Source organism: Anaerococcus sp. C0059F3 (assembly GCF_056590475.1).
In genome coordinates, this window is the sequence record NZ_JBWPWE010000007.1 from 57,672 (window position 1) to 115,342 (window position 57,671).

At 34.8% G+C, this 57,671-nt stretch carries 57 protein-coding genes and 1 pseudogene (1 of these 58 only partly in view); 51 read left to right on the top strand and 7 right to left on the bottom strand.

Annotated features, from left to right (window positions below; translation table 11 throughout):
- A protein-coding gene (locus tag AC1EJ5_RS05865; protein WP_479815143.1) for a PolC-type DNA polymerase III crosses the window boundary here: on the top strand, positions 1-3,639 show its 3' portion. Its footprint begins 804 nt before the window's first position; the window shows 3,639 of its 4,443 coding nt (coding positions 805-4,443); the start codon falls outside the window, past its left edge; it ends in the stop codon at positions 3,637-3,639.
- A 47-nt stretch (positions 3,640-3,686) separates the two neighbouring features.
- On the opposite strand, the gene AC1EJ5_RS05870 is transcribed toward AC1EJ5_RS05865, so the two are convergent.
- From AC1EJ5_RS05870 to AC1EJ5_RS05895, 6 genes are all read right to left on the bottom strand, one after another.
- Complete coding sequence (locus AC1EJ5_RS05870) at positions 3,687-5,924, bottom strand: ABC transporter permease (protein ID WP_479815145.1); 2,238 nt, start codon at positions 5,922-5,924, stop codon at positions 3,687-3,689.
- Entirely contained in the window at positions 5,924-6,619 is a 696-nt protein-coding gene (locus tag AC1EJ5_RS05875; protein ID WP_308748786.1) for an ABC transporter ATP-binding protein, read from the bottom strand. Before AC1EJ5_RS05875 ends, AC1EJ5_RS05870 begins: the two co-directional genes overlap by 1 nt.
- A gap of 176 nt (positions 6,620-6,795) precedes the next feature.
- Positions 6,796-8,487 carry a vWA domain-containing protein gene (locus tag AC1EJ5_RS05880; protein ID WP_479815147.1) on the bottom strand — a complete coding sequence of 564 codons (1,692 nt, stop codon included), beginning with the start codon at positions 8,485-8,487 and terminating at the stop codon, positions 6,796-6,798.
- Positions 8,480-9,364 carry a MoxR family ATPase gene (locus tag AC1EJ5_RS05885; protein WP_308748788.1) on the bottom strand — a complete coding sequence of 295 codons (885 nt, stop codon included), beginning with the start codon at positions 9,362-9,364 and terminating at the stop codon, positions 8,480-8,482. The genes AC1EJ5_RS05880 and AC1EJ5_RS05885 overlap by 8 nt, the downstream gene beginning before the upstream one ends.
- A gap of 1 nt (position 9,365) precedes the next feature.
- On the bottom strand, positions 9,366-9,680 hold the full coding sequence (locus AC1EJ5_RS05890; RefSeq protein WP_308748789.1) for a hypothetical protein: 315 nt from the start codon (positions 9,678-9,680) through the stop codon (positions 9,366-9,368).
- Between the two features lie 60 nt (positions 9,681-9,740).
- Positions 9,741-11,195, bottom strand: coding sequence for a carbon starvation CstA family protein (locus AC1EJ5_RS05895; RefSeq protein WP_308748790.1), 1,455 nt, complete (start codon positions 11,193-11,195; stop codon positions 9,741-9,743).
- 268 nt (positions 11,196-11,463) lie between these two features.
- Between AC1EJ5_RS05895 and AC1EJ5_RS05900 the strand changes: the two genes are divergently transcribed.
- From AC1EJ5_RS05900 to recA, 15 genes are all read left to right on the top strand, one after another.
- Positions 11,464-11,907, top strand: coding sequence for a ribosome maturation factor RimP (locus AC1EJ5_RS05900; protein WP_223417605.1), 444 nt, complete (start codon positions 11,464-11,466; stop codon positions 11,905-11,907).
- 11 nt (positions 11,908-11,918) lie between these two features.
- The gene (nusA, locus tag AC1EJ5_RS05905; protein WP_223417604.1) at positions 11,919-13,130 is read left to right on the top strand and encodes a transcription termination factor NusA; all 1,212 of its coding nucleotides are present in this window, start codon (positions 11,919-11,921) and stop codon (positions 13,128-13,130) included.
- Between the two features lie 27 nt (positions 13,131-13,157).
- Positions 13,158-13,424, top strand: coding sequence for an RNase P modulator RnpM (gene rnpM / locus AC1EJ5_RS05910; RefSeq protein ID WP_223417603.1), 267 nt, complete (start codon positions 13,158-13,160; stop codon positions 13,422-13,424).
- 9 nt (positions 13,425-13,433) lie between these two features.
- Positions 13,434-15,575, top strand: coding sequence for a translation initiation factor IF-2 (gene infB / locus AC1EJ5_RS05915; RefSeq protein ID WP_311480802.1), 2,142 nt, complete (start codon positions 13,434-13,436; stop codon positions 15,573-15,575).
- A complete protein-coding gene (gene rbfA / locus AC1EJ5_RS05920) occupies positions 15,575-15,958 on the top strand; it encodes a 30S ribosome-binding factor RbfA (RefSeq protein WP_311480801.1) in 384 nt (127 codons plus the stop codon). The genes infB and rbfA overlap by 1 nt, the downstream gene beginning before the upstream one ends.
- Positions 15,939-16,910 carry a DHH family phosphoesterase gene (locus tag AC1EJ5_RS05925; protein ID WP_311487077.1) on the top strand — a complete coding sequence of 324 codons (972 nt, stop codon included), beginning with the start codon at positions 15,939-15,941 and terminating at the stop codon, positions 16,908-16,910. Before rbfA ends, AC1EJ5_RS05925 begins: the two co-directional genes overlap by 20 nt.
- Positions 16,903-17,799, top strand: a complete 897-nt coding sequence (truB, locus tag AC1EJ5_RS05930; protein WP_479815151.1) for a tRNA pseudouridine(55) synthase TruB — start codon at positions 16,903-16,905, stop codon at positions 17,797-17,799. Before AC1EJ5_RS05925 ends, truB begins: the two co-directional genes overlap by 8 nt.
- Positions 17,774-18,718 carry a bifunctional riboflavin kinase/FAD synthetase gene (locus tag AC1EJ5_RS05935; RefSeq protein WP_311487079.1) on the top strand — a complete coding sequence of 315 codons (945 nt, stop codon included), beginning with the start codon at positions 17,774-17,776 and terminating at the stop codon, positions 18,716-18,718. The genes truB and AC1EJ5_RS05935 overlap by 26 nt, the downstream gene beginning before the upstream one ends.
- 106 nt (positions 18,719-18,824) lie before the next feature.
- On the top strand, positions 18,825-19,091 hold the full coding sequence (gene rpsO / locus AC1EJ5_RS05940) for a 30S ribosomal protein S15 (protein WP_308748808.1): 267 nt from the start codon (positions 18,825-18,827) through the stop codon (positions 19,089-19,091).
- A gap of 47 nt (positions 19,092-19,138) precedes the next feature.
- Complete coding sequence (locus AC1EJ5_RS05945) at positions 19,139-21,292, top strand: polyribonucleotide nucleotidyltransferase (RefSeq protein ID WP_311480797.1); 2,154 nt, start codon at positions 19,139-19,141, stop codon at positions 21,290-21,292.
- A 439-nt stretch (positions 21,293-21,731) separates the two neighbouring features.
- The gene (locus AC1EJ5_RS05950) at positions 21,732-23,099 is read left to right on the top strand and encodes a YjiH family protein (RefSeq protein ID WP_311480796.1); all 1,368 of its coding nucleotides are present in this window, start codon (positions 21,732-21,734) and stop codon (positions 23,097-23,099) included.
- Between the two features lie 131 nt (positions 23,100-23,230).
- Entirely contained in the window at positions 23,231-25,525 is a 2,295-nt protein-coding gene (locus tag AC1EJ5_RS05955) for a DNA translocase FtsK (protein ID WP_479815154.1), read from the top strand.
- A 9-nt stretch (positions 25,526-25,534) separates the two neighbouring features.
- Positions 25,535-26,065: a CDP-diacylglycerol--glycerol-3-phosphate 3-phosphatidyltransferase gene (gene pgsA, locus AC1EJ5_RS05960; RefSeq protein ID WP_311480794.1), complete on the top strand. Its 531-nt coding sequence runs from the start codon at positions 25,535-25,537 to the stop codon at positions 26,063-26,065.
- Positions 26,066-26,081: 16 nt separating this feature from the next.
- The gene (locus AC1EJ5_RS05965) at positions 26,082-26,495 is read left to right on the top strand and encodes a hypothetical protein (RefSeq protein ID WP_311480793.1); all 414 of its coding nucleotides are present in this window, start codon (positions 26,082-26,084) and stop codon (positions 26,493-26,495) included.
- Positions 26,496-26,553: 58 nt separating this feature from the next.
- Positions 26,554-27,609: a recombinase RecA gene (gene recA, locus AC1EJ5_RS05970; RefSeq protein ID WP_479815156.1), complete on the top strand. Its 1,056-nt coding sequence runs from the start codon at positions 26,554-26,556 to the stop codon at positions 27,607-27,609.
- Between the two features lie 48 nt (positions 27,610-27,657).
- On the opposite strand, the gene AC1EJ5_RS05975 is transcribed toward recA, so the two are convergent.
- Positions 27,658-28,692, bottom strand: a complete 1,035-nt coding sequence (locus tag AC1EJ5_RS05975) for a DNA polymerase IV (RefSeq protein WP_479815158.1) — start codon at positions 28,690-28,692, stop codon at positions 27,658-27,660.
- A gap of 70 nt (positions 28,693-28,762) precedes the next feature.
- Between AC1EJ5_RS05975 and AC1EJ5_RS05980 the strand changes: the two genes are divergently transcribed.
- From AC1EJ5_RS05980 to AC1EJ5_RS06150, 35 genes and pseudogenes are all read left to right on the top strand, one after another.
- Positions 28,763-29,008, top strand: a complete 246-nt coding sequence (locus tag AC1EJ5_RS05980) for an RNA-binding S4 domain-containing protein (RefSeq protein WP_223417583.1) — start codon at positions 28,763-28,765, stop codon at positions 29,006-29,008.
- The gene (locus tag AC1EJ5_RS05985; protein WP_479815160.1) at positions 29,001-29,531 is read left to right on the top strand and encodes an FtsB family cell division protein; all 531 of its coding nucleotides are present in this window, start codon (positions 29,001-29,003) and stop codon (positions 29,529-29,531) included. Before AC1EJ5_RS05980 ends, AC1EJ5_RS05985 begins: the two co-directional genes overlap by 8 nt.
- A complete protein-coding gene (gene tilS, locus AC1EJ5_RS05990; protein ID WP_479815162.1) occupies positions 29,515-30,879 on the top strand; it encodes a tRNA lysidine(34) synthetase TilS in 1,365 nt (454 codons plus the stop codon). The genes AC1EJ5_RS05985 and tilS overlap by 17 nt, the downstream gene beginning before the upstream one ends.
- Positions 30,869-31,438, top strand: coding sequence for a hypoxanthine phosphoribosyltransferase (gene hpt / locus AC1EJ5_RS05995; protein ID WP_223417580.1), 570 nt, complete (start codon positions 30,869-30,871; stop codon positions 31,436-31,438). The genes tilS and hpt overlap by 11 nt, the downstream gene beginning before the upstream one ends.
- A 44-nt stretch (positions 31,439-31,482) precedes the next feature.
- Positions 31,483-31,974: a DUF5673 domain-containing protein gene (locus tag AC1EJ5_RS06000; RefSeq protein WP_479815164.1), complete on the top strand. Its 492-nt coding sequence runs from the start codon at positions 31,483-31,485 to the stop codon at positions 31,972-31,974.
- Positions 31,975-32,036: 62 nt separating this feature from the next.
- Entirely contained in the window at positions 32,037-32,828 is a 792-nt protein-coding gene (locus AC1EJ5_RS06005) for a type III pantothenate kinase (protein ID WP_223417577.1), read from the top strand.
- Positions 32,806-33,780: a tRNA dihydrouridine synthase DusB gene (gene dusB / locus AC1EJ5_RS06010; protein ID WP_479815166.1), complete on the top strand. Its 975-nt coding sequence runs from the start codon at positions 32,806-32,808 to the stop codon at positions 33,778-33,780. Before AC1EJ5_RS06005 ends, dusB begins: the two co-directional genes overlap by 23 nt.
- Positions 33,773-34,246 (top strand): transcription elongation factor GreA, encoded by a 474-nt coding sequence (gene greA / locus AC1EJ5_RS06015; protein WP_479815168.1) that lies wholly within the window; start codon positions 33,773-33,775, stop codon positions 34,244-34,246. Before dusB ends, greA begins: the two co-directional genes overlap by 8 nt.
- A 9-nt stretch (positions 34,247-34,255) precedes the next feature.
- Positions 34,256-36,169, top strand: a complete 1,914-nt coding sequence (gene lysS, locus AC1EJ5_RS06020) for a lysine--tRNA ligase (RefSeq protein ID WP_479815170.1) — start codon at positions 34,256-34,258, stop codon at positions 36,167-36,169.
- Positions 36,170-36,232: 63 nt separating this feature from the next.
- Positions 36,233-36,514, top strand: coding sequence for a CD1845 family protein (locus tag AC1EJ5_RS06025; protein ID WP_001267200.1), 282 nt, complete (start codon positions 36,233-36,235; stop codon positions 36,512-36,514).
- An 82-nt stretch (positions 36,515-36,596) separates the two neighbouring features.
- Positions 36,597-37,370, top strand: coding sequence for a replication initiator protein A (locus AC1EJ5_RS06030; RefSeq protein WP_479815172.1), 774 nt, complete (start codon positions 36,597-36,599; stop codon positions 37,368-37,370).
- Positions 37,367-38,194, top strand: coding sequence for an ATP-binding protein (locus AC1EJ5_RS06035; protein WP_479815174.1), 828 nt, complete (start codon positions 37,367-37,369; stop codon positions 38,192-38,194). Before AC1EJ5_RS06030 ends, AC1EJ5_RS06035 begins: the two co-directional genes overlap by 4 nt.
- Positions 38,187-38,672 carry a PcfB family protein gene (locus AC1EJ5_RS06040; RefSeq protein ID WP_000606600.1) on the top strand — a complete coding sequence of 162 codons (486 nt, stop codon included), beginning with the start codon at positions 38,187-38,189 and terminating at the stop codon, positions 38,670-38,672. Before AC1EJ5_RS06035 ends, AC1EJ5_RS06040 begins: the two co-directional genes overlap by 8 nt.
- A complete protein-coding gene (locus tag AC1EJ5_RS06045; protein WP_479815177.1) occupies positions 38,669-39,403 on the top strand; it encodes a phage antirepressor KilAC domain-containing protein in 735 nt (244 codons plus the stop codon). Before AC1EJ5_RS06040 ends, AC1EJ5_RS06045 begins: the two co-directional genes overlap by 4 nt.
- Entirely contained in the window at positions 39,396-40,448 is a 1,053-nt protein-coding gene (locus AC1EJ5_RS06050; RefSeq protein ID WP_479815179.1) for a type IV secretory system conjugative DNA transfer family protein, read from the top strand. Before AC1EJ5_RS06045 ends, AC1EJ5_RS06050 begins: the two co-directional genes overlap by 8 nt.
- Positions 40,449-40,486: 38 nt before the next feature.
- Complete coding sequence (locus tag AC1EJ5_RS06055; RefSeq protein ID WP_007516503.1) at positions 40,487-42,325, top strand: recombinase family protein; 1,839 nt, start codon at positions 40,487-40,489, stop codon at positions 42,323-42,325.
- Between the two features lie 75 nt (positions 42,326-42,400).
- Positions 42,401-42,973 (top strand): TetR/AcrR family transcriptional regulator, encoded by a 573-nt coding sequence (locus AC1EJ5_RS06060; RefSeq protein WP_000079884.1) that lies wholly within the window; start codon positions 42,401-42,403, stop codon positions 42,971-42,973.
- A 50-nt stretch (positions 42,974-43,023) separates the two neighbouring features.
- Entirely contained in the window at positions 43,024-43,542 is a 519-nt protein-coding gene (locus AC1EJ5_RS06065; protein WP_000708365.1) for a ClbS/DfsB family four-helix bundle protein, read from the top strand.
- A gap of 140 nt (positions 43,543-43,682) precedes the next feature.
- A complete protein-coding gene (locus AC1EJ5_RS06070) occupies positions 43,683-45,422 on the top strand; it encodes an ABC transporter ATP-binding protein (RefSeq protein ID WP_001114256.1) in 1,740 nt (579 codons plus the stop codon).
- Positions 45,415-47,124, top strand: coding sequence for an ABC transporter ATP-binding protein (locus AC1EJ5_RS06075; protein ID WP_000488162.1), 1,710 nt, complete (start codon positions 45,415-45,417; stop codon positions 47,122-47,124). The genes AC1EJ5_RS06070 and AC1EJ5_RS06075 overlap by 8 nt, the downstream gene beginning before the upstream one ends.
- 2 nt (positions 47,125-47,126) lie before the next feature.
- Entirely contained in the window at positions 47,127-48,644 is a 1,518-nt protein-coding gene (locus tag AC1EJ5_RS06080; RefSeq protein WP_000601967.1) for an ABC transporter ATP-binding protein, read from the top strand.
- Positions 48,634-49,338, top strand: a complete 705-nt coding sequence (locus tag AC1EJ5_RS06085; RefSeq protein WP_000567178.1) for an energy-coupling factor transporter transmembrane component T — start codon at positions 48,634-48,636, stop codon at positions 49,336-49,338. Before AC1EJ5_RS06080 ends, AC1EJ5_RS06085 begins: the two co-directional genes overlap by 11 nt.
- Positions 49,339-49,348: 10 nt before the next feature.
- Positions 49,349-49,933: an MptD family putative ECF transporter S component gene (locus AC1EJ5_RS06090; protein ID WP_000791750.1), complete on the top strand. Its 585-nt coding sequence runs from the start codon at positions 49,349-49,351 to the stop codon at positions 49,931-49,933.
- A gap of 265 nt (positions 49,934-50,198) precedes the next feature.
- Positions 50,199-50,615 (top strand): sigma-70 RNA polymerase sigma factor region 4 domain-containing protein, encoded by a 417-nt coding sequence (locus AC1EJ5_RS06095; RefSeq protein ID WP_001074478.1) that lies wholly within the window; start codon positions 50,199-50,201, stop codon positions 50,613-50,615.
- Between the two features lie 84 nt (positions 50,616-50,699).
- Complete coding sequence (locus AC1EJ5_RS06100) at positions 50,700-51,029, top strand: DUF3847 domain-containing protein (protein ID WP_000712033.1); 330 nt, start codon at positions 50,700-50,702, stop codon at positions 51,027-51,029.
- Between the two features lie 244 nt (positions 51,030-51,273).
- The gene (gene mobQ / locus AC1EJ5_RS06105; RefSeq protein WP_479815184.1) at positions 51,274-52,926 is read left to right on the top strand and encodes a MobQ family relaxase; all 1,653 of its coding nucleotides are present in this window, start codon (positions 51,274-51,276) and stop codon (positions 52,924-52,926) included.
- 2 nt (positions 52,927-52,928) lie between these two features.
- Positions 52,929-53,681 (top strand): phage replisome organizer N-terminal domain-containing protein, encoded by a 753-nt coding sequence (locus tag AC1EJ5_RS06110; RefSeq protein WP_264347161.1) that lies wholly within the window; start codon positions 52,929-52,931, stop codon positions 53,679-53,681.
- A 173-nt stretch (positions 53,682-53,854) separates the two neighbouring features.
- Complete coding sequence (locus tag AC1EJ5_RS06115) at positions 53,855-54,178, top strand: hypothetical protein (RefSeq protein ID WP_004830093.1); 324 nt, start codon at positions 53,855-53,857, stop codon at positions 54,176-54,178.
- A 21-nt stretch (positions 54,179-54,199) separates the two neighbouring features.
- Entirely contained in the window at positions 54,200-55,207 is a 1,008-nt protein-coding gene (locus tag AC1EJ5_RS06120; RefSeq protein ID WP_000797009.1) for an ORF6N domain-containing protein, read from the top strand.
- Between the two features lie 109 nt (positions 55,208-55,316).
- Positions 55,317-55,502, top strand: coding sequence for a transposon-encoded TnpW family protein (locus tag AC1EJ5_RS06125; RefSeq protein WP_001005000.1), 186 nt, complete (start codon positions 55,317-55,319; stop codon positions 55,500-55,502).
- Between the two features lie 11 nt (positions 55,503-55,513).
- Positions 55,514-56,329: pseudogene (locus AC1EJ5_RS06130) on the top strand (VirD4-like conjugal transfer protein, CD1115 family); the annotation flags it as partial.
- Between the two features lie 18 nt (positions 56,330-56,347).
- Entirely contained in the window at positions 56,348-56,623 is a 276-nt protein-coding gene (locus AC1EJ5_RS06135; RefSeq protein WP_479815187.1) for a hypothetical protein, read from the top strand.
- A 190-nt stretch (positions 56,624-56,813) separates the two neighbouring features.
- Positions 56,814-57,125, top strand: coding sequence for a single-stranded DNA-binding protein (locus tag AC1EJ5_RS06140; protein WP_195236527.1), 312 nt, complete (start codon positions 56,814-56,816; stop codon positions 57,123-57,125).
- Between the two features lies 1 nt (position 57,126).
- The gene (locus AC1EJ5_RS06145; protein WP_004825242.1) at positions 57,127-57,285 is read left to right on the top strand and encodes a Maff2 family mobile element protein; all 159 of its coding nucleotides are present in this window, start codon (positions 57,127-57,129) and stop codon (positions 57,283-57,285) included.
- Positions 57,286-57,402: 117 nt separating this feature from the next.
- Positions 57,403-57,621: a helix-turn-helix domain-containing protein gene (locus AC1EJ5_RS06150; RefSeq protein ID WP_004830100.1), complete on the top strand. Its 219-nt coding sequence runs from the start codon at positions 57,403-57,405 to the stop codon at positions 57,619-57,621.
- Positions 57,622-57,671 lie beyond the last annotated feature (50 nt).

The window sequence follows — 57,671 nt, forward strand, 5'->3', positions numbered from 1 at the left end:
GAAGATATTTACGATAAAAAGGGCATGACAAATTCTCTAATTGGGACTATTTATGGCCTAAGCTGCCTTGAAACAAAATCTGGTTATTTTATTTATACTTTTGATTTGGAAGATAAGACTGATGCAATTTCCTGCAAACTTTTTGCCAATAAGAAAAATAATTTTAAACTTGAAGATCTTAAGGATGGTATGGATGTCCAAGTTGAGGGAGTTTTAAACTTTGATGACTATGCTAAGGAAGATGTCTTTACAGTTAATTCTATAACAAATGCCTTGATTTCAAAGAAAGTAGACTTGGCGGCAGATAAGAGGTTTGAGCTAGAACTTCACTCTAAATACACCAACCTAGATGGTTTTGTGGACGATGGAGTTTTGCTAAAAGTCCTTAAGGAATGGGGCTGGGATACAATTGGTATCACCGATACAGAAAACCTACAAGTTTTGCCTTACGTTTATGATTCCTACAAGAAAAACGGAATTAGAGTCCTAAACGGTGTGGAGCTCCTCCTTGTGGAAGATGATTTGAGGATATTGACTAATCTGTCTGACAAAGATTTACCAAATTTTAAAAATCTTGAAGATGGGTCTTTTGTGGTCTTCGATATAGAAACTACAGGGCTTTTAAAATACAGGGATGCCATCACAGAAATTGGTGCTGTTAGGGTGGAAAATGGAGAAATAACTGAAACTTATAACCAATTAATAAACCCGGAAAGAATTTTGCCTGAAAAAATCGTTGAGATAACAGGAATCACAGACGCCATGCTTGCTGATAAGCCAAAAATCGACGAGGTTTTGCCAGGATTTCTAGATTTTTGTGGCGATAGTCTTTTAGTTGGCCAAAATACTGACTTCGACGTTGGTTTTATCAGAGAAAATGCTAAGAGATTGGGTTTGAAATTTGATCCAATTTATCTAGATACCCTTCCAATGGCTCGTGCACTTTTTGACGATATGGGAAAATTTTCCCTAGATAAAATCGCAAGAAAGCTTGATATACCAGCCTTTAACCACCACAGGGCATCCGATGACGCAAGGGCTACTGCCCAAATTTTTATCAAGATGTATAAGATGATTATGGAAGAAGAAGGCCTTGATATTTCAAAAATTAATAGTCTTAAGACAGTTTATCCAAAGGCTAAACACCAGACTTTTTCAGCCCTAGCTTTCGCCAAGGATAAGACAGGACTTAAAAATCTTTACAAGCTAGTTTCAGAATCTAGGATGAATCACATAGCAAATGGCGAAGCAAGAACGCCTCTATCAGTCCTTGAAAAATATAGAGAAGGCCTTGTTCTCGGAGCTGGTGGTGCGGAAGGAATGCTCTTTGAATATCTCCTAAATGAAAGAAATGACAGGGATATAAAAAGAGTTCTCGATACCTTTGACTTTTATCAAGTAGAGCCAGTTTCTATGTTTTTAGACAAGGTTGAGTCCGGAAAAATCGACTCCCTTGCCCAAGTAAAGGGGATAAATCAAAAGATAATTGATTTTGGGGAAGCTAATAATAAATTAGTTGCAGCGACAGGTGGTGTTAGATACCTTGAACCTGGCGATTACAAGCTTAGAAACGTTCTTAAAAAAGGTTCTTTCTTTTTCTACAAGGAAAATAGACCGCTTTACTATTTGAGGACCACAGATGAGATGCTAAAAGATTTTGCTTATCTTGGCGATTCAAAGGCCTACGAGCTTGTAATTAGAAATCCAAAGAAAATTGTGGCGACTCTTGAAGATATAAGGCCTATTCCTCATGGGACCTTCCCACCAAAAATCGAAGGCTCAGAGGAAATGCTCAGGGAAACTTGTTTCAAAAAGGCCCACGAAATTTACGGTGATCCTCTTCCAAAAATTGTTCAAGACAGGCTTGATAGGGAGCTTCATTCTATTATTTCAAATGGCTATGCAGTTTTATATATCATTGCCCAAAAACTTGTAAAAAAATCTAACGAAGATGGTTATTTAGTAGGTTCTAGGGGTTCTGTAGGTTCTTCCTTTGCGGCAACCATGGCTGATATTACAGAAGTAAACCCACTTTCACCTCACTATGTTTGCCCATCTTGTAAACATTCGGAATTTTTTGAAGAGGATTTGTTAGGTTCAGGTATAGATTATCCAGACAAAGATTGTCCAGAATGCGGGACACCAATGCATAAGGATGGTCATAATATTCCATTTGAAGTATTTTTGGGATTTGAAGGTGACAAGGAACCTGATATAGATTTAAACTTTGCTGGTGAATACCAACCTACTATTCATAAATACACCGAGGAACTCTTCGGAGAAGGCAAGGTATTTAGGGCAGGAACCATTGGTACAATCAAGGATAACACAGCCTTTGGTTATATCAAAAAATATATGGAAGAAAACAACCTAGACCTCACAAACGCTCAAATTAGAAAGCTACAAAGAGGTCTTAGTGAAGTAAAAAGGTCAACAGGCCAGCACCCAGGCGGACTTATAGTTGTGCCTAACGATATAGAGGTTTTTGATATTTGCCCAATCCAATATCCGGCAGATGACCCAGCAAGTGGCAATAGGACCACCCATTTCCCATACAGGGTTATGGAAGAAACCCTACTTAAGCTTGACCTTTTGGGCCACGATGTGCCTTCTGTAATCAGAAATCTCCAAGACTTGACAGGGACAGATCCTCTAAAGATAAAGATGGATGACCAGGATGTAATGAAGATTTTCTCATCTACAGAACCGCTAAAAATCAAGCACGATTTTTCAAATAATGATATAGGTACCCTCGGCATCCCAGAATTTGGAACAAACTTCGTCCGTGGTATGCTTAAGGATACCTATCCTAAGAAATTTTCCGAAATGGCTAGGATTTCTGGACTTTCTCACGGAACCAACGTTTGGCTAAACAACGCTCAGGATATAATTAAGTCAAATACAGCTGGCTTTAATGAGATTATTTCAACTAGGGATGATATTATGAACGCCCTTATCCAGGAAGGCCTTGATAAGAAAAAGTCCTTTATGATCATGGAAAAAGTTCGTAAGGGCAAGGGCTTAAGCGAAGAAGAGATTGAATACATGAGGGAAAATGGGGTTAAGGATTGGTATATAGATTCTTGCCTTAAGATTGCTTATCTTTTCCCAAAGGCCCACGCTGTTGCCTATTGTTTGATGTCCTACAGGATTGCCTACTACAAGGTTTACTATCCTGAAGCCTTCTACGCCTCATATTTCTCAAGTAAACTTGGGGACTTCACATATTCTACAATTCTATCTGGTCTTGAATCTGTCCAGATGGCCTTAAACGCCTACAAGGAAATGTTTAACATAAGCAAGAGAGATCAGGATTTGAGAACTGTCTTTGAAGTTGCAGAAGAGATGCACGCCAGAGAAATAAAAATCAGGAAGGCTGATATATACGAATCTGATGCGACCAAGTTTTTGATCAAGGATGGGGAAATTCTCCCACCTCTCGCTGCAGTTGATGATGTCAGCGAAGCTATGGCAAAAGATATTGTTGAGGAAAGAGCCAAGGGAGATTTCATCTCGATTGAAGACCTCACATCAAGGACTTCGGTCAATAAAAACGCCTTAAAGAGCCTAAAAGATTTGGGAATCATAGAAGGAATCCAAGAAGAAAATCAAATGAGCCTATTTGATGGCTTGTTCTAAGAAAAAAACTGTTGGAGAGAAGTTTTTGCTTCTTCCAACAGCTTTTTTTATCCATTTATAATTTTTAATTCCTTGACCATATCTATTTTTGAAATTTTTCTCTTTTCCAATATTTGGACTATGATAAAAATCCCTAAACTTAAGCCAATGGCCCCAAGAAAACTTGTAAGTGGAATACTAATTTCTACATAGGCATCTAATTTTGTGATGGCAAATCTTGTCATTAACTTAATTAGAAAGTCCAAGGCAGGAATCATTATGATTTCAAAGGCTAATAGGATTAGCAAGATAGGACTAGTATAAATCGCTGTACTTTCCCCATCCCTTATTCCAAATACTTTTAGGTAGGAAATATTTGTCTTTGACTTATCTATGATTAGGCTGGTTACCAAATAGGAAATGATGAGGTAAAAGGCGAGGGTTACTAGCAATAGACTATCGAAGACCCCACCAAAGGAATCTAGGAAATGAGCCATAAACTTATTCATCTCTTCCTTGTCAATTTCGTTTACTAGGAGATTTTTGTCAATATCTTCTTTGTGGTTAGATCCGTAGGCATTGAAATATTCCTTATCTTGATCCAGAATTTTATTTATATTTTCCCTTTTGCCGAGGATTTGAAACTGGTTGTTATTTTTATCTATTGATTTTATCTTTAGCTTAACCTCGCTATAATTGAAATTTTCTAGGGCATTAATCTCATCGCCTGCTTTTAATTTATAAACCTTGGCAAGACCATTTGAAACTATAACATCATTATTATACAAATCTTCAATGTTTAAATCCTTATATTTTGAATCGGCATCTACTCCTAGGCACTGGATTTTTTTGTTATTGAAATCTACTAAGTCAAAATTCATCATAGTAATTTTATCAGCCTTGATTTTAGGGTCTGGAGATTTTACTATATAGGTGTGGTCATATTTCATCGAATCTTTAACTTTTTGTGCATAGTCTGTAAAAATTGGCTTTACTCCTAGGGAATAAATCAAAAGAATATTGGCAAGACCTATTCCAAAAATTAAGCTGATTATATTTGCCCTGTTGGCAAAGATAACCCTAAGTCTGAATTTATTTAAAAATTTAAAATTAGATAAGTTTATCCTCTTCCTTGATTTTGGAGTTTTTAAGGTATTTCTTAAAAAATCAATGGTTTTGTAATTAAGAGCCTTATTTATAACAAGGAAGTTTATTATTAAATATATCACAAGAGGTATTAGGCTTGTGAGGATGAAGGACCTTAGATTAAAGGAAACTACGAATTTTGGTAGGTCGTAGGACTTGTAGTAAAGACTTGTGTAGGTCTTGTAGGCATAGGTGTAGGAAATAATATTGCCGATAAGACAGGCAAGCAAAGTGATAAAGATAGGCATGACCATATAGGATTTTCTTAGTTCACTTTTTTTGTAACCTGAAGCGAGAAGGGTGCCGATAATTGGTGCTTCTTCTTCAATCAGGCTTTTGACTTGGATGGCACTGATAAAGGCGATAGCAAGGACTAAGACTACCATAAGGGCTGTCATCATTGGCACGTCACCACCCATATCTTCTATAAAATACCTCATGCATTGGTTGTCATACTTTAAGATTGAATCAGTGACCATATTTTTCTGGTTTGTGATTTTTAATAAGTCCTTTTGCTTTTCTCTTGCCTTAGACTTTGACAAATCTTCCTTATCTTTATAGGAATATTGGTAGGTGATTTGGTCTGAAATATCTTTTAACTTACCTTTTGCCACAAGTCCCACCCCAAAAAATCCTGGATCCATGACAAGGTCACTATTGTTTTTTAGGAGGGTAGAGTAGTCTGGAAGGGCGATGAGACCTACAATCTTATAATCTTTTCCTTCTAGGCTAAGCAAATCTCCAGTTTTTAGGCTATTGGCCCTAGCGTAGTTTGCAGAAAGAGCGATTTCGCCCTTGGTCTTAGCAAGTCTTCCTTCTAGGATTGATGGAAGATTGATTTCGTCCCTATTTTCAAATACTCTTAGGGTTTTATTGTCGCCAGCCTTTGCTTTTACATAAAAATTCTCGTACAGGCTTATCTTCTTATCTTCTAAGTCTTTCTTTACATTCTCATCTAATTTATCTAGGCAGGTAAAATTTCCATCTTCAACCTTGCCCTGGTCAATTAGGTCGTAGTAGAGTTTTTTTGTAGAATCTTGGGCTATAAAAAATGATGAAGAAAAAATAATTATGAAACAAAGAGCGAGGAAAATCGGCAAGACCCTGGAAGGATGAAAGTAAACTTGCCTGTAAGCTCTCTTATAAATTGGGTTTTTCATTACCAAGTTACTTCCTTTGCTAAAATTTTTCTTTCGTTTTTTATGTATGATTTTACCTTGCCATCGTGTAGGTTTAGGATATAGTCACACATCTTGCTTATTTGTATGTTGTGGCTGGCTATAAGGATTGTTGAACCATAGTCCTGGTTCATTTTTTCAAGCAAGTCAAGGACTTCCTTGGCACTTTCGTAATCAAGAGCACCTGTTGGTTCGTCACAAATAAGGATTTCTGGTCTTTTTATAAGGGCCCTAGCGATTGAGGTTCTCTGAGCCTGACCGCCAGATATTTCATTAGGAAATTTATTAACCTGGTCTTTTATTCCCAAATCTTCCACAAGTTTATTTATATCTAGGGGATTTTTTGCCAGAAACTTTCCGACTTCTATATTTTCAAAAACATTAAGGTCACTAATTAGATTATAAAACTGAAATACAAAACCCAATTTTTCTCGCCTATAGTTTTCCAAGGCTTTTTTGCCCATCTTAGCAAGGTCTTCTCCTAAAACATGGACCTCGCCAGAATCGATAGATTCAATGCCTCCGATAATATTAAGTAGGGTGGACTTGCCAGATCCAGAAGGTCCTAAAATGCAGATGATTTTGCCTTTTTCTATGTCAAGGTCAATATTTTTCAAGACTTCAATCTTTGCTTGGCCTTGACCGTAACTTTTATATAAGTTTTCAATTTTGATCATAAAAGCTCCTTTGAAATTGATAATCTATATCATTATTATATCACGATTGAAAATTGCCGACAATAGTTATGGACAGGTTTTGAAGGAAAAATAAAATTTAAAAAGCTAGAAAATCATTAGACCAAGCAAAAATAAAATTATTCTTTATAAAATGCTTGATTTTTTACTTTTCTAGCTTATCTTTCTATGGACGATATTTGTTTTTTGATAAATTTCCCGCAGGCATTAGCTATAGCGCTTGCCTTGTCGATTTTTATGAAGTTTGATCTGTAGATTTCTTTGGCATTTTCAACATGGTCGCCACTTATGATAGCAGCAATTTTCAGGCCTTTTTTCCTGAGGATATTGAGGTTTTTCTTGGCGTCTTCAAGACCAACTTGATCTTGGTAAGGCCTATTAAGTTTAAAACCGTCAGTAATTAGGGGCTTTAGGTCTTGGGGGTTGGCATCTGTGAGAATTATGGATAGGGTGTCTTTGATATTTTTATCCAAAATCGCCCTATAGGCACTAAATACAAGCCCGTCCCTGTTCCAGCCCATAGCCTTAAAGCGAAAAATTTTCTTGATTTCGGCCTTTTCCTCGTAGTCTTTGAGGATGGTTAGGATTGTAAAATCTCCTACTGTCTGAAAGGAAATCACCCTAACTAATATAGAGTTGTTTTCAAGAGATTTGGCTAGGATATAGGCTTCGATAGCGACTTCTGATTCCTTATCAAGGAGGGAAGCTGATCCGTCAACTAAAAGGTCTACCTTCATTGATGGGTCGGTCACCAAGTTTTTCTTCTTGAAAATCCTTGCTCTGTCGGTAATTTCGGCCTTGTAGGCAAGGTGGGAGACGAGTTTTCCTCTTTGAGAAATGTCTTCATCAAAAGATGATGTGAGATTCAATTTAAGTTTTATTTCCTTTGATAAGACCGATATGGCTCTTGTGTAGGCGGATTTATTTTCCTTAAATTTTAAGAGATGCCTTTGGATAGCCTTTTTATTAAGGTCTTGGTTAAGGTCCCTATCATTTTCTGAAATCCCCCTAGTATAAAAAAGTCTGGATTTTTTGTGGCCACCAGTGCACAAGTCTCTTTCAATTCCAAGCCTAATTTTTTCATCAAAAAGGCCTTTGCCAAAGGTTTTTTCTATGTAAGCTAGGCTTTCTCTTCTTTTTTTTATTTTAAAATCCAGGATAAAAGACCCAAGTCCTCTTGATTTTTGAGCTTTTCCAGCAAAGCTTGCCGGCATATTTGACCTTTCAAGGCTAACCATGCCTGCACTTTCAAAGAGAGAAAGATTTAAGGATGGTAAATTTTTCAAGATATTATTTTCTCTATATCCTAGGTAGAATTTAAAGAGATCTATGACTCTTTTTTCTAAATTATTCTTGTCAGTATCGTCTGGAAGTTTTAGATTATTATATAGTTTCAAATCTCTTTCGGGAATTTTCCCTTGCTTTTCTCCTAGGATTTCCTTCATTCTAATTAACTCTAGCCTGTAAATTTGATTTTGCCTAAGGGCAAGGTTACGTCTTTGGAGATCGTACTTGTCGTCTAGGAACTTTTGGGCATAGGTCCTTCTTAAAGACTCTAAAACTGGTCTTTGCTCGATTTCTTTATTGTAGGCAAAGTCTTCTAGGATATAGATTAAGGCGAGGTCGTACCTATCACGTCTTGGGTTATAGGCCCAGGCATCAAAAAGATTTTGAATTTCTTCTTGACCCAGATATTTTATAGATAGGCCAATTATCAAATTGAGGTAAAAATCGGGATTGCCGTCAATATTTTCTCCTATGATAAAATTTTCAAAGTCGTAATTAGATGCCCCTGCCCATTGGAGGTTATATATTCTATTTTCATTAATTTGGTCTTGATCCCTAGTCATTTGTCATGTCTTTTTGGTAAATATTTTCTGGAAAACGTGCCTTTAGTAAGTCTTCAACGAGGTCGGCCTCATAGTCATCGAAAATCTTATTTACAAGACAAAGTCTCATTGCTTCCTTAAATTCTAGGCCTTCCTTGATTAGGTCGAGTCCGTCAAAAATCCCCCTTAAATCTGGGGCAGAGTCGGAAATCTCGTGAGCTGATGCCTTGTCTTTTAGGTCGTGAAAAAAGTTTTCAAGGTCGTTTATATAAGCTTCCTTAAGGTCTGGGTGGTGGGTCTTTATAAGGTATTTTAAATCATTATCTAAAATCCTAGGCATTTTGATAATGGCAAACCTAGATAAAAGGGCTTCGTTTAGGTCACGAGTGCCCTCGTAGCCGTAGTTCATAGTCCCTATAAAACGGGTGGCAGGGTGGACGTTAATTAGTTTGTAGCCAGGCACGTCAATCCTTCTCCTGTAGTCAAGGACAGAGTGGAGGACGGCCATGGCTTCGTTTTTTGCCATATTTATTTCATCAAGAACAGCAAAACCACCGTAGCGACTGGCAAGAGAAATTGGTCCTTCCCTAAAGGTAACAGATCCTGATTTTAGGGTGTCATCGCCAATTAGGCTTGAGGCATCAACGCTTACGTGGAAGGATATATTCCACATAGGGCGGGCAAAAAGATAGGCCAAATTTTCTGCAAGGACGTTTTTACCTGTGGACTTATCTCCAACCAAAAGGATATTTTTGCCGGCAAGGATGGCTGCAATTGCCTCTTCTAAGATAGTATTGCCCATGTATAAAAATTTGGGATTGGGAATCCTGTCTTCTAGGTCCTTGTCGAGTGGATATTTATTTTTAAATTCTTCGATTTTTTTATGAAAGTTTCTCATTTTATCGCTCGATTGTGTTTATTTCATTTACTATATATAGTTTTTTAAAAGAACCAATGCCAAAGGCAGAAATTTCTATTTCTGTATGGTCTTTTACAAAGGAAAAGAAATTAGGATTGACGTAGATATCAATATCTGAATCTGAAAATTTCCTGTAGGCTTCCTTATTTCCAAGAAGTTTTGTAGAAACATCAAAATCCACAGTCCCTATTGTGCAGCAGGTTTCCTTGCTATCAAGGTCTGGATTTATAAAGATTTCCCTAATATTTTTCTTTATGATATAGTCTTTTGCTTTTTTACTTAATATAAATTTCATAGGTCCTCCTAGGATTATTATATTAAAAAAGAGTGGCCTAAGCCACCCTTTTTAAAAATCTTAGTCTAGAATTATAGATTCAATTCTTGCCTTGTTTTTCTTACCTAGTTGTAATACACAAACTATATATAAAACTGTGATTACTGCTGCAACTGGATAGGCAATTGTATATGGTTGTCTAAGTCCAATTGGGTCTGCATTTATAATAAATGAGAATACTACGAAGCAGTAGAATGCGCCTGGTATTAAGGTAATTAGGTAGTTTTTGTTGTTGTAAATTAGGTAAACTGTTGCAACTGCAAGGGCGAAGATTGCTACGAATTGGTTTGTAAATCCGAAGTATCTCCAAAGAATGCTAAATCCACCAGGATTTGTTTTTGCAAAGTATAGGATACCTGCTGCAGGAATGAATAATACTGCTGCAAGGATTGCTCTCTTGCTAGCGTTTCTTTGGTCGATGTTCATTTCTTCAGCAATGATTAGTCTTAGAGATCTGAATGCTGTATCACCTGATGTGATAGGAAGGGCGATTACACCGATGATGGCAAGTAGACCACCAACATTACCCATGAAGTATTTAGAAATATTACCAACCATGATTGTACCAGGAGTATCAAGAGCACTTTCTCCAGAAGAGAATAGGACCATAGCACCTGCTGCCCAAATCATAGCGATAAAACCTTCAGCGATCATTGTTGAGTAGAAAGTCATCCTTGCTTCTTTTTCAGATTTAACAGTTCTTGAAACAAGTGTTACTTGTGAACCGTGGAAACCTGATAGGATACCACAGGCAACTGTGATAAAGAATACTGGGATAAATTTTTGTCCACCTGGGTGTTCTGCTAGAAGACCTTGGCCTTCAAAAGCAAGGTGTCCACTGCCTTTTGTGCAGATACCGATTAAAACACCTATAGCTGAAATAATTAAGAATGCTCCAAAGATAGGGTAGATTCTACCGATTACCTTATCAATAGGCATTACAGTAGAAAGTATGTAGTAAGCAAAAATTACAGCATAGATAATCCAAATAACTGCACCTTCTGGGTCTTTTCCTAAAACGAATTTAGCGATTAAATCTCCAGGGGTATAAACGAATACAACACCTGTTAGAAGAAGTAATATTGCGATAACAACGTTATAAAATACTCTAACGCCGCCACCAAGATACTTACCAACAAGTTTTGGTACTTGGCTACCACCGTTTCTCATAGAGATAAATCCTGTCATAAAGTCGTGAACTGCACCTGCGATCACGCAACCAATTGGAATGGCGATAAATGCGATAGGGCCAAATAGGATACCTTGGATAGGTCCTAGGATTGGTCCTGTACCTGCTATGTTAAGTAGGTTTATAAGCCAGTTTTTGGTCTTGCTCATGACAACGAAGTCGACACCGTCGGCTTTTTTGACTGCTGGAGTTTCTCTATCGTCTGGTTCTAGTTGACTTTCAACATATTTAGAATAGAAAAATCCTCCGCCTAACAAAATTATAAGTCCAATAATAAATAGTGTCATTTTATCCTCCTTTATTTATTATCTTATCTCTATTATAAAATAATTCTAAAAATAAGGCAAGGATTATTTGTAAATTGTATGTAAATTTCAATACTGCAATCATTTTCATATATATTAGTTATAATTAAAATATAATACAAAAAATAGGAGAAGAATTAAAAACTATAAATTTTTAAAAAGATTGATATTTAATGATAAGAAAGTATAATGGAGTCAGTAAGAGTGGGGCGCAAATTCCACTTTTTTTTAATGTTAGGGGAGAATTGAGATGGATTTAATAGAAAAATTAAAAGATGCCTTAGAAGGCGAGATAGAAAATCTAGGCTACGAGCTTGTTGACCTTGAATTTATAGGCGGCAAAGACGGCCACAGATTGGTTTTCTATATTTATAATGAACAAGGTATTACAATTGATGACTGTGAGAGGGTTAGCGGATTTCTTGATACAAGGCTAGATGAATTAGACCTTATCAATACATCCTACTACCTAGAAGTATCCTCTCAAGACCTATCAAGACCACTTAAGACTGATAAGGACCTGCTTAGAAATAAAAACGAGCTTCTTAAGATTAAGCTTAAAAACGGAGACCTTATCCTAGCTAAGTTGAAAGATATCAAAGAAAATTCCATAATTTTTGCTAAAGAAGATGGCGAAGATATTGAAATAGAAAAATCAGATATCAAGGAAATAAAAATAGAGATAGTGTTCTAAAAGGAGATATTATGAACAAAGACTTTATGTTGGCCCTTGATGAGCTATGCAAGGATAAGAATGTAGAAAAAGACGTAATCCTTGACGCTCTAGAAAAGGCCCTTGTAAAAAGTTACCAAAAAAATTATGACAACCAAGAAAATGTTGATGTAGTAATCGACCATGAAACAGGAGAAATTGGGGTTTTTGCCCTCAAGGATGTTGTAGAACAAGTTGAAGATCCAATTAATCAAATTAGTCTAAAAGATGCTAAGGATGTTGACTCATCTCTAGCTGTTGGCGATACTGCAAGGATTAAACTTGTACCAAAAAACTTCGGCAGGGTGGCAGCTCAAACTGCTAGAAATATCGTAATCCAAAAGATAAGAGATGCTCAAAGAGAATCTTTATTTGGAGATTATCTAGACAGGGAAAATGAACTTATAACTGGTTCTATCCAAAGAGTTGATAAATACAATGTTTATGTAAACCTAGATAAGATTGAGGGCATTGTTCCTCTTAAGGAACAAGTTCCAACAGAATCCTATGTTCCAAATGAAAGAATGAAATTTTTAATCAAGGAAGTAAGAAATTCTGGCAAGGACCCACAAATTGTCCTATCAAGGTCTTCAGAAAATCTTGTAACCAGGCTTTTTGAACTAGAAGTGCCAGAAATAACTGATGGAGTTATAGAAATTTATTCTATTGCCAGAGAAGCAGGATCAAGGACAAAAATGGCTGTATTCTCTAATGATGACACCATAGATGCTGTTGGAGCTTGTATTGGATATAAGGGAGCTAGAGTTAATTCTATAGTTGACTCATTACAAGGTGAAAAGATTGATATAATCAATTATTCTAAAGATATAGAAGCTTTTATATCAAATGCCCTATCTCCTGCAGATATAATTGAAGTTTATGTCAATGAAAGAAACAAGCAATCACTTGTAGTTGTAGAAGATGACCAATTATCACTTGCCATTGGTAAGGAAGGTCAAAACGCAAGGCTTGCAGCAAGACTAACAGGCTGGAAAATCGACATCAAATCAAAATTAGAATTTGATAACCTAAGCCAGGAAGATATAGACGAAATTCTTTCAATAAACGAAGAAGAACTTCCAGTTGAAGAAGTAAGTGAAATTGAAGAAAATTCTGTAATAGAAGATGCAGATGAAGATAAAGATCAAGTAAGTGAAGAAATTTCTGAAAATGACGAAGAAGTTTCAGAAGAAGTTGATAAGTAGGAGCAAGCTTTCAGCAAGGAATAAAAAATGAAGAAAACTCGCAAAATACCACAAAGAAAATGTATTGTGTGTGGTTCGTTAAAAGATAAGGGAGACCTTTTGAGAATTGTCAAAAACAAAGAAGAGGGAATCCTAATAGATGAAAGTGGAAAGTTAAACGGAAGAGGCGCCTATGTATGCAAGGATGAATCTTGTATCAAGGGCCTTAAGAAATCAAATAAGCTAAACCAAGCCTTTAAAATGAAGATAGATGACGAAATTTATGAGGAGTTAGAAGCTTATGAAGTAAAATGAGGTGATTAGATGGCTGATAAAATAAGAGTATACGAATTAGCAAAAGAAAATGGCTTAGAATCTAAGGAAATGATCAAAATTCTTAATGACGAATTTAACCTAGGTATTAAGTCTCATATGTCTATGATAAGCGGTGAAAATCGCAAATTAATCAACGAATTCTTAAGCGAATTAAATGATGATTCTAGCAAAGAAGTTAGCGAAGAAGAAATAGTAGAAAAGCCTAAAGCAAAAGCAAAACAAGAGAAAAAAAGAGAGAAGAAAGTTGATTTAAAAACTTTTGACGACGAAGAAGAAGAAAAACCAGTTAAGAAGAATAGAAAAAAGAAGAATAAGAAGAGAAAATCAAAGAAGAGCAATAGGCAAGAGAAAAATATGAAAGCTAATAAAGAATCAAGAATAGAAATACCAGAAACTGTAAGTGTTAAGGCATTTGCAGACAAACTTGGAGAAAGCCCAAATTCAGTAATAGGAAAACTAATAGGTCTTGGCACAATGGCAGGACTCAATGACCAAATAGATTTTGATACAGCAAATCTAGTAGCAATGGACTTTGGAAAGGAAATCTTCCCAGAAGAAGCTTATGATGCCCTTGAAGAGCAATCATATGACCTAGACTACGAAGATAAGGAAGAAAACTTAATTGAAAGACCTCCTGTTGTATCAGTAATGGGTCACGTTGACCATGGTAAGACAAGTATACTAGATGCTATAAGAAATACTTCTGTAACACGTGGAGAAGCTGGCGGTATTACCCAACATATCGGTGCTTACACTGTAAATGTCAATGGAAAGACCATATCTTTCCTAGATACACCAGGCCACGAAGCCTTCACAGAAATGAGAATGAGGGGAGCTCAATCAACTGATATTGCAATCCTTGTTGTAGCTGCAGATGACGGTGTTATGCCACAAACAGTTGAGGCAATTAACCACGCTAAGGCAGCAGGCATTCCAATAATTGTAGCGATAAACAAGATGGATAAGGAAACAGCCGATCAAAATAGAGTAATGCAAGGCCTTATGGAATATGGTCTTGTTCCAGAAGAGTGGGGCGGAGATACCATAATGGTACCAGTGTCAGCACACACAGGAAATGGCATCCAAGACCTACTTGAAATGGTACTTTTGGTTGCAGAAGTTAGGGAACTTAAGGCAAATCCAAATAGAGATGCGGTTGGTCTAATAATTGAAGCCCAACTTGATAAGTCAAGAGGTCCGGTTGCGACTGTTCTTGTACAAAAAGGTACCCTACGCCAAGGCGATTATGTAGTTACAGGTTCTGCTTCAGGTAGGATTAGGGCTATGTTTGACTCAAAGGGTAAGCCAATCAAAAAGGCAGGTCCTTCTATCCCAGCTCAAATCCTAGGTCTATCAGACGTTGCAGAAGCTGGAGATAAGATTTATGCTGTTAAGGATGAAAAAGTTGCTCGTGAATATGCAGACAGGGCAGCAGAATTCAAACGTGAAGAAAGATTAATTGCTAAGGCTAATACAAATCTTGAAGATATGTATTCAGACATCCAAGAAGGTGAATTAAAAGAACTTAACATCATTGTTAAGACTGACGTTAAGGGAACTGTTGATGCTGTAAGCACTTCACTTACAAAATTATCTAACGAAGAAGTTAAGGTATCAGTAATTGCTGGTGCTGTTGGTGGTATCACAGAATCAGACGTTCTTTTAGCCCAAGCATCAAACGCCATTATAATCGGCTTTAATGTAAGACCTACCCAAGGAGCTATGGAAAGAGCCAAGGATAATAATATAGAAATCAGGACCTACAGCGTAATCTACGAGGCAATCGAAGATGTATCAAAGGCTATAGTAGGTATGCTTGATCCAGAATTTAAGGAAAATGTCCTAGGTAGGGCAGAAGTTAGAGATACCTTCAAGATTCCAGGTGCAGGCACAATCGCAGGTGTTATGGTAACAACAGGTCTTGTAACAAGAAAAGCAAAAATCAGACTTCTTAGAGATAACGTAGTTATTTTTGACGGTGAAATTTCATCAATGAAGAGATTTAAGGATGACGCTTCAAAATTACAAGCAGGTTTCGAGGGCGGAATCGGACTTGAAAGATACAACGACATTAAGGTAGGCGACGTAATGGAGGCCTACGAAATGGTTGAAACAGAAAGAAGTTTATAATGAATAAAAAAAGAACAGCTAGGATTTCATCCGAGGTCAAAAGGGAAATTTCCAAGATAATTATGGATGACCTAAATGACCCAAGATTATCCACAGAAGCCATGGTATCAGTTACAGATGTAGAAGTTACCAACGACTTATCCTATGCTGACGTTTATATTTCAGTCCTTGGAGATAATAATACTAAGGATGAAGTAATGGAAGCTTTAAACCAAGCTAAGGGTTATATAAAAATCCTAATTGGTGAGAGGATGAGATTAAGGTCCATGCCAGAATTTCGTTTCAAATTCGACAATTCTATAGAACATGGGGCTTATATGGATAAATTAATAGCAGAAACAATCGCAAAGGATAAAAAAGCAAATGAAGCTAGAGAAGATTAGTAAAGAGCATTTAGATAAGTTTTTAGCAATGGTTGATGAGGCAGAAACCATCGCCATAGCCAGCCACGTAAATCCAGATGGGGACAATATTGGTTCATCCCTTGGATTAAGAAGGTCATTAGAAAAATATGGCAAAAAAGTTGAAGTAATCGCCATTGACACAATTGATGATTATTTACAATTTTTGCCAGAACTTGACCACTACAAGGAAGCAAGCCTTGAAAAGTACGATTTGTTTATAATCGTAGATTGTTCAGAATTTGATAGGATAGGCAAGGCAACAGAAATTGCGAGAAGGTCTGATAAAACTATAGTTATCGACCACCATGTTGGGGGTAAGATTAACTGCGACTTGAACATGATTTATGAAACATCTCCTGCAACCTGTGAACTTGTTTATGAAATAATTGATAGGCTCAACCTACCAATGGATAAGACAATCGGCACCCTTTTATTTACAGGCCTATGCACAGACACAGGTAGGTTTATGTATTCAAATGTGTCAGAATACACATTTAGAGCTGCTGGAAAACTTATTTCAAGCGGCATAGATTATGAAGATATTTACAAAAACCTCTACCAATCTCAACCAGTAGCTGTAATGAAGTTTCACAACGAAATCATATCTAAGGCTGAATTTTTTGACAAAAAGGCCTTTGCAGTTGCAAGTAAAGATCAAGTAGCAAAATACGGCGTACAAATGGGAGACGCTGAGTCTATTGTAAATAAACTTAGGGATCTTAGGGAAGTAAACGTGTCTATGATTGTAAAAGAATATGACGACGGAGAATACAAGGTTTCTATGAGAAGTAAAACAGCAGATGTATCTGCAGTAGCTAGAGCAAATGGCGGTGGTGGCCACATCAAGGCGAGCGGTTATTCAATCTTTGATGACAGCCTAGAGGCTGCATGCGAGAAGGCCCTTGCTGTTCTAAAGGAAATAGATGCTTAAGGGAATCCTTAACGTAAATAAAGAAAAAGGCATATCTTCAGCCAGGGTAGTCAGCCTTGTAAGGCGTGCTCTTAATATGAAAAAAGTCGGTCACACTGGGACTCTTGACCTTGAAGCAAGTGGAGTTTTGCCAATTGTTATTGGCAAGGCCACCAGGGTTTCCGACTACATGATGACCAAGGATAAGGTCTATGAAACAGAATTAATCCTTGGGGCAAAGACAGATACTCTTGACGCTGCGGGAGAGATTATCGAAAAATCTGACAAAGAAGTCACTAGGGAAGAATTTCTACAAGCCATGAAGACTTTCAAGGGAGAGATATACCAAATCCCTCCCATGTATTCTGCCCTCAAAGTTAATGGCAAAAAACTCTATGATCTGGCCCGTGAAGGCATTGAAATCGAGAGAAAAAAGCGAAAGGTCAATATCTATGACATTGAACTTTTAGACTTTGCCTTTCCAAAAGCCACAATTAGGGTCACTTGCTCTAAGGGAACTTATATCAGAACCTTAGTTGACGATTTAGGTGAAAAACTCGGCAGTCTTGCTTATGTAAACGAGCTAGCAAGAGTGAGGGTTGGGGATTTTGATATAAAAGACGCTATAAAAAGCGAAGACCTTTTAGAAATTCCAAAGGAAGAATTAATTAAAAAACTCTACCCAATTGACACTGCCCTTAAGGATTTTGACAAGATTATCCTTGATAGAAAATATTTGGATAATTTAGTAAATGGCCAGATAGTAGAAGTAGATAAAACTTATGGTAAAATTATAAGAGTTTATGCCGGAGATGATTTTATCGGACTAGGAAATAATTTTAGTCAAGATGGCAAAAATTTCTTAAAAATGGAGAAAGTGTTTTATGAAAGATCAGATAAGAATATATGATTTGAATAGCGACCTACCAGATTTGGAAAAAAAGGTAGTGACTTTGGGATATTTTGACGGAGTCCACCTAGGTCACCAAAAGTTAATGAAAAGAAATGTTGACTTATCTAAAAAATACGGACTCACTCCATCAATCCTACTTTTTAAGGAAAATACTTCTACAACTGTAAAGGATGAAAAACGCTACTTATCAAGCCTTGAGGATAAGGTTGAAATCCTATCCCAGCTTGGAATTAAAACTTTTTGTCTGGTTAATTTTGACGAAAACTTTATGAAGCTATCCCCAAAGGACTTTATAAAGACAATAATTGCTGAAAAATTAAATGCAAAGATAATTATAGTTGGAGACGACTATCGATTTGGCTACAAGGCAAGCGGAAATGTGGATACACTTAGAGAATATGAAGATATTTTTGCCTACAAAACTGATGTCGTTGATTTTGAAATGGAAGATGATCATGAAAAAATTTCCTCAGGCCATATAAGGGATATGGTAAGAGACGGAGAAATTGCTAGGGCTAATAAATACCTTGGCAGGCCTTATAAAATGCGTGGCAAGGTTATTCATGGGAAACAAAGGGGAAGACTACTTAATTTTCCTACAGCCAACCTTGAGCCAAGCTTTCCTTATGTCATGCCTAGAGATGGGGTTTATTTGACTATCACAAATATAAGGGGCGAAAATTATTACGGCCTTACAAATATTGGTTCTAACCCAACTTTCGAAGAAGGCGACGATAAGAAAATCGAGACCTTTATCTTTGATTTCAACCAGTCAATTTATGGTGAAAATATAAGTGTAGAATACATTGAGTTTTTAAGACCAGACTATAAATTCAATTCGGCAGAAGAATTAATTGCCCAGATGGATAAGGATAAGGAAAATGGTCTTAAATATATTGAAAATAACCTTAAATGATTTGGCAAAACAATATTTGGGGTGTATAATAAATGAGGTAGCTTTGCTAGGTATATGAAACCTCGACTAATACATGGCAAAAGCTGAATAAATTATTACGGAGGAAATTATGAACAAAGTAGAAAAACAAGAAATAATCAAAGAATACCAATTAGATGAGAAAGATTCTGGTTCACCAGAAGTACAAATCGCTATCCTTTCAAAGAGAATAGCTGACTTAACTGAACACTTAAAATCAAATACAAAAGACCACTCTTCTAGACGTGGATTATACAAGATGATCAGACGTAGAAGAGGTATGCTTAACTATCTAAGAGATAATGATATTGATAGATATAGATCAATTATCGAAAGACTTGGACTAAGAGGTTAATTTTTTGGCGGGGATTTTCCCGCCTTATTTTATATATAGGAGAGATAATGATCAAAAATTACAAATACACTTCAAAAAACGGATATGACTTTGAGGTAACTATCGGCAAGTATGCTGAGCAAGCCAACGGTGCCTGCTTTATTCAAAGTGGGGACACAAGCCTATTAGTAACTGCAGTTGCTAGTGAAAAGCCAAGAGAGGGAATAGATTTCTTCCCACTTATTTGCGATTTCCAAGAAAAACTTTATGCAGTTGGTAAGATTCCAGGAGGTTTCCTAAGGAGAGAAGGCAAGGCAAGCGACGAAGCAACCCTTATTTCTAGACAAATGGATAGACCTCTTAGACCACTTTTCCCAGAAAATTATTACAATGACGTGCAAGTTATAGCAACAGTCCTATCAATGGATCACGACCACCTTCCAGACCCACTAACAACTATAGGTGCATCAATAGCCCTAGGTATTTCTGACATCCCATTCAATGGTCCTGTTGGAGCTTGTATGGTAGGTAAGGTTGACGGCAAACTTGTTATAAATCCAAACGAAGAAGACAGGAAAAAATCAGACCTTCACCTTACTGTAGCAGGTAAGAAGGGCGCTATTAACATGGTAGAAGCTGGAGCAAATGAGCTTGATGAAAGCGAAATGCTTGAAGCAATGCTACTTGCCCTTGATGAAATAGGTGATATTTCTGACTTTATCCAAACAATTATAGATGATATTGGCCTTCCTAAAAAAGAAGTTGAAGCTCACGAAGAAACTGAGCTTGATAGGCTAATTTCAGAATCTTTTGAAGAAGAAATCAAATCTTCAATTAGGACAACAGACAAGACTGAAAGAGAAGATAACATCTTTAGAATTGAAGAAGAAGCCAAGGAAAAATTCCTAACTGATTTCCCAGAAACAGAAGATGAAATCCACAGAAGAATTGACGACATCATGAAAAAAGAAGTCAGAAGGATGATTTCTATTGATAAAATCAGACCTGATGGTAGGGCTATGACAGAAATAAGACCACTTTCTGCAGAAGCTGGCGTTCTTCCAAGAGTTCACGGTTCTGGTCTATTCCAAAGAGGACAAACCCAAGTATTATCAATTGTAACCCTTGGTTCTCCAGCTGATAGCCAATTAATTGACGGACTTAATATCGAAGATGTAGAAAAAAGATATATGCACCAATACAATTTCCCACCATTCTGTGTAGGAGATGTTAGACCATTAAGAGGACCAGGCAGACGTGAAATCGGCCACGGCCACCTTGCTGAAAGAGCCCTTGTACCTGTACTTCCAGATGAAAAAGACTTCCCTTACACAATCAGAGTTGTATCTGAAGTTTTATCTTCAAATGGTTCAAGCTCTCAAGCTTCAATTTGTGGTTCAACCCTATCTTTAATGGATGCAGGTGTTCCAATTAAAAAACCAGTTGCAGGTATAGCTATGGGTCTAATCAAGGAAGACGACTCAATTTCTATCCTAACAGACATCCAAGGTCTTGAAGACCACCTAGGAGATATGGACTTTAAGGTAGCGGGAACACGTGATGGTATAACAGCCCTACAAATGGATATGAAAATATCAGGTATCACAGAAGAAGTCCTAAGACAATCTCTTGCAGATGCTAAAGACGCTAGATTTAGAATCTTAGATGTAATCGAATCTGCAATTGATGCACCAAGAGAAGAATTATCTGACTATGCACCAAGACTTTATACAATCGACATTGACCCAGAAAAGGTAAGAGATGTTATTGGTTCTGGTGGAAAGAACATCAATAAAATTATAGATGCCACAGGTGTTAAAATCGAAACAGAAGACGACGGCCACATCACAGTTGCATCTAATGACGGTGCTAGCGGAAAGAAAGCTATTGAAATGATCAAGGCTATAGTTACTGATCCAAAACCAGGAGATGTTTTTGAAGGTACAGTTGTAAGACTTATGAACTTTGGTGCCTTTGTTGAAATTGCAATCGGCAAGGAAGGTCTCCTTCACATTAGCCAAATCGCTCACCACAGGGTAAATAAGGTAGAAGATGAGCTAAAAGTTGGAGATAAGGTTAAGGTTCAAGTAACTGAAATCGACAGACAAGGAAGGATAAACCTTTCAAGAAAGGCCCTACTAGAAAAACCTGAAAAAGAGCAAAGACCAGAAAAGGCTGAAGCATGGCCAGTAGATGAGTCTCCATATAGAAAAGATAAATAAAAATTTGAAAACTGCCATAGGTAACTTTGGCAGTTTTTTTGTGGGTGAATTTCCCTAAATGACTTTTCTTGTTATTTTTTATAATATATTATGCTAGAAACCATACAATTATTGTTGCAGAAATATCAAAGATATGATAATATAAAATATATAAGAAATCGTTATTTTATTTGACGAAATAAGGAAAAGGAGGGAAAATCCATATCTTTTTAGGCAAAGGAGAAGATTGGGAAAAGGTAGACATAGTTTTGTATTGATAAATTTTATTTTACTTAAAAATTAATTTGTTTTTACAAGCTAAAAACTTTGCTTAAGATCAGAATCGGACCAACCTTATACAATTTTAAAAGTCTTCATTAATCGTTGGGTAAAATTCTGATATAGTTAATCGAACAAATGCTCAAAAAAATTGAGCGCTAGTTAAATTAAGAGGTTAAAAATGACAGTAAAAAAAGAAAAAATCACAGCGGCAAGGGTTATGAAGTTTGTAATCCCATCAGCTATCGGTGTTCTCTTACTTATGACACCTTTTAAAACAGCTGACGGCGGATCAACTGTAGCAGTTTCAGTAATTTCAAAATTTTTAAACCAAGCTATTAACTCAGTTATACCAATTCACATAATAGCTTTGGCTTGTATTACAATTTCAACTCTACTTGCAATTTTATACACAATTTCAAAACCAGACTTTATTGAAAAATCACCAATCCTAAAGGAAGTATCAAACATCACTCCTTTCTGGCTATTTGCAAGGATTGCTGGTCTTATAATTGGCTATATGACAGCCTTTAAACTTGGTCCAGAAATGATTTGGTCAGAAAATACAGGTGGACTAATCTTATATGACCTTATCGGTGGACTTTTGACAATATTCTTAGTAGCAGGTTTTATCCTACCATTCCTAACAGAGTTTGGTATCCTAGAATTTGTTGGTATCTTTTTATCAAAGGTTATGAGACCAGTATTTGAACTTCCAGGACGTTCGGCAGTAGACTGTTTAGCTTCATGGATAGGTGATGGTACCATCGGTGTTGCCCTCACAGCAAAACAATATGAAGAAGGAAACTACACCGAAAAAGAAGCTTCAATCATATCTACAACCTTCTCAGCAGTATCAATTACTTTCTGTATGGTTGTTTTATCAAATGTAAATATGGTTGACAGATTCGGTACTTTCTACCTAATTGTTGGTATTTCAGGAATCGTTGCAGCATTAATCGTGCCAAGAATCCCACCTCTATCTCGTAAAAAAGATGTGAGATTAAAAGAACCTGAAAATCCACACGAAGAAATTGTTCCAGAAGGCTTTACAAGAGTTGAATGGGCAACTCAACTAGCTGTACTTAAGGCAGAAAAGAACTTAGATGTTAAAAACTTCCTAATAAATGGTCGTGACACTGTCCTAAGCCTATGGTTAGGTGTAACTCCAGTTATAATGGCAGCAGGTACACTTGCTCTTGTATTATCTGAATCAACTCCAATCTTCACATGGTTAGGTATGCCATTTTTACCAATCCTAAACCTACTTCAAGTGCCAGAAGCAGCTGAAGCTAGTAAAACAATGGTAGTTGGTTTTGCGGACATGGTTGTTCCATCAATACTCGCAGCAGACAGAATTACTTCAGAATTTACCCAATTCGTAGTAGCTGCAGTATCTGTAACCCAGCTTATATACATGTCAGAAACAGGAGCAGTTATCCTAGGTTCTACAATCCCAGTTGACCTAAAAGATATCTTCATCCTTTTCCTAGAAAGAACTCTAATTACTCTTCCAGTAATAGTAATTCTAACTCACTTATTATTCTAAAATAAATTTATGCGCCAGCCTAGCTGGTGCATTTTTTTATGAGAAAATTTCCCTTAAAAGCTTTTATCCTAATAAAATTTATATGGTTTATTTTTAAGTTTTTTACCATATAATATAGGGGAGAGGTGTATATGACAAATAGGAATTCTGGGAGAATTAGAAAAAAGTCTAACACGAAGTCTCCCAACAAAAGTAAGCAAAAAAAATTTAGGGAAAGATCCTTTGACATCAAGACTTTTTCTATGGTGGTCATGGTCGCATCTGTCCTAATATTTATTTTTATTTTATCATCAAGCACTGGCCTTATCGGCGATGCCTTGGCGAGATTTTTTGAAGGTCTTTTCGGCAAGTTAAACTTGGCTTTTCCAATCATTTTATTTGCAAGTTTTTATTTAGTTTATAGGGAAAAGTTCAGGGAAAATCTAAGCCGAATGCTTTTAATTTATGGAATTTATTTTTTGACTTTGGCTATTTTGTCCAAGGACTATATCAGAAATGAACTTGCCTGGTCGGTTGAATATTCAGCCTTTAAGGGAAGTCTTGGTGGAGGTTGGTTTGGAGGTCTAGTTGGCTTTTATGTCCTAAATTTCATCGGACACGTCGGCCTTTATATCCTTTATGCCACTTTGATTGGATCCTTTATTATAAATGTAAGTCCTTATACCTATAAGGAATTTTTCCTAAAATTAAGGGATGGACTAATTATTATGGGTCTTGGGATCAAGCACTTAAGCCAAAAGGCCATGGCAAAAATAAGTAAAAAATTAGAGGAATCTAAGGCTAGAAAGTTAGAAAATGATAGAAAATCTGAAAAAATTCCAAGCCTTAAGATAAACAATCCTAAATCTGACAATTCTCCTCGAAGGGCAGTAAAGAAAAGATCTGCCAAAATAGAGGAAGATAAGGAATTTATTGAAAGTAAAGTAAACAGTCAAGATGAAAAGCTAATTAGGGACTACAAGTCAAAACAAGTTGAATTTGCAGACCTAAACGAAGATTTAAAAAGAGAATTTGCCAACTATTCTTATCCTCCAGTGAGCCTTCTAAAGGACATAAATGCTGACGGGGGGATTGATAATGACGAAATAAGAGAGAAGGCAGAAATCATTGAGGAAACCTTAGAATCTTTCGGAATCGAAGGCAAAATCGTTCAAATAGACGTGGGACCAACTGTCACCTGCTATGAGCTAAAACCAGCTAGGGGTGTGAAGGTATCAAAGATTGTAAACCTCGCTGACGACCTATCCCTAAGCCTTGCCACATCTGGAATCAGGATAGAAGCGCCAATTCCAGGCAAATCCCATGTTGGTATAGAAGTTGCCAACGACAAAAAAGAAGTCGTAGGCTTTAAGGAAATTATTTCATCAACTAAGTTTATCAAGACAAGATACGCCATTCCATTCGCTATGGGTAAGTCAATTTCTGGTGAACCAATTATTTCAGCTATAGAAAAGATGCCCCACCTATTGGTATCTGGAGCGACAGGCTCTGGTAAGTCAGTTTGTATCAACACAATTATCATGTCGATTTTATACAAGCATAGCCCAGATGAGGTTAAACTCCTATTGATAGACCCAAAAGTCGTTGAGCTTTCGGTTTATAATGGGATTCCACATTTGATAATGCCTGTTATAACCGATCCTAAAAAGGCATCGTCTTCACTATTTTGGGCGATCTCTGAGATGGAAAAAAGGTATAAACTCTTTGAAGAAAACCATGTTAGGGACATCAAGGGATATAAAAAAGCGGCTGAAACTGATGATTCTATGGAAAACCTACCATACATCGTGGTAATCGTAGACGAGTTATCAGACCTAATGATGACTGCAGCAAGTGAAGTAGAAGACTATATCACAAGGCTTGCTCAAAAATCTAGGGCTTGTGGTATCCATTTGATAATAGCAACCCAAAGACCAACTGTAGACGTAATTACAGGTACAATTAAGGCAAATATCCCATCAAGGATATCTTTTGCTGTAACAAGCCAGATAGATTCAAGGACAATTTTGGATATGCAGGGTGCAGAGAAACTCCTTGGCAAGGGCGATATGCTCTATGCTTCTTCAGATTCTATGAAACCTGTGAGAATCCAAGGGGCCTTTGTCTCAGATGAAGAAGTTTTAAGTGTAGTAGAATATATAAAAGGAAATAGTGAAACTAATTACAACGAAGAAGCCATCGAAAAGGTCGAAGAAAATGTCACAGCAGATCTTGAAGATGAGGACGAATTGTTGGATGAGGCAATCAAGGTGATAGTGGCTGACCAAACAGCTTCTGTATCTATGCTTCAAAGAAAATTAAAAATCGGCTATGCCAGGGCTGGAAGGATTATTGATCAGCTAGAGCAAAAGGGCCTAGTCGGCGGCTATGAGGGCAGCAAACCTCGTAAGGTCCTTGTTGATAGGACATATTTTGAAGATTTATAGGAGATAAAGATGAATATAGCTAATAAAGTTACAATGGTAAGACTTGTCATGATTCCAATCTTTGTCATAGCTTTTTATTTCTATGGCACAAGTTACAATATAGCAGCAATTCTTTTTATGGTTGCATCTCTTACAGATGCCCTTGACGGTCACCTTGCTAGGAGCAGGAATTTAATTACAAATTTTGGTAAGTTTGTAGACCCACTTGTGGATAAGGTCCTTACTATGGCAGCCTTTATTGTCCTAGTTGAAGCAAATGTAATTCCAGCTTGGGCAGTTATAATAATTATTTCAAGAGAACTTATTATTACAGGTTTTAGGACACTTGCAGCTGATATGGGTATTACTATAGCAGCATCTATGTGGGGTAAGGCAAAGACTACAAGTCAGATGATTTCCCTAGTTTTGCTCCTACTTCACAACGATGTCTTAAATAATTTTGGTATCTATGTATTTTACCTAGCGGTTATTTTAACAGTTATTTCAGGACTTGATTATATTATTAAAAATAAAAAAGTTTTGGATTTAGAAAATATTTAAAAAATTTGGAGAAAATATGACAGATGAAAAAGGCAAGAAATTAATAATAACAGAGCTAATCCTCTTGGTATTCCAAGCCCTTGCTGCTTTTTTTGGTGATTTTATCCACCAGAGATTTATGTCTGATGGTGCGACTATTACCATAAAAAGATTTAATTTCGTGTCACCAATGACTTGGGGCTATGGGAATTTCTTTCCTGTTTTGTTTTTAGCTTCCATCCTAGTGGCGGGGATAATCATGCTAAAAGCCCACAGGAAAGCTGCCTATATGGAAGATAAGTTAAGTTCTAACATAGTTATCTTTGGTGGCCTCTTATTTTTGATGGTGCCCCTTATGATAAATGTCCAACAGATTAATCTTGGACTTATCCTTATGGTGGTAGTACAATTTGTAATCTTTGCCATGAATATGGTTAGGACAAGAAATTAGACTTTATTAAAAAAAGGTATATAATAGTAGTAAGACATTAAGTGTATAAGGAGTGTATATGGACGCAAATAAGAAAAAGGCCCTTGACCAGGCTTTTAAGCAGATAGAAAAGAAGTATGGCAAAGGTTCAATTATGAAGATGGGTGAGGCCCCAAGGGTGGCTATAGATGCTATTCCTACAGGAGCAGTCAACCTTGATATTGCCCTAGGTATAGGTGGACTCCCAAGGGGTAGGGTCATTGAGATTTATGGACCAGAATCATCTGGTAAGACAACTCTAGCCCTCCACGTTATAGCAGAAGCCCAAAAACTTGGGGATACATGTGCCTTTGTGGACGCTGAACACGCCCTTGATGCAGAGTATGCAGGTAACCTTGGAGTTAATATCGACGAATTAATTCTTTCCCAACCAGACACTGGTGAGGCAGGACTTGATATTGCAGAAAGCCTTGTAAGAAGTGGGGCTGTTGGTCTTATCGTAATCGACTCTGTTGCAGCCCTTGTACCAAAGGCTGAAATTGAAGGGGAGATGGGAGATAGCCACATGGGTCTACAAGCCAGACTTATGAGCCAAGCCCTTAGGAGACTTACAGGTATAATTGCCAAGTCAAATACAACAGTTATCTTTATCAACCAATTAAGGGAAAAAATCGGGGTTATGTTTGGAAATCCAGAGACAACCACAGGTGGACGTGCCCTTAAGTTCTATTCTTCAGTAAGACTTGATATTAGAAGGATTAAGACCATTACCGAAGGAGATAACTCAATTGGTTCAAGAACTAGGGTTAAAATTGTTAAAAACAAGGTAGCCCCACCATTTAAGATAGTTGAATTTGACATCATGTATGGAAAGGGAATCTCAAAGGCAGGTGTACTTCTAGATACAGCTGTAGACCTTGATATTGTTGAAAAAGCTGGATCCTGGTATTCCTATGGCGATGAAAAACTTGGCCAAGGTAGGGAAAATGTAAAGACCATGCTTGAAGAAGATGCTGAACTTGCTAGACAAATCGACGAAAAAGTAAGGGCAGCCTTCAAAAAAGACCTCGCACCAATCGAGGAAGAAGATAGCGAAGAAGAAGCGACACAAGAATCAATCTTAGATCAAGAATAAACTAAAACCCGTAAGTATTAGTATAATTAATACTTGCGGGTTATTTTTTTACAAAAAAGTCAGTTGGTTTACATCCCTAGCCGATAGGTTTGATAGGGAAATGCCTATAAGCCTGATGTATTCGCCCTTAAAGGCCTCGTCTAAGAGATTTACTGCTTCCTCATAGATGTCATCCGCCTGGAAAATTGGCTCTTGGAGGGTGATGGACCTAGTTTGGTTTTTAAAATATTCATCCTTTAATTTTATGGAAACTGTCTTGGCTTGGATGTCTTTTTTTATCATTTCAATTTCAATAAGGTCAGAAATTCTTCTCAAATATTCTTTTAGGACTTTGGCGTCATTAGTATTTTGCCTAAAGGTTCTTTCCTTGCCAATAGACTTCCTATCCCTAGTTGGGTTTACTGGCCTATGATCAATTCCTCTAATTACATCGTAAATATAATCTCCACCCTTGCCGAAAAGGCTTTCTAAAAATATCCTATCTAGTTTTAAAAGGTCAGAAACCTTATAAATCCCAATCCTGTTTAGTTTCTCAGTTGCACGCCTACCTATGCCGTGGACCTTATAAACAGGTAGGTCTGGAAGGATTTGGTTAACGTCATCCTTGCCTATGTATTTAATTCCGTAGGGCTTGTTCCAATCAGAAGCAAGTTTTGCTAGAAATTTATTGTAGGAAATACCTATTGAAATTGGAATTTGGGTCTTAGCTAGGATTTCTTCTTGGAGATTCTTGGCAAAAGTCAAAGGATCGTCAAGTTCTGCTTCTATGTAGGCCTCATCTATTGAAACCTGTTCGAAAAGTCTAGCGTGGGTCTTTACCAGGTCAAAAACCTCTTGAGATTTCTCCTTATAATAAGGGTGGTCAACCTTAACGAGGATTAGGTTTGGACATAGGTCTCTTGCAATGAAAACAGGCATGGCAGAATGGATGCCGTATTTTCTTGCCTCATAATTAGCTGTTGTAATAATTGACTTATTAGTAAGCCCACCCACAGCCATGGGTCTTTTTTTAAGTTTTGGATTTCTGATTTCTTCGCAGGATGCATAGAAGGCATCGCAGTCGATGTGGAGGATGTATTTCATAAGAACACTATACTAATAATCGTAAATTTGGCTAAATTGCATAATAGTCCAATAAAAGTAAAGTTAGAGTATGAGAGTAGATAAATTTTTAAAAAATTCAAGAATTATAAAAAGACGACAAGTTGCCAAGGAAGCTTGTGAAAACGAGCGTGTAAAGATAAATGACAAGGTCGCCAAGCCAGGATCTGAAGTTGAAAAAGGTGATATTATCGAGATTACCTTTGGTAAATCAGTCCTAAAAGTCAGGGTCCTTGACCTAATCGAAGGCGCCAAAAAAACTACAGCAGACGGAATGTATGAGGTAATAGATGGCTAAAAATAGAAGAAGGGCGAGGAAAGATTCCTACCTTTCTAAAAGAAAACAAAAAAATAAAAGATTTTTAAGGGTTGCTGCAGGACTTGTAATTGTAGCAAGCTTGGGCTTTTTCTACCTTAATTCTGCTATGAATAAGGAACATGCAGATATGAATAAGGATATCATTTCAGGTCAAAAAAAGCTTGAGGACATCAAAACTGAGATAGACGAGCTTAAGAATGATTATGAGATGAGAAACACTGATCAATTTAAGGAAAAAGTTGCAAAAGAAAAACTTGGCATGGTGAAAAAAGGCGAGGAAGATAAGGGTGAAAAAGAAGAAAATTCTGTAATTAAGCCTGTAAATCCTAAGCAAACAGACCAAGAAAATCCTGATAGCGGTGCCAACCAGGCCACTAACGAAAATGATCAGGCAAATCCAAATGATAATCAAAACCCAAACCCAAATGATAATCAAAACAACCAGTCAAATCCAAATGCAAACCAAGGAGAAAATCCAGAGACAAATGAAAATGGAAGATAGGATTTACAAGACCCTTGTTGAAAATAAATTAATTAGCAGGGGGGATACTGTAATTGTTGGCGCCAGTGGAGGACCTGACAGCCAGTTTATGATTTATATCCTAGAAAAAATTAGAAAAGAATTGGGTTTTGATATGGTCCTTGCCCACCTAAACCATCTTCATAGGATAGAAGCAGATAAGGACGAAGACTTAGTAAGGAAAACTGCTGAAAAACTCGGCTTGGATTTTTTTTCTAGGTCCAGGTCCATGGATGATTTAGCAAGTAAGCTAAAAATATCACCAGAAGATGCAGGTCGCCGCCTTCGCTATGAGTTTTTTGGTGATTTAGCGAAAAAATACCCTACAAGTAAAATTGCTGTGGCCCACAACAAGGACGACCAGGCTGAAACTGTCCTTATGAGAATAATCAGGGGAACTGGTCTTGATGGTCTTAGGGCTATGGATTATAGGACAGGAAATATTATTAGGCCTATTTTAGATATAAAAAAGAAAGAAATTTTAGAATATTTAGATGAAAATAATATTTCCTATGCCATAGACCACACAAATTTTGAAAACGATTATACAAGAAATAAGGTAAGACTAGATATAATCCCAATCCTTGAAGAAATAAATCCAAATGTGATTGATTCGGTTTTTTCTTTGTCAGCCTTGGCCAAGGATGACCTAAAAATATTAGATAAAATAGTAGATGAAAAATTTAAGGAAATGGCAAGAATAAGCCAGGGCGAAATTTCTTTTGATAAGGAAAAGTTTGACCAAGAAGATCCTGCCATTTTAAGAAGAATCCTAAGAAAATCTGTGGAAATCCTAAAGGGACAAATCAAAGACTTGTCAAAAGAAAATCTTGATGATTTTTTAAAAATAAAAGATTTAGAGACCGGCAAGGTCCTTATAAAAGATGACCTAAGCCTAAGAAAATCTTATGATTCCTATATTTTAGAAGAAATTACAAAGAAGGAAAAAAATCTAATTGAAAAATATTTAGGAGACCAAGAGACCATTTTTTATAATGGATTTTATATAAAAACAAGTATAATTAATAGTGATAAATACGAAAAAGATAAAAATGTAGGGTATTTTGACTATGACCTTTTGGATTTTCCTCTAAAGGTGAGGACAAGATGTCCTGGTGACAGGTTTGTGCCTCTGGGCCATAAGAGCGAAAAAAAGCTCAAAGATTTTTTATCCGACCAAAAAATTGACAGGAAAAGGCGAGATGAACTTCCTCTGATCTTGTCAAAGGATAAAATAATTTGGCTAGCTCCTTTGAGGATAAGTGACGAATTCAAGGTCACAGGTGCTACAAAAAAAATACTAAAAATCGAGGTTTATGATGAAAATTGACAAAGATAATCTTATTGAAAAAGTCTTAATAGACGAAGAAAGTCTTAATCTAAAGATTAAACAATTAGCAAAGACTTTAAACAACTACTATGCCGACAAGGACGAGCTAATTTTAGTTTGCATCCTCAAGGGTTCTGTGATGTTTATGGCAGAACTTGCTAAGTATTTGAATGTTGAAACAAAGATGGAGTTTATGTCAGTTTCATCTTATGAAGACAATACCTATTCTTCAGGTAATGTAAAAATCTTAATGGACCTTGATATAGATATAAAAGATAAGGAAGTTTTGATTGTAGAAGACATCATTGATACTGGTTTTACCCTAAAGAAAATTAAGGAAACTCTTCTAAAAAGAGAACCAAAAGACCTTAAGATAATTACCCTTCTTGATAAACCAGAAAGACGTGAAGTTGAAATCAAACCTGACTTTACAGGCTTTAAGATTCCAAATGAATATGTGGTAGGTTTTGGTCTTGACTACAATCAATTATATAGGAACCTCAATTATATAGGTGTAGTAAAAAGATCAGTTTATGAAGATATAGAAGAGATGAAATAGGTCAGTAGACCTATTTTATTTGCTAAGATAAAAGGGAGAGAAAAATGCAAGGATTTGACAAAATTATACTTATCTTATATGGGGCAATTACAGTATTCTTTATCTATAGGCTTTTTAAACAAGCCAAAGATAAGAAATTGTTAGGAGAAAATGCTCAAAGCTTTAAAAAACCAATTTCATCTATGGAAATGATTTTATTTTCAATTCTTTTGGTAGTTGGTGGGGTAAACTTTTTTAATGGTTATAAATTAAACGATAAAAATTCCATGATGACAGCTGTTGTTATGGTAGTTTTGGCTTTTGTTTTTATGATTTTTTCCCTCAGCAAATTATATATAGCTGAAGAAGGCATGCTTCTAAATTCCGGCTTTGTAAGCTTCAAAGAACTCAAAAAATGGGGCTTTGATACCAATAGAGGTGAGCTTGTAATGGCTATAAAGAAAGACAAGAACACTACTCGTGAGACTGTAAAAGTTAGAAAAGAAGACATAGCAGAGATAAATGACCTTATAAGAAAGTACAAACTAGGCAAATAAGCTTGAAAAAATAGCCCTTTAACCGTATCATATAAGAGTTAAATTAAGCAAAGGATGAATATATGTTACTGGTTATAGATATTGGAAATACAACCACCGTTATAGGTGTCTATGAAAAAGAAAATTTAAAGGCTAGATTTAGAGTGGCAACTGACTTGAAAAGCACCAGCGATCAATTAGTTGCTACTTTATTTAATATGTTTATGATCCACAATATAGATATCAAAGACATTGAAGATACAATGATTTCATGCGTTGTACCAGATGTTTTATATAATTGGGAATCGGCTAATAGGAAACTTCTATGCAAGGAAGCTAAGATTGTAACTTCTGATACCTACACAGGAATAACAATCGATTATGAAAACCCAAGCGAGGTTGGAGCTGATAGGATTGTAGATGCAGTCGCAGCCTACGAAAAATACGGCGGACCTTCTGTAGTTGTTGATATGGGTACTGCCATAACTGTTGATGTAGTCACATCTGATGGCAGATATCTTGGTGGAGTCATTGCTCCTGGTATAAAAATTGCCCAGGATGGACTTTTTGGGAAAACTGCAAAGCTTCCAAAAATCGAACTAAAACAACCTACTACAGCCATCACAGAATCAACCTCAGATGCCATTAATGCCGGAATTGTAATTGGCTATATCGGTATGATAGATAAACTCATTGAAACAATCGAAGATGAAATCGTAGAAAGAGTGGGTGTGGACAAAAGCCAAATCAATGTCATAGCAACAGGTGGTTTTTCGGAGTTGATTTCCCAATCTAGCAAGTATATCAACACCATTGAGCCTGATCTCATGCTTGAAGGCCTAAGGATAATCTATGAGCGAAACCTTGACAGGTAAGGAAATTATGCTTGCACCCCTGGCGGGTGTGACAGATACTGCCTTTAGGATTGTTTGTGAGAAAAATGGCTGTGATAAGACTTTCACAGAGATGGTTTCAGTTAATGCCCTAGCTTTTGATAACAGGGCCACTGCTGATATCATGTTTATATCTGACCTAGAAAAAAACGCCAATATCCAAATTTTTGGCTCAGATATAGACAAGATAAAAAAAGTAGTAGAGGAAAAGATAAATCCTATTACCAATATCAAAGAAATATCCTTTAATATGGGTTGTCCTGCTCCAAAAATTTTCAATAATGGAGAAGGATCTGCTCTACTCAAAAATCCCCATCAGGTCTATAAGATTACCAAGGCCTTGAGGGAGTCAACTGACAAAATCATTAATATCAAATATCGACTTGGTGTTGATGATGATTCGATAAATTATATTGAAAACGGCCAGGCCATGGAAGAGGGAGGAGCGGACTATTTAATCCTTCACGCAAGGACCAGAAAAGCCATGTATTCGGGCCATGCTGACTGGCAGGCTATTAAAAAATTAAAGGATGCTGTGAATATACCAGTAATTGCAAACGGAGATATTTTCACTCCGGAAGATTTTATAAAAGCAATGGAGATAACAGGAGCTGATGGGGCGATGATTGCCAGAGGTGCTATGGGAAATCCCTTCATCTTTCGCTATATCAAGGAATACCTAGAAAAAGGCTCCTATGAAAAAGTTTCATTTGATGAAATAATTTCTCAAATAAAAGAGCATTACGAATTGGCCCTTAAGTTTAAGGACGAAAGGCTAGTTATAAATCAAATGCGCAAACATGTTGGATGGTACATCAAGGGTCTTTATATGTCTAGCGAATACAGGGACAGGGTAAATAAGATCCATACTAGCAAGGAAATTTTTGAACTGCTAGATGAATATAGAAAAATTTTAGGTGATTATAATGACTGAAAAGAAAGAAGTAATATTAACTAAGGAAAAATTAGAAAAATTAGAGGACGAATTAGAGTATTTAAAAACCAAAAAACGTCCAGAAATGGCAGAAAAAATTAAGATAGCAAGAAGCTTTGGCGACCTTTCTGAAAATGCTGATTATGATGAAGCAAAAAATGAACAAGGTGAAGTTGAATCAAGAATCATGAAAATTGAAGACATGATTAGAAACGCCAAGACTATCGAGGTTAACGAAAATGCGGACGTAGTTGGTGTTGGTAATACTGTTACCCTTTATGATGAAGAATTTGAAGAAGATGTTGAATACAAAATCGTAGGAACAGCTGAATCAAACCCACTTGAAGGGTATATTTCTAATGAATCTCCAGTTGGAGAAGCGATTATAGGCCATAAGGTTAACGACAGGGTAGAAGTAGACACACCTAATGGCAAGATGTATTTTGTTATAAAAAATATTAAGTAAGGAGAAAAAATGGCTGATAATATTCAAGATTTAAATGAAATGCTTAAGATCAGAAGGGAAAAACTTCACGAACTTAAGGAAGAGGGCAAAGACCCACACCGCATAGTTAATTTTAAAAACAGAATTAGTTCAAAAGAAATCAAGGATAACTTTGAAAAATACGAAGACCAAACTGTAAGGGTAGCCGGACGAATTCTTGCTAAGAGAGGCCATGGTAACATGAGCTTTATGGATGTCCAAGATGATCTTGGTCAAATCCAAGTTGTAAACCGTAAAAATGTTATCGGCGATGACTTTAAATATATCAAAAAATACGATATCGGTGATATCATCGGTGTTGAAGGAAAAGTTTTTAAGACCAACCAAGGTGAAATTTCTATAGAAGTAGCTGAGTCAAATCTTTTAACCAAAGCCCTTCAAATGCTTCCAGAAAAATGGCACGGACTAAAAGACCCAGACCTTAGATATAGACAAAGATATATAGATTTAATTGTAAATCCTCAAGTAAAAGAAGTTTTTGTACAAAGATCAAGAATCATTTCTGCTATCAGAGAATTTTTGGACAACAGAGGATTCCTTGAAGTAGAAACTCCAATCCTAAATACAATTGCAGGTGGAGCTACAGCTCGTCCATTTATTACCCATCACAATACCCTAGATATTGATATGTACTTAAGAATTGCCAACGAACTTTACTTAAAAAGGTTAATCGTGGGTGGTTTTGACAGGGTATATGAAATTGGTAGGATGTTTAGAAACGAAGGAATGGATGCAACCCACAACCCAGAATACACCGCTATGGAATTATATCAAGCTTACGGCGACTATGAAGACATGATGGAAATCACTGAAAACATGGTAGAGCACGTTGCTAAGAAAGTAAAAGGTACAACTGTCGTTGAATTTGACGGCGAGGAAATCGAGCTTAAGGCTCCATGGAAGAGAATTCCAATGATTGAAGCTGTAAAGGAATATTCTGGTGTTGACTTTAACGAAATAAAAACTGACGAAGAAGCGAAAGCTATCGCCAAGGAAAAAGGTGTTGAAGTTAAGGAAACAAGAGGCGAAATCATCGCGGAATTCTTTGATGAATTTGTTGAAGATAAGCTAATCCAACCAACTTTCATCACTGACTACCCAGTAGAAATATCACCACTTGCAAAGAGAAAGAACGACGACAGATCACTAACATACAGGTTTGAAGCCTTTATTTCTGGAGCAGAAATCGGCAATGCCTTCTCAGAATTAAACGATGCTGAAGACCAAAGAGCAAGATTTGAAGACCAAGTTAGAAAAAGAGAAGCAGGCGATGATGAAGCACAAATGATGGATTATGACTTTGTAAATGCCCTAGAAGTAGGTCTTCCTCCAACAGGTGGACTTGGAATTGGTATCGACAGACTAATCATGATCCTAACCGGCCAACACTCCATCAGAGACGTCCTACTATTCCCAACAATGAAGCCAATAGGCTTAGAAAAGGCAGAAAATGGGGGTTTGTCAAAAGGAACTTACGAAACTTACGACAAACTTACGACAGAAGAAATTGACCTTTCAAAAGTGAAAGTTGAACCATTATTTGAAGATATGGTAGACTTTGAAACTTTCTCAAAATCTGATTTTAGAGTTGTAAAGGTTAAAAACTGCGAAGAAGTTCCTAAGTCAAAAAAACTTTTGAAATTTACATTAGATGATGGTTCTGAAAAAGAAAGAGTTATTTTATCTGGTATTAAGGAATATTACAGCGCGGAGAGCTTAATTGGAAAGACACTACTTGCAATTTGTAATCTTCCTCCTCGTAAGATGATGGGAATCGACTCAGAAGGTATGATTATATCTGCAATTTGTGAGTATGACGGTGAAGAAAAACTTAACTTAATAATGCTGGATGATAATATTCCAGCAGGATCAAAATTATATTAAAGGACACGCTAATTATGAAACTGGGGTTTGTTATGAATCCCAGTTTAATTTTTAGGAGTATGTATGAGATGGATAATTAGAATAATTTTATTACCGATAAGATTAGTGTTGAGTTTGCTCATAGCTTTTTTAACCTTCATATTAAGTTTGAGTACTGCGTTGTTAAGCGTAGTTTCTACTTTGATTTTTATAATTGGAATAGCTAGCATTTTTCAAGGAGACAAGCAAATTGTAATTGAAGCACTAATATTAGCATTTTTATTTAGTCCATTTGGATTACCTAAATTAGGTATATATGTTATTGGATTATTAGAATTATTAAACTATACAATAAAATCAATTTGAAGAAAAATAAATATAAGACAACCGTAGACGATAGAAAGTAATAATTCTGTCGTCTTTTTTATTTCAAAGAAAGGAGGTAGGGATGAATTTTGATTATTTTTATAATAGGCAATCTGAAATGTATAACTTCATTAGGTTACCTATGGTATTAATGGAAGATGAAGTTTTTGAGAGCATTTCTATTGAAGCAAAAGTTTTGTATTCATATATGCTTAATCGAATGGGTCTTTCATATAAAAATGGCTGGATAGATGAAGATGGAAAAGTCTTTATTTACTACACAATTGAAAGTATAAAAGATCAATTTAATTGTGCCAGTGAAAAAGCAAATAAATTAATAGCTGAACTTGATATTAAATCAGGAATAGGATTGATTGAAAAGAAAAGACAAGGACTTGGAAAGCCTAACAGAATTTATGTTAAAGACTTTATGAGCATATTTAATAATATGGAATTAAAAAATCAAGAAGTTCGAAAAACAAAATTCCAGAAGTTCGATAATCGAAATTCAAGAGATTCGATTATCGAAAGTCAAGATTTTCGAAAATCGGAAGGTAACTATAACAATATTAGTAATAATGAGTTAAGAAAGAATGATTTTAATAAGGGGCAAAAGCCTTATGGAATATATAAAAACATATTTTTGACTGATGAAGAATACAAGGACTTAACAAATGAGTTAGGAAGTAGAATTAGTGAATACATTGATAGATTGTCGTCATATATGAAAGCAAATAACAGAGTTTATCAAGATCACAAGGCAACGATAATCAATTGGTATCTTAATGATCAGGCAAAAAATATTAATGATAATACAACAAGGAAAATGAATTACGATATAGGAGAGAGTTTATGAAAAACTTAAAAGATTTTGTATTAAGAGAAAATGATATTGAAAGAAATGGACATATCTATTGCAAGGTATGCGGTAAAAGAGTTGATGGAGAATTACTTGACCTTGGATTTACAAAGTTTATTCCAAGAATTAAATGTGAATGTGAAATAAAAAGAGATAAGGAAAATGCAGAAAGAGAAATATTAACGAGAATATCATCGCTAAAAAGAGATTGCTTTTCATCGCCAAACCAACACCAATATACTTTTGAGAGATTCTTAAATGAAAAAGGTCAAGCTTACAAGGTTGCCTATAATTATGCTAAAAATTTTGAACAAATGAAGGAAGACAATGTAGGACTTTTATTTTATGGAGATGTTGGTAGTGGAAAGACTTATCTTGCTTGTTCTATTGCAAATGAATTAATTGAAAGAGAACAAGTTAAAGTTAAGATTATGAATTTATCTCAGGTTATAAATCAAATACAAAAATCTGCATTTAAGGTTGATTCAAATGAAATAATAAGTAACCTCTCTAACATTCCTTTGTTAATCTTAGATGACCTTGGAATTGAAAGGGATACATCTTATGCAAGAGAACAAGTATATAACATTATAAACTCAAGATACTTAAAGGGTAGGCCGACAATTTTTACTACAAACTTATCATTGGAAATTATTCAAAATCCTAATATTAACCTTGAGTATCAGAGGATATATTCAAGAATACTTGAAATGACAATACCAGTTAAAGTTACGGGAGAAGATTTTAGAAGAAAAATTCAACAAGAGAAGTTAAGAAAATACAAAGAGTTACTTTTATATGGAGGTGGAATAGATGATTAATGAAGAAGTATCTAGGTCGAGCCTTAATCTTGAAGTAAGGCTTGCAAAAGCAACAAGTAAAGCAATTCTTGATGCATTAAAGAAAGTACACAAGCAAATAGAGGAACAAGGAGGCTTGAAAAATGTAATAAAAAATAATGGAGAAGAAGTAAAGCTAAAAGATATGGTTAAAAAGGGACAGTTAGAAGAAATTAATCTAAAAGATCCTGAGTTAAAAGAACTAAAGAAAATTTTAAACAAACACGGAGTGAAGTTTTCTGTTATGAAAGATAAGGAAACTGGCAACCACTCTGTGTTTTTTCAATCTAAGGATATAAAAGTAATGGAACACGCCTTTAAAAAAGCAGTTAAGGCTTCTGAAAGAAAGGCCGATAGAAAAGATTCAATAACGAAGACTATAAATAAGTTTAAAGATATGGCTAAGGACACCATCAGCAAAGATAAAGTTAAAAATAAACATAAGGAGCAAAGCTTATGATAAGTAATTTAAAAACATTTGAAAATAAGAATTTTGGGAAACTCACTGTTATAGAAAAAGACGGTGAGTTTTTCTTTATAGCAAATGAAGTAGCAACTATGTTAGGTTATGTTAATCCAAGAAAAGCTATTTATGACCATGTAGATGAAGAAGATAAGGGTGTAACGAAATGGAACACCCCTGGAGGAATACAGAATATTTCAATAATTAACGAATCAGGCTTGTATTCACTTATCCTTTCATCAAAACTCCCAAAAGCAAAAATATTCAAAGCTTGGGTAACTAGAGAAGTCTTACCAAGTATTAGAAAGAATGGAGGATATATTTCAGGGCAAGAAAAGAAAACTAATGAAGAGCTACTAGCAGATGCAATTCTTGTAGCCAATAGAATTATTGCCGAGAGAGAAAAAGAGATTGAAGAATTAAAACCAAAGGCAGACTATTATGACAAATTAGTAGATTATAATCTACTTACAAACTTTAGAAATACTGCCAAAGAGTTAGGAATACCACAAAATCAGTTTATAAGCTTTTTAATGGATAAAGGATTAATTTATAGAGATAAGAAAAAGAAGCTCTTACCTTATGCAGATAAGAATAAGGGATATTTTGAAGTAAAAGAATGGGTTGATCCACTAGGTACACTTGTAGGCATACAAACATTTATAACACCAAAGGGAAGACACTACCTACTAATTTTATTAGATAGTGAAGGTTTCTACGATGAATAAAATATTAGAAGCCATTCTTTCTGATATTAAAAACTTAATTAAAATAGACAACCCAAAGAAATTTATATTATCAAACATTCCTTATTTATCCTTTTTCTATATTGGAAACATCTTTTCTAAGCACATCAATTCTTATGTAGGAGGAGATATTATTGATAGATTAATGGTGGGAATTTCCGATATAGGAACTTTATCCTATATACCAAGCCTTAATCCAAGGGACTTGTTAGTAGGTATTTCAGTTGCTGGTCTTGTTAAGCTAATTGTTTATAGCAAAGGTAAAAACAAAAAGAAATATAGGCAAGGCAAGGAATATGGATCTGCAAGATGGGGAGAAAGCAAGGATATTGCTCCATACATTGACCCTAAGTTTGAAAACAATGTTCTTATAACTAATACTGAAAGACTTACAATGAACTCAAGACCTAAAAACCCTAAATACGCTAGAAATAAGAATGTATTAGTAATAGGTGGTTCTGGATCAGGCAAGACAAGATTTTATGTAAAGCCAAATCTAATGCAAATGCACTCTTCCTATGTAGTAACAGACCCTAAAGGCACACTTGTGTTAGAGTGTGGAAAAATGCTTTATGAAAATGGATATAACATAAAGATATTAAACACAATAAACTTCAAAAAGTCCATGAAATACAATCCATTTGCCTATTTGAGAAGTGAAAAAGATATTTTAAAACTTGTTCAAACAATTATTGCCAACACCAAGGGAGATGGAGAAAAGGCAGGAGAAGATTTTTGGGTAAAGGCTGAAAAGCTATATTACACTGCTCTTATTGGGTATATTTATTATGAAGCACCTGAAGAAGAAAAGAATTTTAAAACACTCTTAGATATGATTGACGCAAGTGAAGTCAGAGAAGATGACGAAACCTATATGAACCCAATTGATAGGCTATTTGAAGCTCTTGAAAAGAAAGACCCAAGCCATTTTGCAGTTAAGCAATATAAGAAATATAAGCTGGCAGCAGGAGTAATAGAATTAAGGAGAACACTTAATCACTATTTTAGTGAAATATGTGCTTCTTAATTCTTTTTTATTGAAAAATTAAGAGAAAGGGGGTAAAAATGAGGAATTTTGAAAAGATAACAGCACTCTATGAGAGATTAAGTCGTGATGATGAACTGCAAGGAGAAAGCAACTCTATCATCAATCAGAAAAAAATATTGGAAGAATACGCAAGCAAAAATAACCTGTCAAACATCATTCACTTTACAGATGATGGAATAAGTGGAACGCAGTTTGACAGACCGGGATTTATGGCAATGATGAACGGAGTTAATCAAGGAAATATTGGGTGTATCATTGTAAAAGATATGAGCAGACTTGGCAGAGATTATCTCAAAGTCGGTCAATGTATGGAGATATTAAGACAAAAGGGCGTAAGACTGATTGCTATCAATGACAATGTAGACAGCTTTTACAGAGAAGATGATTTTACCCCTTTTAGAAATATTATGAATGAATGGTATGCAAGAGATACTTCAAGAAAAATACAATCTACATTTAGATCAAAAGGAGAAAGCGGAAAGCATACGGCAAGCACTCCACCTTATGGCTACATCAAAGATGAAAAAGACAAAGATAAGTGGGTTGTAGATGAAAAAGCAGCCGAGATAGTAAGACGAATATTTAATCTTACAATGGACGGAGCAGGACCATATAAAATAGCAAAGATACTGGAAGCAGATAAGATAGATATACCCGCTTATCATCAGCAAAAAATGGGATATGGATTACATCAAAGCAAAAACTTTGAATATCCTTATCGTTGGTGTAGTTCCACAATTGCAAGTATCTTAAAGAAAAAAGAATACTTAGGGCATACAGTTAACTTTAAAACAAGAAAGCATTTCAAGGATAAGAAAAGTAAATATGTATCCGAAGATAACTGGCTCATCTTTGAAAATACTCACGAAGCAATCATAGACCAAGAAACCTTTGATAATGTGCAAAGGATAAGAGGAAATGTAAAAAGGTATCCTGATGGTTGGGGCGAATATCACCCACTAACAGGATTGATGTATTGTGCAGATTGTGGGAGCAAGATGTATGTTCATAGAACAAGCAACTATAAGAATATTCCCTATTACACTTGCAGTGCCTATACCAAAACCCCTTGCGGCACACTTTGTCCATCAGCACACAGAATAAAAGCAGAAGCAGTCCTAAACCTTATTAGGGAAACACTGAAAGACATTAAAAAATACCTTGATGAAGATAATGAAGCCTTTATCCGTTCCATTCAAAATGAAATGGAAGAAAAGGAAAAAATAGAGATAGAAAAGAAAAAGGTAAGATTAACGGAAAGCCAAAACAGACTTAGGGAACTCGAACGACTTATGTGCAGAATTTACGAAGATATGATCCTTAACAAAATACCAAATAGCAGATATGAGATACTAAACAATCAATATGAAACAGAGCAGATAACTTTAAGCAAAGAGATCAAAGATTTAGAGCAGCAGGTATCAAGATATGAAAAAGAAACAGACAGAGCAAGAAAATTTATATCTCTTATCAGTCGTTATGAAAACTTTGATGAACTTACAACTACAATGATAAATGAGTTTGTAGAAAAGATTATCGTACATGAAAGAGATAGAAAAGGAAGTCAGACATCAAAGCAAAAGATAGAAATTTACTTTAATTTCATAGGTAATTACGAACTACCACAGGCGGAGTTAAGCGAAGAAAAAAAACAAAAACTTGAGAAAGAAGAAAGAAAAATCGAAGAAAGAAAAGACAAGCTACATCAAAATTACCTAAAGCGTAAAGCGAGTGGAAAACAGAAAGAGTATGAAGATAAATATAAGGCAAGAAGAGAACAGAAGAAACAGGAGAAAATAAAGGTTTTGAAAAGAGTGGGGATACCGGTGAGTGAGTATATAAAAACAAATATTTAAATCTATCTTGACAAATATTGAATTTTAATTTATTATTAAATATAGATTCAGTATTGGAATAGAAAGAGGTGTGCTATGGCACAAGTATTAAAAGAAGAAGTTAGAAATAGAATACTCGAAGCAGCAGAAAAAGTATTTTATAAAAAGGATTATAGAGGTGCCAAATTAACAGAAATTGCAAAAGAAGCAGATATTCCTGTGGCACTAATTTATACCTATTTCAAAAATAAGGCAGTTTTGTTTGATGCAGTAGTAAGTTCTGTTTATATAAACTTCGAGTCAGCTTTTAATGAGGAAGAATCTTTGGAAAAAGGTTCTGCTTCTGAAAGGTTTGATGAAGTTGGAGAAAATTATATTCATGAACTTTTAAAAGATCGTAAGAAGTTAATTATTTTAATGGATAAAAGCTCAGGTACAAAGCATACAGAAGCAAAACAAAAACTCATATCGCAAATGCAGGTTCATATTGAAGTAAGTTTAAAAAGACAATCGAAACAGGAATATGATCCAATGCTTGCCCATATTTTAGCCAGTAACTTTACAGAGGGACTTCTTGAAATAGCAAGGCATTATCAAAGTGAAAAGTGGGCAAAAGATATGCTAAAACTTATTGCAAAGTGTTATTACAAGGGAGTGGAATCATTGTAAGTTGATTTGATATTTAAATGCGATAAATTTAAATTTTTGGAGGAGATATTTTGAAGATATATAAAGATAAAGAAGAACTGAAATCTGAGATAAATAAAAGTTTTGAAAAGTATATTTCTGAATTTGATATTATTCCTGAATCTCTCAAAGATAAGAGAGTCCCTGAAGTTGACAGAACACCAGCAGAAAATCTTGCTTATCAACTCGGATGGACAACATTAGTTTTGAAATGGGAAAAAGATGAGAAAAACGGTTTTGAAGTAAAGACACCGTCGGATATGTTTAAATGGAATCAACTTGGAGAATTATATCAGTGGTTTACCGATACTTATGCTCATTTATCGATAGAAGAATTAAAGAAACGATTGAAAGAAAATATTATATCTATCTATACAATGATTGATACACTAAGTGAAGAAGAATTATTTCAACCGCATATGAGAAAATGGGCTGATGAAGCTACTAAAACAGCGACATGGGAAGTTTATAAGTTTATTCATGTTAATACGGTTGCCCCTTTTGGAACGTTTAGAACTAAGATTAGAAAATGGAAAAAGATTGTGCTATAATTTTTGATTTGCTGATACAGTAATTTAAAAAAATATAGTGATCGGATAAAATAGACTTTGCGTAATCAGCAAAGTCTTACTTTAAACCTTAATACTGAATTAAAATTCAATATTATTCAATTTTGAAAGGAGAGTTGTTCATGCCGGAAAAAGAATTAAGGAAAAAAGTGATTGGGAAAAATAGTTTATCCAATTCACTTCTTGCTTTAAAAATAGTATTTGATTTGATACCACAAATCTTACTTGTATATTTGATTAGTTCTTTAATCACAAACAATATTAACGAAGGTAATTTAAAGTATATATTCTTGGGAATCTTTATATCGTTTGTATTAAAAGGAGTGTTTTATTATTTTGCAACAAAGGTTGCCCATGAGAAAGCATACGAAAAATTAACAGAACTTAGGTTAGATATTATCGGTCATCTGAAAAAACTAAGTTTGGGATTCTTTAAAGAACATAATACAGGAGAGCTTACCAACATTGTTCAACATGATGTAGAGCAAGTGGAAGTATACCTTGCCCATGGTCTTCCTGAAATAATGGCAGTTACACTTCTGCCTACCATTATTTTTGTAGCTATGATTTTTGTTGATTGGCGTCTTGCTCTTGGAATGATTGCTGGAGTTCCACTCATGTATTTGGTAAAAGTTCTTTCACAGAAAACAATGGATAAAAACTTTGCTATTTACTTTAACCATGAAAATAAGATGAGAGAAGAGCTAATGGAATATGTAAAAAATATTTCTGTGATTAAGGCTTTTGCTAAAGAAGAGGAGATTAGTGAAAGAACATTAAAAACGGCAAGAGAATATATTTACTGGGTTAAAAAGAGCATGGGAGCAATTACAATTCCAATGGGACTCATTGACATATTTATGGAAATTGGAGTAGTTATTGTCATGATTTTGGGAAGTATATTTCTTTACTATGGAAATATTACAACCCCTAATTTTATACTTGCCATTATTTTATCGTCTGCTTTTACTGCATCTATAAGTAAGACGGCTACATTGCAACATTTTTCTATTGTGTTTAAGGAAGCACTAAAGGCGATTGGAAAAGTTTTAACAGTTCCGCTTCCAAAGAAAAAGACAGAACAAGGTTTAGAATTTGGAAATATAGAATTTAAAGATGTGAATTTTGCATACGGAAAAGATAGCTTTGAGCTTAAAAATATCAATTTGAATTTTAAGAAAAATAGTTTGAACGCCTTTGTAGGAGCAAGTGGTTGTGGGAAAAGTACTGTATCTAATTTGCTTATGGGATTTTGGGATGCAGATGAAGGACAAATACTGATAAATGGAAAAGATATAAAAGAATATAGTCAAGAAAATATCTCAATGCTGATTGGTAGTGTGCAACAAGAAGTTATCCTTTTTGATTTAAGTATTTTTGAAAATATAGCAATTGGAAAACTAAATGCAACAAAAGAAGAAGTCATAGAAGCTGCTAAAAAAGCAAGATGCCATGATTTTATTTCAGCATTGCCAAATGGATATGAAACACGAGTAGGTGAAATGGGAGTTAAGTTATCTGGTGGAGAAAAACAAAGAATCTCCATAGCAAGAATGATACTGAAAAATGCACCGATTTTAATATTAGATGAAGCAATGGCAGCTGTTGATAGTGAAAATGAAAGACTAATCGGCGAAGCAATTGACGATTTAAGCAAGGATAAAACCATTATTACAATTGCTCATCATCTAAACACAATTAGAGATTCAGACCAAATTATAGTTATGGATAAGGGTGTTGTTCTTGATGCAGGAAGCCATGAAGAGTTGATGAAAAGATGTGAGTTCTATAAGGATATGGTTGAAGCACAGAACAAGGTAGATAGATGGAATTTGAAAGAGGTGGTAACAGAAAATGTTTAGAGAAATGTTAAAGCTGCTTACAAAAACCGGCAAGAGAGATTTGATTATATCAAGTGTATTCTTTGCCCTTTATGGACTAAGCTCCATAGCCATGATTGTTATCGTATTTTCTATACTGTTTCAGATATTTGATGGGACGAGTTTAGCAAGTTTATATAAAGGTTTTATTGCAATTGGGTTACTTGTAGTATTCAAAGGCATTTGTAATATGGTTGCAGATATGAAAAAGCATAGTGCAGGTTTTGATATTGTTCAGCAAATCAGAGAACGCATGATTATTAAATTGAAAAAATTCAGTTTGGGATTTTATACCAATGAAAGACTGGGAGAGATCAATACAATTTTACACAAAGATGTTGATAATATGTCTCTTGTTGTAGGACACATGTGGTCGAGAATGTTTGGCGATTTTTTGATAGGTGCAGTCGTATTTATCGGTCTTGCAAGTATTGATTTCAAACTTGCTATTCTAATGGCTGTATCTGTTCCGATTGCACTTGTCTTTCTATATCTGACAATTAAGCAATCTGAAAGAATAGAGAATCAGAATAATTCAGCACTTCTTGATATGGTTAGCTTATTTGTTGAATATGTTAGAGGAATACCTGTACTAAAGAGTTTTTCAAACAATAAAAGCTTGGATAATGAGCTTATGAACAAGACAAAAAAGTTTGGAGAAACAAGCAAAGTAGCTTCAAGATTCAAGGCAAAACAGCTATCTATATTTGGGTTTTTACTGGATATTGGATATTTAGTTCTTTTAATTGCAGGAGCAATACTTGTTATAAAGGGAAGTCTTGATGTACTTAATTTTATTATCTTTGCAGTAATTTCAAAAGAGTTTTATAAGCCGTTCGCTTCTATGGAACAACACTATATGAACTATGTTTCGGCGGTAGATAGTTACGAAAGACTTTCAAGAATTTTATATGCAGATGTAATCCCGGATAAAGTGAATGGAATTGTTCCGATGGATAATGATATAGCTTTTGAAAACATAGATTTTTCCTATGAAAAAGATGAATTTAAAATGGAAAAATTGAGCTTTTCTATTGCTGAAAAAACTATGACAGCCTTAGTTGGAGAATCAGGTAGTGGAAAGACTACTATAACCAACTTGCTTTTAAGATTTTATGATGTGCATAAAGGAAAAATTACCCTCGGAGGAACTGATATAAGGGATATTCCTTATGATGAGCTTTTAGATCGTATTAGTATTGTCATGCAAAATGTTCAGTTGTTTGATAATACCATTGAAGAAAACATCAAGGTAGGTAAAAAAGGAGCAACGAAAGAAGAAATCATTGAAGCTGCAAAGAAAGCGAGGATACATGATTTCATTATGAGTTTACCAAAAGGTTATGAAACTGATATTGGAGAAAATGGTGGGATTTTATCAGGTGGACAGAGACAAAGAATATCTATTGCAAGAGCTTTTCTAAAGGATGCACCTATTTTAATTCTTGATGAAATGACAAGTAATGTTGATCCTGTAAATGAATCTTTGATACAAGATGCTATTACAGAACTTGCAAAGAATAGAACTGTACTTGTAGTGGCTCATCATTTAAAAACCATTCAAAAAGCTGACCAAATTCTCGTATTTCAAAAAGGAAATTTACTTGAAAAAGGAAAGCATGGGGAACTTCTTGAGAAAGATGGTTACTACACAAAATTATGGAAAGCTCAGTACGAGGTATAATCATGATTTTGTTAAAAAATGTTTCTTATGAATGGGAAGATGGGCGAACTGCTTTAAAAAATATCAATCTTGAAATTAAAAAAGGTGAATTTGTTTTAATTTCAGGGAAAAGTGGAAGTGGTAAAAGCACTCTTGGAAGTGTAATGAATGGTCTTATACCACATTATTACAAAGGCAAAATGAAAGGAGAAGCCTTTGTGTCCGGAAAAGATATAAGCAAATTATTACTTCATGAAATAGGGCATATTGTAGGGACTGTATTTCAAGATCCAAGAAGTCAGTTTTTTACAACAACTACAGATGAAGAAATAGCTTTTGGGCTTCAAACGATCTGCAAATCAAGATATGAAATCAAACAGAGAGTAGAAGAAGTATATGCAGAACTGGATATTGAGGAACTGAAAGGAAAATCTGTTTTTGAATTATCAAGCGGACAGAAACAAAAGATAGCTATTGCAAGCATCTATGCGATGAATCCGAAAGTTTTAATTTTGGATGAACCTTCAGCAAATTTGGATATGAAAGCAACATTTGACCTGTTTTTAATTTTGGAGAAATTAAAGAAAAAAGGAACAACAGTTGTTCTAATTGAGCATCGTTTGTACTATGTAAAATCTTTATTTGACCGTTTTCTTTTGGTGAAAGATGGAGAGATTGCACAGGACTTGAGTCGGGAAGAAGTTATCCGTCTTGAAGGGGAGTTTTGGGATGAAAATGGGCTAAGAACTCTTGAATTAGAAGAATACAGGATAAGTGAGAAGAAAGATTCATATCAATTAAATGATGAAAGTATCAACGGAAAAGGCTTGAGATTTTGCTATCCGAATGTAGCTAAGGATGGAAAGAAACAAAACAAGTACATCTTAAATCATCTTGATTTCAATATGGAGTGTGGAAAAGCCATTGGTCTTATAGGCTTAAATGGTACCGGGAAAACCACCTTTGCAAGAGTGATTTCAGGACTTGAGAAGATAAAAGAGGGAACAATATGGGCTGGAAAAGATAAGTCGCTTAATCATAAAGATTTAATGGATATGTCATATTTTGTCTTTCAAGATTCAGACTATCAGTTGTTTTCGGAAAGTGTACTTGATGAAATGCTACTTGGTATTTCAAGTAAAGATAAAAAAGAAAATACTCAAAAGGCAAAGTCTATTTTGAGTGTACTTGGCTTAGACAAATACATTGATAAGCATCCGTTTGCTTTATCAAGAGGAGAAAAACAAAGACTGACAATAGCTTGTGGAATGATGAAACAGGCAAAAGTTTTTATCTATGATGAACCAACATCAGGTTGTGATAAAGACTCAATGCTTTCGGTGGCAAAATTGATTGAAGAACAATTAAAAAATGGGACAACAGTCTTGGTAATAAGTCATGATTTTGAGTTTTTAGCAAACACAGTAAGCGATCTGTGGGTAATGGGAGATGGAAAAATAGAAACTGTTTTAGATATGAGTGAAAGTAACAAATTTCTCATATTAGACAAGATGAGAGGAGGTAGAGAACTTGATAGATAGAAAAACAGTCGATCCGAGAATAAAACTTATTCTACTTCCAATTGCCTCCTTTACCAGCTTTTTTATAAGCGATACAATCCTACTTTTCGGACTGATTGTCTTTGCCTTTTTTCTGTATGTATACAGTAGTATGTGGAAAAGAGCATTACGCTTTATTTTGTTTTTTGTGCTTTTATACTGCATAGAGTTAGGGCTTGGAAAGTTTCGTGAAGCAAGTATCGTATTTGCAATATATATGTTTATTTACTTTGCATCAAGGATGACCTTAATTGCTATGTTTGGTGGATATATAACAAAGACTACAAGTGTAAGTGAAATGCTTGAAGCATTAAATAGAATGAAAGTACCAAGAAGCATTGGTATACCTTTTAGTGTTTTGCTTAGGTTTGTACCAACTATAAGAATAGAACTCAAGGCATTAAAAGAGAATATGAAGATTCGAGGAATCGTAACAAGTAGATTTTTCCCGTTGCTACATCCATTTAAATATATTGAATATACGCTTGTTCCACTTTTAATGAGGATGATTAAGATTTCAGATGAACTGTCAGCTTCAGCACTCATTAGAGGACTTGATAGTGATGAGAACAGGGTTACATTGACAAAATTGAGGTTTAGATGGGCGGATTTGTTGATTGGACTATTAGGAGCTTTGATGATTGCTCTTGTGATAGTAATACAGAAAATTTATTAGGAGGACTTTTATGAAAAACAAATTAAATGGTCGTGATTTTATTACAATCGGAATCTTTAATGCAATTGGAATTGTCATATACATGGTGGTTGCATTTGCTATGGCAACAACAGTGATTGGAGGATTTATTGCTTCAGGAGTTAGCTTTATGGTAGCTGCTACCGTTTATATACTTATGGCTTTGAAAGTTAAAAAGAAGGGCGTATTTACAATATCAGGAACGCTTCTTGGTTTAATTGCATTGTCAGGAGGACATTTGCCTCATGCAGTCTTTGCTGTAATCGGTGGAATTATATGTGATTTGATTATAGGAAATTATGAGAGCAAGGGACGAATGATTATTGGATATGGGATATTTGCATTAGCAGATTTTTTAGGAACAGTAATTCCTGTGATTTTATTCGGGACAGCTTCTTTTGTGGAAAGAGCATCAAAATGGAAAATGAGCGAAGCACAAATAAATGAAGCATTATCTTATTTCAAAGTTTCGTGGGCAGTAGGATTTGGCTTGATAACTTTTGTTCTTGCTTGCATAGGAGCATTCGTTGCAACAAAGATACTCAAAAAGCATTTTGAAAAAGCAGGAGTGATTTAATAATAAATTTACTTAGGAGGGAAAATAATGGAGGGATAATTATGTCAAAACTTATAGTTTCGGTTTTCACAGAACGATATAATTATCCTTTTTTATTCTTGGAATTGCTTACACATAGCAATAATACTTTACCAGAAACAACAAAATAGAAAATTATATAAAACATTAGTTTTTAAGCCGAGAGGACTTTTTACGTCAAAGTGTAGAAGTCCTCCTTTTTTATTCTCAAAACCAAAACAGAGAACTTAAAAAGGAGGATGACTAAGTGGCAAAGAAAGAATATTACCTTTATGTAAAAGGCAAAGCCGTACCTGTAAGTGAAGAAGTCTACAAAGCCTATTGGAAGATAACAGAGCATGAAAAGTATCTCCAAAGAAAAGATTGGAAGCATAATGTAATACCATTTTCGGCACTGGATCATGATGGACACTTTGTAGATAACATCATAGATGAAAAGATAGACTTAGAAAAAATTGTAGAAGTAAAAATGCGAATTGAAGAACTTCATAGAGCATTAAATACTCTTTCAAAAGAAGAACGAGAGTTGATGGAAGCCATCTTCTACAAAGAAGAAAGTCTAAGGTCAATCAGCAGAAGAGAGAAAGTTACACATCAAGCAATCAGTGGGAGGAGGGATAGGATTTTAGAAAAACTGAGAAAGATTTTAGAAGATAAAATCTAAAAACTTGGAAAGGTTAAGTGTCAAAAAAAGGTGCTTAACCTTTCTTTATGGAAACAAGCAGATACCAAAACGGAGGAATGAAAAATGAAGAAAGAAAACACATTACAGGAAGTACAGGAACAAATTTCTGAACTTCAGCAAGAAAGAGAAAAGTGCGATGTGAAGCTGAAACAATTACAAAATCAAGGCAAGAAATTAGAAAAACTTGCAAACGAAAAGGAACGAAAAAGAAGAAATCATAGGCTCATACAAAGAGGCTTGATAGTAGAAAGAGTCATTAAAAATCCTATCATGTTTACTAACGATGAGATAGAAGAATTACTTAAAGTTGCTACTCACACAAAAGAATACAGACAAGCCTATGAAGAAATGATAAATGGGAAAGATATGGAAGATGAAACAGAGATAGAGTAGATAAAATAAAAAACCATAGTTTTTTCAGAAGCTCCCTGCAAGGGCAAAAAGCTTCGCAGAACGCAAAGCACCCTTTAGGGTGTATAATTGCGCCCTTAGAAAAACTAAGGGATTTTAGCAAGTCTTTAAAAATCCAAAACTTAATAAAAACATACGGATAAAGTAGATAGGAAAAGATACAAAAAATAACCTGTCTGCTTTTTCCTTTACCTGAAAACAAACAAAAAATGAAAGGAGCTTAAAAGTGGCAGAAACATTTCACTTTAATATTTCTATGATAAGCAGAGGAAAAAGTAAATCGGCAGTTGCAAGTGCAGCATATATCTCTTGTGAGAAAATCAAAAATGAATGGGACGGAGAAGTTCACGATTACCATAATAAAAAGGGACTTTTACATTCAGAAATTTTCTTGCCGGAGCATGTGCCAAAAGAATTTAAAGACAGAAGTTATTTATGGAACTCAGTAGAGTTAAATGAAAAAGCAAGCAATGCACAGCTTGCAAGAAACTTCATTATCGCCTTACCGAAAGAATTATCCTTTGAAGAAAACAAGAAACTCATTACCGACTTTATACAGGAAAATTTTGTATCAAAAGGAATGATAGCAGACCTTGCTATTCATGATGGAAATGATGAAGAAAATAACAATATCCATGCACATATTATGACTACCCTCAGACCAATCAATGAAAAAGGAGAGTGGCAGGCAAAAAGCAAAAAAGAATATGTACTTGATGAAAAGGGAGAAAAGATAAAACTAAAAAGCGGAAACTATAAAACAAGAAAAATAGAACTGACAGACTGGAACAATAAAGGCAACGCAGAGAAATGGAGAAAGAATTTTGCAAGCCTTTGTAATCAGTATTTAGAAAAAAATCATCAGGAAAAGAGAGTGGATCATCGCTCCTACAAAAGACAAGGGATAGAAGAAATCCCAACCATTCATTTAGGAGCAAGTGCCAGTGCCTTAGAGAAAAAAGGAATCGAAACCGACAAAGGAAACATCAACCGAGAAATCAAAAAGCATAATTCCTTAGTAAAAGCCATCAAGAACAAGATAAAAGAAATCACTTCTTGGATAGACTCTTTACTTGGAAATCTGCAAGCAAAATACGATGAGTATAAACAGACCAAAAAAGATGAACTGGAGAACAAAGCGGAACTCTTTAACCTCTATGAGTATATTTCTATCTACAACGAGATACAGGGAGAAAAAACAAAAAATTTATCCTACTACGGACAGATAAAAAAGGGAAATGCAGACCTAAAGAGATTTGTAAAAGCAATATACTATTTGAAAGATAATAAACTTCAAACCATAGCAGACCTACAAGGAAAAGTCTTTGAACTGGCAAAGCAAAGTAAAAATATAAGTGGTGATATTCAAGATAAAACGCAAAGAATTAAAGACCTAAATCAGTGTGTAAGCTGCGTAGACTCTATCAAAGAAAACAAAGAAGTCTATCAGGAATACAAAAGCAAAACCATATTCAAAGACAGCTTTTACAATTCCCATAAAAAAGAAATAGACAGATACCTAAGAGCAAGAAAGACCATAGAAAAATTCACCGGGACATCAGCCATAAAATTAAATGATTGGCAAAAAGAAATATCAAGTCTTGAAAATGAGATACAAGACTTAATCGAAGATAAAGCTAAAGTAAAAGATGAATTTAAGCAGATAGACCATATCAAATATGCAGTAAAGATTGTCAATGATGAGTATGGAATAGACCTATCTATTGAGATTGACAAGGCAATAAAGAGAGGAGATAAACCAAGTGTAATTGCACAACTGAAAAAATTCCAAGAGCAAGAGGAAAGAAAGGAGAAGTACAAACAAAAGGCAAAAGAAAAGGCTAAAGAAAATTATAAAAATAAAGGGGAGGAAAGATAAAAATGGCAGACAACAGAAGATACTATTGGTTAAAATTGAAAGAAGATTTTTTTACAGATAAGAGAATCAAAAGGCTAAGAAAAATATCAGGAGGAGATACCTATACAATCATCTATCTTAAATTGCTTTTACTTAGCTTAAAAGATAGTGGGAAGCTGTATTATGATGGAGTAGAAACAGACTTTATCAAAGAGCTTGCCTTAACGATTGATGAAACGGAAGATGATGTAATGGTTACAGTAAATTATATTGTAGCACAAGGCTTGATGGAGATAATCACAGAAAATGACGAGTATTTTTTAACAGAAATTCCAAGTCTTATAGGTTCAGAAACAGCTTCTACAAGGCGTTCAAGAAAATCGAGAGGACAAAAAGCGTTGCAATGCAACAATGGTGCAACACCTTGCAACCTTTTGCAACAAAACTGCAACGGAGATATAGAGATAGATAAAGAGATAGATATAGAGTTAGAAAAAGAGGGGGAGATAGAAAAAATATCCCCCTCCCTTTATGGAGAATATAAAAATGTTTCCTTAACTGATGAAGAATATGGAAAATTAAAGGATAAAATGCAAGGGCATAGGGAAGAAATGATAGAGAAGCTGTCAACCTATTTGCAAAGCACGGGAAGAAACTATAAAGATCATTATGCGACCTTAGTTCATTGGTACGAACAAGACAAAGGGAAATTAAAGGAGAGCAGTAAATCAAAAGTATATACCTTTGAAGATTATGACAAGGGGGAACACTTGTAGGCCTCGTATAAGACGGTGGAAAGGTGTTTTTAGAGCGTTAATGATAAAATAGGTATCAGACTATAGCTAAGTGTAAAATAGGGCTCAAAATTGCAGTATGGAAAAAATATCGTATTTATGATAAAATGATAATGATATGGTAATAAACTCAGTTATAAGGAGAGGATATATAAATGCGAATTCAATTTACTGTAACCGATGAAGAACTTGAAATCTTAACTAAAAAAGCAATAGAGGGAGGTTTCCCAAGCGTTACTGAATATTGTAAGTGTAGCAGTTTACAAGAAAATACAAGCTATGCTGACCTATATACTACCTTATTAAACAAAATTAGCTCTTTACCGAAGGGCAAAGAATTTGTTTTAAGAGAGTTAATCGCAACACCTCCGGCATTGATTGGTAGATGGTTTTATGAAAATGTAAATAAGGGACTTGTAAAAAATGTGGAACACATCGGAAAAGCTGAAGGTGGAGTAGAAAAATATAAAAGAATTTAGATAATGTTGGAGGTGCATTTCATGGCAGAAGAAAATAAAGAGATAGTTATTGTGGATAATAAAACTATACAAGAAAAAATATATCTTATTCGTGGGCAAAAAGTAATGCTTGATTCAGATTTAGCCGAAATATATGGGTATGAAACTAAAAACTTTAATAGACAGGTGAAAAACAACGCAGAAAAATTTGAAGGTGAAGACTTCATGTTCCAATTAACGGACGAAGAAATGGTAGAACTTTCAAGGTGCAAAAATTTCACCTTGAACAGAGGGACTGGTAGAGGAAGTAATATTAAATACAATCCTTATGCCTTTACAGAACAAGGTATTTATATGCTGATGACTGTATTAAGAGGTGAACTTGCTGTTAAGCAAAGCAGAGCTTTAGTTAGAACATTTAAGCAAATGAAAGATTTTATCATTGAAAACCAAGATTTTATCGGTTCAAAAGAATTAGTTCAAATAGCAGTACAGACAAATCAAAATACAAAGGATATAGCTGAAATAAAATTGCAAATGGCTACAAAAGAAGATTTGAAAAAGGTTATGGATAATTTTATAGATCCAGACACTTACAAGCATTTCCTTTTAATGAATGGAGATAAGATTGAAGCAGATGTTGCTTATACAAAAATATATAAGTCTGCAAAGGAAAGCATTTATGTTATAGATAACTATATAGGTTTGAAAACCTTGGAATTATTAAGGGCTGCAAAAGACAATATTGAGGTTATAGTATTTAGCGACAATGTGAAAAACAAGGATATGCTTACAAAAAATATCCTAAACGATTTTAGAAAAGATTACCCTAATATCAATCTTAAGATGAAAGTTGCAGGGAAAAAATATCACGATAGGTATATTGCTATTGACTATGGAACAGAAAATGAAGCCTTTTATCTTTGCGGAGCTTCATCAAAAGATGCAGGAAATAAAATATCAAGCATTACAAAGATAGAGGAATCTTCCAAGGATATGTATCATATGATGTTTGGCGGAATGCTGAACAATAAGGATTTGAAACTTTAATATGTAAATGCTAAAGCGTTATTCAATGAATAGCTATAAGACTTGCGAAAGGCGGTAGAAATAAAACTCTATCGTCTTTTTTAATTGCAACTAATAGGAGGAAAATAATATGAATGAAAACAGAAATGAACATAATACAGGAACAAAGACTATAAAGAAGATTGGAAAAGTAACTTATGAGGTTATTGTCCATTTTAATGAAAATGCGACTGAAACCATGCAAGATAAATTGAAAAGGATAATGCTTAGAGAAATGGAGCGAGAAAAAGATAAAAAACCTCATAAAAATGATTAGAAAGTCCTTGACAAGTTGTTACAGGAAAAACTGCTAAGTCAATTCTAATATCATGTGGAGCAAGACTTGCACCTTTTGATATAAGAGAGCTTAGAGAGTTAATGAGTGAAGATGAATTAGAACTCGATAAAATTGGAGATAGAAAAACTGCTTTATTCGTAATAATATCAGATACTGACGATACCTTTAACTTTGTAGTTTCAATAATGTATTCTCAGTTATTTAATCTACTATGTGATAAGGCAGATGATGTGTATGGAGGAAGACTTCCTGTTCATGTTAGATGTCTACTTGATGAGTTTGCAAATATTGGCTTAATTCCTAAATTTGAAAAATTGATTGCAACAATTCGTTCAAGAGAAATATCAGCAAGTATAATATTACAAGCACAATCTCAATTAAAGGCAATCTATAAAGACCATGCAGATACAATAGTTGGTAACTGTGACTCCACACTCTTTTTAGGAGGAAAAGAAAAAACAACAGTAAAAGAATTATCTGAAACCTTAGGAAAAGAAACCATAGACCTATATAACACATCAGAAACAAGATCCAACCAAAAATCTTTTGGTCTAAATTATCAAAAAACTGGCAAGGAACTTATGAGCCAAGATGAAATAACTGTAATGGATGGTGGTAAGTGCATATACCAGCTAAGAGGAGTAAGACCTTTCTTGTCTGATAAATTCGATATTACAAAGCATAAGAATTACAAGTTATTGGAAGACTATGATAAGAAAAACTTGTTTGATGTAGAAGAGTATTTAACAAATAGAGATAAGGTAAAGTTAAAATCTAGTTATAAAATAAATAGGTTAAACATTTGATTTTATGGAGTAAGCAAAATGTGTGAAAATAAAAAATCATCTTTAATTATATTAAATATAAATGGGGAGCAGTTTATTCTAGAAAGTGATACAGAACTCACAAGGGATAAGAAAAATTATATTGAAGCAATATGTGGGACAATGTACGATGAAAGTAATGAATGGTATGAAGATATATACGATATGTCCCCATATGATATAGCTGAGCTATTTGAAAAAACAGTAAAAGAAGAAGTAGGAATAAATGTTACATTTAATGCGATAGACCTTGAAGTATCTATTTTAGAAGACTAGAAATAAGGTATTAATGAGCGATAGAAATTAAAAACTCTATCGTCTTTTTTTATACTCAAAATTAGGAGGTTAAGATGGTAAGGATAAGAAGTCCCACTTAAAATAATTTAATATATAAGACATTTAGCGATTGAAATATAATTTCAGTCGCTTTTTTAATTGAAATTTATGGATTAAGGAGAAGAAATTAATGGATAGAGAAATGATAAATATTAATGCAAATTTAGTTAAGGAAGCTGAATTTTCAGAATTTGAAAAAGATGGAGAAAGTGTTCAAGTAGCAAATTTTGCTCTTGTTAAAAATTATGGAAAGGGCAAAGAATATACAAATTGCTCAGTATATGGAGAAAAGGTAGAAATTGCAAAAGAATTTGAAAAAGGAGATCTGATCCATGTCTTTGGATATTTCAAAGAAAATAAAAAAGGAGATAAGGTCTACAAGAATTTTATAGTTAAATCACTAAACAAAATAGAAAATAAGAAAGAAAACGAGGAGGAATAATATGGAATTTTTTACAGCTGGAGTTGGAGTTTTAAAGACACTTGTAACTGCAATTGGTGCAGGTTTAGGAGCATGGGGAGTTATTAACTTAATGGAAGGTTATGGTAATGATAACCCTGGTGCTAAATCTCAAGGTATTAAGCAATTTATGGCAAAATAAGGACGGAATAACACAACAAATTCTCTAAAATAAATCACTAAATCAATGTAAGATTGAATGAAATCAATATTTATGCTATAATTAAATAAATCTAATGAACATAAAAAGAGGGATATTATGGCACTTAACTATAAACCATTATGGATACAGTTAGCAAAAAAAGGTTTAAAGAAAACTGATGTAATAGCTATGGCAGGGCTTACAACAAATGTTATGGCACAAATGGGCAAGGATAAACCAATTACATTTAAGAATTTAGAAAGAATATGTAAGGCTCTATCTTGCACTCCTAATGATATTATTAGTTTTGAAGATGAATTTGAACAAGAGATTTAAATTCTTATAGTTCTTTAAACTTGATTTATAAGGAATCAAAGAAAATCTTA

Excerpts from the sequence above, each read along its gene's own strand:
- AC1EJ5_RS05870 (WP_479815145.1), bottom strand. The coding sequence starts at position 5,924 with ATGAAAAACCCAATTTATAAGAGAGCTTACAGGCAAGTTTACTTTCAT.
- AC1EJ5_RS05875 (WP_308748786.1), bottom strand. The coding sequence starts at position 6,619 with ATGATCAAAATTGAAAACTTATATAAAAGTTACGGTCAAGGCCAAGCA.
- AC1EJ5_RS05880 (WP_479815147.1), bottom strand. The coding sequence starts at position 8,487 with ATGACTAGGGATCAAGACCAAATTAATGAAAATAGAATATATAACCTC.
- AC1EJ5_RS05885 (WP_308748788.1), bottom strand. The coding sequence starts at position 9,364 with ATGAGAAACTTTCATAAAAAAATCGAAGAATTTAAAAATAAATATCCA.
- AC1EJ5_RS05890 (WP_308748789.1), bottom strand. The coding sequence starts at position 9,680 with ATGAAATTTATATTAAGTAAAAAAGCAAAAGACTATATCATAAAGAAA.
- AC1EJ5_RS05895 (WP_308748790.1), bottom strand. The coding sequence starts at position 11,195 with ATGACACTATTTATTATTGGACTTATAATTTTGTTAGGCGGAGGATTT.
- AC1EJ5_RS05900 (WP_223417605.1), top strand. The coding sequence starts at position 11,464 with ATGGATTTAATAGAAAAATTAAAAGATGCCTTAGAAGGCGAGATAGAA.
- nusA (WP_223417604.1), top strand. The coding sequence starts at position 11,919 with ATGAACAAAGACTTTATGTTGGCCCTTGATGAGCTATGCAAGGATAAG.
- rnpM (WP_223417603.1), top strand. The coding sequence starts at position 13,158 with ATGAAGAAAACTCGCAAAATACCACAAAGAAAATGTATTGTGTGTGGT.
- infB (WP_311480802.1), top strand. The coding sequence starts at position 13,434 with ATGGCTGATAAAATAAGAGTATACGAATTAGCAAAAGAAAATGGCTTA.
- rbfA (WP_311480801.1), top strand. The coding sequence starts at position 15,575 with ATGAATAAAAAAAGAACAGCTAGGATTTCATCCGAGGTCAAAAGGGAA.
- AC1EJ5_RS05925 (WP_311487077.1), top strand. The coding sequence starts at position 15,939 with ATGAAGCTAGAGAAGATTAGTAAAGAGCATTTAGATAAGTTTTTAGCA.
- truB (WP_479815151.1), top strand. The coding sequence starts at position 16,903 with ATGCTTAAGGGAATCCTTAACGTAAATAAAGAAAAAGGCATATCTTCA.
- AC1EJ5_RS05935 (WP_311487079.1), top strand. The coding sequence starts at position 17,774 with ATGAAAGATCAGATAAGAATATATGATTTGAATAGCGACCTACCAGAT.
- AC1EJ5_RS05945 (WP_311480797.1), top strand. The coding sequence starts at position 19,139 with ATGATCAAAAATTACAAATACACTTCAAAAAACGGATATGACTTTGAG.
- AC1EJ5_RS05950 (WP_311480796.1), top strand. The coding sequence starts at position 21,732 with ATGACAGTAAAAAAAGAAAAAATCACAGCGGCAAGGGTTATGAAGTTT.
- AC1EJ5_RS05955 (WP_479815154.1), top strand. The coding sequence starts at position 23,231 with ATGACAAATAGGAATTCTGGGAGAATTAGAAAAAAGTCTAACACGAAG.
- pgsA (WP_311480794.1), top strand. The coding sequence starts at position 25,535 with ATGAATATAGCTAATAAAGTTACAATGGTAAGACTTGTCATGATTCCA.
- AC1EJ5_RS05965 (WP_311480793.1), top strand. The coding sequence starts at position 26,082 with ATGACAGATGAAAAAGGCAAGAAATTAATAATAACAGAGCTAATCCTC.
- recA (WP_479815156.1), top strand. The coding sequence starts at position 26,554 with ATGGACGCAAATAAGAAAAAGGCCCTTGACCAGGCTTTTAAGCAGATA.
- AC1EJ5_RS05975 (WP_479815158.1), bottom strand. The coding sequence starts at position 28,692 with ATGAAATACATCCTCCACATCGACTGCGATGCCTTCTATGCATCCTGC.
- AC1EJ5_RS05980 (WP_223417583.1), top strand. The coding sequence starts at position 28,763 with ATGAGAGTAGATAAATTTTTAAAAAATTCAAGAATTATAAAAAGACGA.
- AC1EJ5_RS05985 (WP_479815160.1), top strand. The coding sequence starts at position 29,001 with ATGGCTAAAAATAGAAGAAGGGCGAGGAAAGATTCCTACCTTTCTAAA.
- tilS (WP_479815162.1), top strand. The coding sequence starts at position 29,515 with ATGAAAATGGAAGATAGGATTTACAAGACCCTTGTTGAAAATAAATTA.
- hpt (WP_223417580.1), top strand. The coding sequence starts at position 30,869 with ATGAAAATTGACAAAGATAATCTTATTGAAAAAGTCTTAATAGACGAA.
- AC1EJ5_RS06000 (WP_479815164.1), top strand. The coding sequence starts at position 31,483 with ATGCAAGGATTTGACAAAATTATACTTATCTTATATGGGGCAATTACA.
- AC1EJ5_RS06005 (WP_223417577.1), top strand. The coding sequence starts at position 32,037 with ATGTTACTGGTTATAGATATTGGAAATACAACCACCGTTATAGGTGTC.
- dusB (WP_479815166.1), top strand. The coding sequence starts at position 32,806 with ATGAGCGAAACCTTGACAGGTAAGGAAATTATGCTTGCACCCCTGGCG.
- greA (WP_479815168.1), top strand. The coding sequence starts at position 33,773 with ATGACTGAAAAGAAAGAAGTAATATTAACTAAGGAAAAATTAGAAAAA.
- lysS (WP_479815170.1), top strand. The coding sequence starts at position 34,256 with ATGGCTGATAATATTCAAGATTTAAATGAAATGCTTAAGATCAGAAGG.
- AC1EJ5_RS06025 (WP_001267200.1), top strand. The coding sequence starts at position 36,233 with ATGAGATGGATAATTAGAATAATTTTATTACCGATAAGATTAGTGTTG.
- AC1EJ5_RS06030 (WP_479815172.1), top strand. The coding sequence starts at position 36,597 with ATGAATTTTGATTATTTTTATAATAGGCAATCTGAAATGTATAACTTC.
- AC1EJ5_RS06035 (WP_479815174.1), top strand. The coding sequence starts at position 37,367 with ATGAAAAACTTAAAAGATTTTGTATTAAGAGAAAATGATATTGAAAGA.
- AC1EJ5_RS06040 (WP_000606600.1), top strand. The coding sequence starts at position 38,187 with ATGATTAATGAAGAAGTATCTAGGTCGAGCCTTAATCTTGAAGTAAGG.
- AC1EJ5_RS06045 (WP_479815177.1), top strand. The coding sequence starts at position 38,669 with ATGATAAGTAATTTAAAAACATTTGAAAATAAGAATTTTGGGAAACTC.
- AC1EJ5_RS06050 (WP_479815179.1), top strand. The coding sequence starts at position 39,396 with ATGAATAAAATATTAGAAGCCATTCTTTCTGATATTAAAAACTTAATT.
- AC1EJ5_RS06055 (WP_007516503.1), top strand. The coding sequence starts at position 40,487 with ATGAGGAATTTTGAAAAGATAACAGCACTCTATGAGAGATTAAGTCGT.
- AC1EJ5_RS06060 (WP_000079884.1), top strand. The coding sequence starts at position 42,401 with ATGGCACAAGTATTAAAAGAAGAAGTTAGAAATAGAATACTCGAAGCA.
- AC1EJ5_RS06070 (WP_001114256.1), top strand. The coding sequence starts at position 43,683 with ATGCCGGAAAAAGAATTAAGGAAAAAAGTGATTGGGAAAAATAGTTTA.
- AC1EJ5_RS06075 (WP_000488162.1), top strand. The coding sequence starts at position 45,415 with ATGTTTAGAGAAATGTTAAAGCTGCTTACAAAAACCGGCAAGAGAGAT.
- AC1EJ5_RS06080 (WP_000601967.1), top strand. The coding sequence starts at position 47,127 with ATGATTTTGTTAAAAAATGTTTCTTATGAATGGGAAGATGGGCGAACT.
- AC1EJ5_RS06090 (WP_000791750.1), top strand. The coding sequence starts at position 49,349 with ATGAAAAACAAATTAAATGGTCGTGATTTTATTACAATCGGAATCTTT.
- AC1EJ5_RS06100 (WP_000712033.1), top strand. The coding sequence starts at position 50,700 with ATGAAGAAAGAAAACACATTACAGGAAGTACAGGAACAAATTTCTGAA.
- AC1EJ5_RS06110 (WP_264347161.1), top strand. The coding sequence starts at position 52,929 with ATGGCAGACAACAGAAGATACTATTGGTTAAAATTGAAAGAAGATTTT.
- AC1EJ5_RS06115 (WP_004830093.1), top strand. The coding sequence starts at position 53,855 with ATGCGAATTCAATTTACTGTAACCGATGAAGAACTTGAAATCTTAACT.
- AC1EJ5_RS06120 (WP_000797009.1), top strand. The coding sequence starts at position 54,200 with ATGGCAGAAGAAAATAAAGAGATAGTTATTGTGGATAATAAAACTATA.
- AC1EJ5_RS06125 (WP_001005000.1), top strand. The coding sequence starts at position 55,317 with ATGAATGAAAACAGAAATGAACATAATACAGGAACAAAGACTATAAAG.
- AC1EJ5_RS06135 (WP_479815187.1), top strand. The coding sequence starts at position 56,348 with ATGTGTGAAAATAAAAAATCATCTTTAATTATATTAAATATAAATGGG.
- AC1EJ5_RS06140 (WP_195236527.1), top strand. The coding sequence starts at position 56,814 with ATGGATAGAGAAATGATAAATATTAATGCAAATTTAGTTAAGGAAGCT.
- AC1EJ5_RS06145 (WP_004825242.1), top strand. The coding sequence starts at position 57,127 with ATGGAATTTTTTACAGCTGGAGTTGGAGTTTTAAAGACACTTGTAACT.
- AC1EJ5_RS06150 (WP_004830100.1), top strand. The coding sequence starts at position 57,403 with ATGGCACTTAACTATAAACCATTATGGATACAGTTAGCAAAAAAAGGT.